Origin of the sequence: Agrobacterium rubi TR3 = NBRC 13261 (assembly GCF_000739935.1) — a bacterium.
In the GTDB taxonomy this organism is placed as follows: domain Bacteria; phylum Pseudomonadota; class Alphaproteobacteria; order Rhizobiales; family Rhizobiaceae; genus Agrobacterium; species Agrobacterium rubi.
Window position 1 is genome coordinate 57190 of record NZ_BBJU01000014.1, and the last position, 56424, is coordinate 113613.

At 56.7% G+C, this 56424-nt stretch carries 54 protein-coding genes and 1 tRNA gene (1 of these 55 only partly in view); 36 read left to right on the plus strand and 19 right to left on the minus strand.

The window, feature by feature from the left end; all coding sequences use genetic code 11:
- The first annotated feature begins 327 nt into the window (after positions 1-327).
- From RRU01S_RS11400 to RRU01S_RS11415, 4 genes are all read left to right on the plus strand, one after another.
- Positions 328-1545: an N-acetylmuramoyl-L-alanine amidase gene (locus tag RRU01S_RS11400; RefSeq protein ID WP_412674271.1), complete on the plus strand. Its 1218-nt coding sequence runs from the start codon at positions 328-330 to the stop codon at positions 1543-1545.
- A gap of 317 nt (positions 1546-1862) precedes the next feature.
- On the plus strand, positions 1863-4298 hold the full coding sequence (locus tag RRU01S_RS11405; RefSeq protein ID WP_045230408.1) for a penicillin-binding protein 1A: 2436 nt from the start codon (positions 1863-1865) through the stop codon (positions 4296-4298).
- Between the two features lie 109 nt (positions 4299-4407).
- Positions 4408-5539 (plus strand): peptide chain release factor 2 gene (gene prfB, locus RRU01S_RS11410; protein WP_162273313.1). Its coding sequence is split into 2 segments (ribosomal slippage): positions 4408-4476 and positions 4478-5539, totalling 1131 coding nucleotides; the frame shifts between segments, so codons are not numbered across the junction.
- A gap of 77 nt (positions 5540-5616) precedes the next feature.
- Positions 5617-6087 (plus strand): cysteine hydrolase family protein, encoded by a 471-nt coding sequence (locus RRU01S_RS11415; protein WP_045230410.1) that lies wholly within the window; start codon positions 5617-5619, stop codon positions 6085-6087.
- On the opposite strand, the gene RRU01S_RS11420 is transcribed toward RRU01S_RS11415, so the two are convergent.
- Positions 6084-6587: a hypothetical protein gene (locus RRU01S_RS11420; RefSeq protein WP_045230614.1), complete on the minus strand. Its 504-nt coding sequence runs from the start codon at positions 6585-6587 to the stop codon at positions 6084-6086. The genes RRU01S_RS11415 and RRU01S_RS11420 overlap by 4 nt on opposite strands.
- An 11-nt stretch (positions 6588-6598) precedes the next feature.
- The gene (locus tag RRU01S_RS11425) at positions 6599-7372 is read right to left on the minus strand and encodes an NAD kinase (protein ID WP_045230411.1); all 774 of its coding nucleotides are present in this window, start codon (positions 7370-7372) and stop codon (positions 6599-6601) included.
- Positions 7373-7583: 211 nt separating this feature from the next.
- Between RRU01S_RS11425 and RRU01S_RS11430 the strand changes: the two genes are divergently transcribed.
- Together RRU01S_RS11430 and RRU01S_RS11435 are read left to right on the plus strand one after the other, a co-directional pair.
- Positions 7584-8495, plus strand: coding sequence for a PhzF family phenazine biosynthesis protein (locus RRU01S_RS11430; protein ID WP_045230412.1), 912 nt, complete (start codon positions 7584-7586; stop codon positions 8493-8495).
- A 395-nt stretch (positions 8496-8890) separates the two neighbouring features.
- A complete protein-coding gene (locus RRU01S_RS11435; protein WP_045230413.1) occupies positions 8891-9139 on the plus strand; it encodes a hypothetical protein in 249 nt (82 codons plus the stop codon).
- A gap of 149 nt (positions 9140-9288) precedes the next feature.
- Here the strand turns inward: RRU01S_RS11435 and RRU01S_RS11440 are convergent, their stop codons facing one another.
- From RRU01S_RS11440 to RRU01S_RS11445, 3 genes are all read right to left on the minus strand, one after another.
- Positions 9289-9474, minus strand: a complete 186-nt coding sequence (locus RRU01S_RS11440; protein WP_045230414.1) for a hypothetical protein — start codon at positions 9472-9474, stop codon at positions 9289-9291.
- 276 nt (positions 9475-9750) lie between these two features.
- Positions 9751-9894 carry a DUF1127 domain-containing protein gene (locus tag RRU01S_RS25320; RefSeq protein WP_065698172.1) on the minus strand — a complete coding sequence of 48 codons (144 nt, stop codon included), beginning with the start codon at positions 9892-9894 and terminating at the stop codon, positions 9751-9753.
- A gap of 335 nt (positions 9895-10229) precedes the next feature.
- Positions 10230-10376 carry a DUF1127 domain-containing protein gene (locus RRU01S_RS11445; protein ID WP_065698291.1) on the minus strand — a complete coding sequence of 49 codons (147 nt, stop codon included), beginning with the start codon at positions 10374-10376 and terminating at the stop codon, positions 10230-10232.
- Between the two features lie 563 nt (positions 10377-10939).
- Between RRU01S_RS11445 and RRU01S_RS11450 the strand changes: the two genes are divergently transcribed.
- The 3 genes from RRU01S_RS11450 (at position 10940) to RRU01S_RS11460 (ending at position 13805) form a co-directional block, all read left to right on the plus strand.
- Positions 10940-11024 (plus strand) — tRNA-Leu (locus RRU01S_RS11450).
- 191 nt (positions 11025-11215) lie between these two features.
- The gene (gene tig, locus RRU01S_RS11455) at positions 11216-12688 is read left to right on the plus strand and encodes a trigger factor (RefSeq protein ID WP_045230416.1); all 1473 of its coding nucleotides are present in this window, start codon (positions 11216-11218) and stop codon (positions 12686-12688) included.
- 457 nt (positions 12689-13145) lie between these two features.
- Positions 13146-13805: a hypothetical protein gene (locus RRU01S_RS11460; protein ID WP_045230417.1), complete on the plus strand. Its 660-nt coding sequence runs from the start codon at positions 13146-13148 to the stop codon at positions 13803-13805.
- Between the two features lie 18 nt (positions 13806-13823).
- Here RRU01S_RS11460 and sthA read toward each other — a convergent pair whose 3' ends face one another.
- Both sthA and RRU01S_RS11470 read right to left on the minus strand, forming a co-directional pair.
- Entirely contained in the window at positions 13824-15236 is a 1413-nt protein-coding gene (gene sthA / locus RRU01S_RS11465) for a Si-specific NAD(P)(+) transhydrogenase (protein ID WP_045230418.1), read from the minus strand.
- 244 nt (positions 15237-15480) lie between these two features.
- Positions 15481-16020, minus strand: a complete 540-nt coding sequence (locus RRU01S_RS11470) for a DUF1003 domain-containing protein (RefSeq protein WP_045230419.1) — start codon at positions 16018-16020, stop codon at positions 15481-15483.
- 183 nt (positions 16021-16203) lie between these two features.
- On the opposite strand from RRU01S_RS11470, the gene RRU01S_RS11475 reads away from it, so the two are divergent.
- Both RRU01S_RS11475 and RRU01S_RS11480 read left to right on the plus strand, forming a co-directional pair.
- The gene (locus RRU01S_RS11475) at positions 16204-17883 is read left to right on the plus strand and encodes an NAD+ synthase (protein WP_045230420.1); all 1680 of its coding nucleotides are present in this window, start codon (positions 16204-16206) and stop codon (positions 17881-17883) included.
- Position 17884: 1 nt separating this feature from the next.
- On the plus strand, positions 17885-18724 hold the full coding sequence (locus RRU01S_RS11480; RefSeq protein WP_045230421.1) for a TolB family protein: 840 nt from the start codon (positions 17885-17887) through the stop codon (positions 18722-18724).
- 73 nt (positions 18725-18797) lie between these two features.
- Here RRU01S_RS11480 and RRU01S_RS25825 read toward each other — a convergent pair whose 3' ends face one another.
- Positions 18798-18965: a Thivi_2564 family membrane protein gene (locus RRU01S_RS25825; protein WP_103088505.1), complete on the minus strand. Its 168-nt coding sequence runs from the start codon at positions 18963-18965 to the stop codon at positions 18798-18800.
- A 127-nt stretch (positions 18966-19092) separates the two neighbouring features.
- Here RRU01S_RS25825 and RRU01S_RS11485 point away from each other — a divergent pair, with 127 nt between their 5' ends.
- Positions 19093-19515: an OsmC family protein gene (locus tag RRU01S_RS11485; RefSeq protein WP_045230615.1), complete on the plus strand. Its 423-nt coding sequence runs from the start codon at positions 19093-19095 to the stop codon at positions 19513-19515.
- Here RRU01S_RS11485 and RRU01S_RS11490 read toward each other — a convergent pair whose 3' ends face one another.
- From RRU01S_RS11490 to RRU01S_RS11500, 3 genes are read right to left on the minus strand one after another with little or no spacing between them, the layout of a single operon-like run.
- Positions 19516-20007: a peptide deformylase gene (locus RRU01S_RS11490; RefSeq protein WP_045230616.1), complete on the minus strand. Its 492-nt coding sequence runs from the start codon at positions 20005-20007 to the stop codon at positions 19516-19518.
- A 17-nt stretch (positions 20008-20024) separates the two neighbouring features.
- Complete coding sequence (locus tag RRU01S_RS11495; RefSeq protein WP_045230422.1) at positions 20025-20354, minus strand: hypothetical protein; 330 nt, start codon at positions 20352-20354, stop codon at positions 20025-20027.
- On the minus strand, positions 20354-22660 hold the full coding sequence (locus RRU01S_RS11500; protein ID WP_045230423.1) for an FdhF/YdeP family oxidoreductase: 2307 nt from the start codon (positions 22658-22660) through the stop codon (positions 20354-20356). The genes RRU01S_RS11495 and RRU01S_RS11500 overlap by 1 nt, the downstream gene beginning before the upstream one ends.
- Before the next feature lie 371 nt (positions 22661-23031).
- Here RRU01S_RS11500 and mgtE point away from each other — a divergent pair, with 371 nt between their 5' ends.
- Positions 23032-24402 carry a magnesium transporter gene (mgtE, locus tag RRU01S_RS11505; protein WP_108722629.1) on the plus strand — a complete coding sequence of 457 codons (1371 nt, stop codon included), beginning with the start codon at positions 23032-23034 and terminating at the stop codon, positions 24400-24402.
- Between the two features lie 163 nt (positions 24403-24565).
- Positions 24566-24952 carry a MerR family transcriptional regulator gene (locus tag RRU01S_RS11510; RefSeq protein ID WP_042619552.1) on the plus strand — a complete coding sequence of 129 codons (387 nt, stop codon included), beginning with the start codon at positions 24566-24568 and terminating at the stop codon, positions 24950-24952.
- 7 nt (positions 24953-24959) lie between these two features.
- Here the strand turns inward: RRU01S_RS11510 and RRU01S_RS11515 are convergent, their stop codons facing one another.
- Positions 24960-25928: a heparan-alpha-glucosaminide N-acetyltransferase gene (locus RRU01S_RS11515; protein ID WP_045230424.1), complete on the minus strand. Its 969-nt coding sequence runs from the start codon at positions 25926-25928 to the stop codon at positions 24960-24962.
- Between the two features lie 64 nt (positions 25929-25992).
- Positions 25993-26688 carry a DUF599 domain-containing protein gene (locus RRU01S_RS11520; protein WP_045230425.1) on the minus strand — a complete coding sequence of 232 codons (696 nt, stop codon included), beginning with the start codon at positions 26686-26688 and terminating at the stop codon, positions 25993-25995.
- 514 nt (positions 26689-27202) lie between these two features.
- Here RRU01S_RS11520 and cobU point away from each other — a divergent pair.
- Positions 27203-27727 carry a bifunctional adenosylcobinamide kinase/adenosylcobinamide-phosphate guanylyltransferase gene (cobU, locus tag RRU01S_RS11525; protein WP_045230426.1) on the plus strand — a complete coding sequence of 175 codons (525 nt, stop codon included), beginning with the start codon at positions 27203-27205 and terminating at the stop codon, positions 27725-27727.
- Between the two features lie 145 nt (positions 27728-27872).
- On the opposite strand, the gene RRU01S_RS11530 is transcribed toward cobU, so the two are convergent.
- Positions 27873-29111, minus strand: a complete 1239-nt coding sequence (locus tag RRU01S_RS11530; RefSeq protein ID WP_045230618.1) for a membrane dipeptidase — start codon at positions 29109-29111, stop codon at positions 27873-27875.
- A 297-nt stretch (positions 29112-29408) separates the two neighbouring features.
- On the opposite strand from RRU01S_RS11530, the gene gnd reads away from it, so the two are divergent.
- The 10 genes from gnd to lipA all read left to right on the plus strand — a co-directional run bounded on the left by gnd (position 29409) and on the right by lipA (position 39174).
- On the plus strand, positions 29409-30845 hold the full coding sequence (gene gnd, locus RRU01S_RS11535) for an NADP-dependent phosphogluconate dehydrogenase (RefSeq protein ID WP_045230619.1): 1437 nt from the start codon (positions 29409-29411) through the stop codon (positions 30843-30845).
- A 130-nt stretch (positions 30846-30975) separates the two neighbouring features.
- Positions 30976-31293: an FtsB family cell division protein gene (locus RRU01S_RS11540; RefSeq protein WP_045230427.1), complete on the plus strand. Its 318-nt coding sequence runs from the start codon at positions 30976-30978 to the stop codon at positions 31291-31293.
- 152 nt (positions 31294-31445) lie between these two features.
- A complete protein-coding gene (gene pdhA, locus RRU01S_RS11545) occupies positions 31446-32492 on the plus strand; it encodes a pyruvate dehydrogenase (acetyl-transferring) E1 component subunit alpha (protein WP_045230428.1) in 1047 nt (348 codons plus the stop codon).
- Positions 32493-32510: 18 nt separating this feature from the next.
- Positions 32511-33938 (plus strand): pyruvate dehydrogenase complex E1 component subunit beta, encoded by a 1428-nt coding sequence (locus tag RRU01S_RS11550; RefSeq protein ID WP_045230429.1) that lies wholly within the window; start codon positions 32511-32513, stop codon positions 33936-33938.
- A gap of 11 nt (positions 33939-33949) precedes the next feature.
- Entirely contained in the window at positions 33950-34237 is a 288-nt protein-coding gene (locus RRU01S_RS11555) for a hypothetical protein (protein ID WP_162694399.1), read from the plus strand.
- A 2-nt stretch (positions 34238-34239) separates the two neighbouring features.
- Positions 34240-35631: a pyruvate dehydrogenase complex dihydrolipoamide acetyltransferase gene (locus tag RRU01S_RS11560; RefSeq protein ID WP_045230431.1), complete on the plus strand. Its 1392-nt coding sequence runs from the start codon at positions 34240-34242 to the stop codon at positions 35629-35631.
- Between the two features lie 60 nt (positions 35632-35691).
- Positions 35692-36336 (plus strand): SGNH/GDSL hydrolase family protein, encoded by a 645-nt coding sequence (locus tag RRU01S_RS11565; protein WP_045230432.1) that lies wholly within the window; start codon positions 35692-35694, stop codon positions 36334-36336.
- A 62-nt stretch (positions 36337-36398) separates the two neighbouring features.
- Entirely contained in the window at positions 36399-37844 is a 1446-nt protein-coding gene (gene lpdA / locus RRU01S_RS11570) for a dihydrolipoyl dehydrogenase (protein WP_045230433.1), read from the plus strand.
- Between the two features lie 79 nt (positions 37845-37923).
- Positions 37924-38172 carry a GlsB/YeaQ/YmgE family stress response membrane protein gene (locus tag RRU01S_RS11575; protein ID WP_042619429.1) on the plus strand — a complete coding sequence of 83 codons (249 nt, stop codon included), beginning with the start codon at positions 37924-37926 and terminating at the stop codon, positions 38170-38172.
- Positions 38173-38202: 30 nt separating this feature from the next.
- Positions 38203-39174, plus strand: coding sequence for a lipoyl synthase (gene lipA, locus RRU01S_RS11580; protein WP_045230434.1), 972 nt, complete (start codon positions 38203-38205; stop codon positions 39172-39174).
- Between the two features lie 250 nt (positions 39175-39424).
- On the opposite strand, the gene RRU01S_RS11585 is transcribed toward lipA, so the two are convergent.
- The 3 genes from RRU01S_RS11585 to RRU01S_RS11595 all read right to left on the minus strand — a co-directional run bounded on the left by RRU01S_RS11585 (position 39425) and on the right by RRU01S_RS11595 (position 41444).
- Positions 39425-40357 carry a DMT family transporter gene (locus tag RRU01S_RS11585; RefSeq protein WP_045230435.1) on the minus strand — a complete coding sequence of 311 codons (933 nt, stop codon included), beginning with the start codon at positions 40355-40357 and terminating at the stop codon, positions 39425-39427.
- Positions 40358-40420: 63 nt separating this feature from the next.
- Positions 40421-41161 (minus strand): helix-turn-helix transcriptional regulator, encoded by a 741-nt coding sequence (locus RRU01S_RS11590; protein WP_045230620.1) that lies wholly within the window; start codon positions 41159-41161, stop codon positions 40421-40423.
- A gap of 100 nt (positions 41162-41261) precedes the next feature.
- Complete coding sequence (locus tag RRU01S_RS11595; protein ID WP_045230436.1) at positions 41262-41444, minus strand: hypothetical protein; 183 nt, start codon at positions 41442-41444, stop codon at positions 41262-41264.
- A gap of 121 nt (positions 41445-41565) precedes the next feature.
- On the opposite strand from RRU01S_RS11595, the gene RRU01S_RS11600 reads away from it, so the two are divergent.
- Together RRU01S_RS11600 and RRU01S_RS11605 are read left to right on the plus strand one after the other, a co-directional pair.
- Positions 41566-42135 (plus strand): P-loop NTPase family protein, encoded by a 570-nt coding sequence (locus tag RRU01S_RS11600; protein ID WP_045230437.1) that lies wholly within the window; start codon positions 41566-41568, stop codon positions 42133-42135.
- A 9-nt stretch (positions 42136-42144) separates the two neighbouring features.
- Complete coding sequence (locus RRU01S_RS11605; protein WP_045230438.1) at positions 42145-42594, plus strand: type II toxin-antitoxin system RatA family toxin; 450 nt, start codon at positions 42145-42147, stop codon at positions 42592-42594.
- Here RRU01S_RS11605 and RRU01S_RS11610 read toward each other — a convergent pair.
- Both RRU01S_RS11610 and RRU01S_RS11615 read right to left on the minus strand, forming a co-directional pair.
- Positions 42582-43085 (minus strand): CinA family protein, encoded by a 504-nt coding sequence (locus RRU01S_RS11610; protein WP_045230439.1) that lies wholly within the window; start codon positions 43083-43085, stop codon positions 42582-42584. The genes RRU01S_RS11605 and RRU01S_RS11610 overlap by 13 nt on opposite strands.
- Positions 43082-44269: a bifunctional 2-C-methyl-D-erythritol 4-phosphate cytidylyltransferase/2-C-methyl-D-erythritol 2,4-cyclodiphosphate synthase gene (locus RRU01S_RS11615; RefSeq protein ID WP_045230621.1), complete on the minus strand. Its 1188-nt coding sequence runs from the start codon at positions 44267-44269 to the stop codon at positions 43082-43084. The genes RRU01S_RS11610 and RRU01S_RS11615 overlap by 4 nt, the downstream gene beginning before the upstream one ends.
- Before the next feature lie 252 nt (positions 44270-44521).
- Between RRU01S_RS11615 and dusB the strand changes: the two genes are divergently transcribed.
- The 9 genes from dusB to RRU01S_RS11660 all read left to right on the plus strand — a co-directional run.
- The gene (dusB, locus tag RRU01S_RS11620; protein WP_045230440.1) at positions 44522-45538 is read left to right on the plus strand and encodes a tRNA dihydrouridine synthase DusB; all 1017 of its coding nucleotides are present in this window, start codon (positions 44522-44524) and stop codon (positions 45536-45538) included.
- Entirely contained in the window at positions 45535-46683 is a 1149-nt protein-coding gene (locus RRU01S_RS11625) for a two-component system sensor histidine kinase NtrB (RefSeq protein ID WP_045230441.1), read from the plus strand. Before dusB ends, RRU01S_RS11625 begins: the two co-directional genes overlap by 4 nt.
- Complete coding sequence (gene ntrC / locus RRU01S_RS11630) at positions 46680-48131, plus strand: nitrogen regulation protein NR(I) (RefSeq protein WP_045230442.1); 1452 nt, start codon at positions 46680-46682, stop codon at positions 48129-48131. Before RRU01S_RS11625 ends, ntrC begins: the two co-directional genes overlap by 4 nt.
- A 142-nt stretch (positions 48132-48273) precedes the next feature.
- Positions 48274-50544 carry a sensor histidine kinase NtrY-like gene (locus RRU01S_RS11635; RefSeq protein ID WP_045230443.1) on the plus strand — a complete coding sequence of 757 codons (2271 nt, stop codon included), beginning with the start codon at positions 48274-48276 and terminating at the stop codon, positions 50542-50544.
- Entirely contained in the window at positions 50534-51898 is a 1365-nt protein-coding gene (gene ntrX, locus RRU01S_RS11640) for a nitrogen assimilation response regulator NtrX (RefSeq protein ID WP_045230444.1), read from the plus strand. Before RRU01S_RS11635 ends, ntrX begins: the two co-directional genes overlap by 11 nt.
- A gap of 37 nt (positions 51899-51935) precedes the next feature.
- Positions 51936-53312, plus strand: a complete 1377-nt coding sequence (gene trkA / locus RRU01S_RS11645; RefSeq protein WP_045230445.1) for a Trk system potassium transporter TrkA — start codon at positions 51936-51938, stop codon at positions 53310-53312.
- A gap of 188 nt (positions 53313-53500) precedes the next feature.
- Positions 53501-53743, plus strand: a complete 243-nt coding sequence (gene hfq, locus RRU01S_RS11650) for an RNA chaperone Hfq (protein WP_003496145.1) — start codon at positions 53501-53503, stop codon at positions 53741-53743.
- A 201-nt stretch (positions 53744-53944) separates the two neighbouring features.
- Complete coding sequence (gene hflX, locus RRU01S_RS11655) at positions 53945-55273, plus strand: GTPase HflX (RefSeq protein ID WP_045230446.1); 1329 nt, start codon at positions 53945-53947, stop codon at positions 55271-55273.
- A 222-nt stretch (positions 55274-55495) separates the two neighbouring features.
- Positions 55496-56424 carry the 5' portion of a GGDEF domain-containing protein gene (locus tag RRU01S_RS11660; RefSeq protein WP_045230447.1) on the plus strand. Its footprint extends 256 nt past the window's final position, so only the first 929 of its 1185 coding nucleotides appear in the window; it begins with the start codon at positions 55496-55498; its stop codon lies off the right edge, out of view.

A 56424-nucleotide genomic window follows, 5' to 3' on the forward strand; every position in this document is an offset into this window, starting at 1 on the left:
CAGCGTCTTTGTCGATTGGCAGCCGGCGGGCGTCTATCCCGTCAACACTTTTAACCCTCATTCCCGTTGTATGGTTTATCCGTCACAATAGCAATAGGGTGGCTAAATATGCCATATCGTTGGTGGAATTTCCCAGTTAAGAATTGCTTCACCATCGGCTGCGATTGTTGCGCGCCAGCGCAAATCAGGCCATTCTAAGACAGGAAAATGGGGCGATTTGGTTTAAGCGGCATCGAGATTTGTCGAAATAACTAAAATACGGACATGACTTTGGCGACCATCAAAACGGGCATCGATAGGGCAAGAACATCGCAGGCTGGGACCTGGATCGGACGAATCAGCAAGATTTTTGCTGTTGCAACTCTGGGTCTTCTTTCGGTTTCGAACATCGCCGCCGCTCAGTCGAAAACACCGTCTCTCATCGTCAGCGCTGCCCGCATCATCGGCGATGAAGCGCGCACCCGCATTGTCATGGATTTCAACGAAGAGCCGGATTTCGACGTTCATTATCTGGATGCACCGGCCCGCATCGTCGTCGATTTTCCAGCCGTCGGGTTTTCCTTCCCGACGAAAGACCTCGCGCCCACTGGTCTTTTCAATGATATCCGCTTCGGCAGCATGGGCGAGGGCAGTGCGCGTCTCGTGCTGACCGCCAAAAAACCCGTGCAAGTCGCAATTGCGGAAGTGAAGTCTGAGGATGGCGGCAAGGTGTTCCGTTTTGTGCTGGATACGGAAATTGCCACGAAGCAGAAGTTTTCCGACCTTTTAAAGAATCAGAACTGGCAGGCGCTGGCACCGGCGACGACTGCGTCCATCACGCCTGATATTGTTCCCAAGTCTGACCGGCATTCCGATTTCATCATTGCAGTGGACGCGGGCCATGGTGGTATCGATGCGGGCGCCAAGGGTGGCCTGAGTGGAACGGACGAAAAGGTCATCACGCTGACCTTTGCCAAGCAATTGATGGAGCGTCTCAATAAAATTCCGGGTATCAAGGCCTTTCTGACGCGGGATGACGATACGTTTCTGGCGCTGTCTGAGCGGGTCACGCTTGCGCGTCAGCAGAATGCCAACCTCTTTATTTCCGTCCATGCCGATACGCTGAAGCAAAAAGGCATTCGCGGGGCGACCGTCTATACGATCTCAGATCGCGCATCCGACAGAATGGCGCAGGATTTGGCCGAGCGTGAAAACCTCTCCGACCAGATTGCGGGCGTGGCGGCCCAGCATGAGCAGCCCGAAGTGGCCGATATCCTGCTCGACCTCACACGTCGCGAAACGCAGGCGTTTTCGGTGACGTTGGCCGAGAATATCGTGAAGTCCTTCGAAGGGCAGGTGGGTCTTATCAACAACCCTCATCGTTATGCCGGTTTTCAGGTGTTGCGTGCTCACGACGTGCCTTCGGTTCTTTTGGAGCTCGGCTTTCTATCCAACCCGGATGACGAAAAGTTGCTGCTGGATGAAAACTGGCGTGCAAAGGTTGCCGATACGCTAGCAACGGCTGTCACGCGCTACAGGGCACAGGCATTGGCCAATGGTGGCTGATCGATTGCTGGCAATCAGACTGTGACATCTGAGGAACCCTCGCGTTAAAACGGTTCAACTCTTTGGCCCGATAAGCGAATTGTTGAGCGCGAGCCCTATTTTACTCACATTCAAGCCGTTACTCAAAGCCTAGATTCGATGGCGACGTGCTCTTCTTTTCATCTTGTAAGAAGAGCGGTTCGGGATAACATCTCTGAAAATGCCGCTACGGGCGCTTGTCATTGATGAAGCGGTGTGCAAAACGGCACGCTATATGCAAGAATGTGCTCATATCGACGAGCGCAGCCAGTTACGATTCGAAGTATCGGTAGCCTAATATGATCAGACTTATTGGATATTTCTTCGGCTTGGCCAGCATGCTGTTCCTTGTGGCAGCTGGTGGTGTCGCCATTTATTTGGTGACAATCACGAAGGATCTTCCCGATTACGCGGTTCTGAGCAGCTACGAGCCGCCGGTCACCACGCGCATTCATGCGGGCAATGGTGCCCTGATGGCGGAATATGCCAAGCAGCGGCGTCTGTTCTTGCCCATTCAGGCTGTTCCCGACCGTGTGAAAGCTGCCTTCCTTTCCGCTGAAGACAAGAATTTCTACCAGCACCCCGGTATCGATGTTACCGGTTTTGCCCGCGCAGCCGTCGCTTTCGTGACGGGTGGCCCCACGCAGGGTGGCTCGACAATCACCCAGCAGGTGGCCAAAAACTTCCTTCTGACCAACGAACAGACGATGGAGCGCAAGGCGAAAGAGGCGGTTCTCTCGTTCCGCATCGAGCAGGCCTACAGCAAGGACAAAATCCTTGAGCTCTATCTCAACGAGATTTTCTTCGGTCTCAATTCCTATGGCATCGCCAGTGCCGCACTGACCTATTTTAATAAATCCGTCACCGAACTGACGATTGCAGAAACGGCTTATCTGGCCGCGTTGCCGAAAGGTCCGGCCAATTACCATCCTTTGCGTCGTGAAAAGGCAGCGCTGGAGCGCCGTAACTGGGTCATCGATCGTATGGCTGAAAACGGTTACATCACACAGGCCGATGCCGCCGATGCCAAGACCCAGCCACTGGGCGTGAACATTCGCACCGGTGGTGCCCGTATCGCTGCATCCGATTATTTCTCCGAAGAAGCGCGCCGTCAGATCATTGAGAAATACGGCGAGAAGGCACTGCTGGAAGGCGGCCTTTCGGTTCGCACCTCCTTTGATCCCGAAATCCAGCTTGAAGCCCGCAAGGCACTTCAGGACGGTTTGCTGGATTATGACGAGCGCCGTGGTTTCCATGGCGCAGTCGATCAGGTCGATACGTCGGGAGACTGGGCTGCAGCGCTTTTGAAGCTGAGACCGCTTCGTGATGTGCCGGAGTGGAAAATGGCGGTGGTGCTGTCTGCCACGGCAGATGGTGTCGATATCGGACTTCGCCCTGACGGTGACACGGAAAACCCCGATCTGCGCAGCCGTGGCCGCATCAAGCCTGAAAACATGAAATGGGCTTACCGCGATGCCAAGGGCCAGCGCGCAACCGCCAAATCACCGGCGGGCGTTCTGAAGACCGGCGATGTCGTCTATGTCGAGCCTCTGGCCGACAAGGGCGATGATTACCGCCTCCGCCAGCCGCCCAAGGTGCAGGGCGGCATGGTGGTGATGGACCCGCATACGGGTCGCGTTCTGGCCATGGTTGGTGGTTTTTCCTACGGTCAGTCGGAGTTCAACCGCGCAACGCAGGCCATGCGTCAGCCGGGCTCTTCGTTCAAGCCGTTCATCTACGCAGCCGCGCTCGACAATGGCTATACACCTGCATCCGTGGTCATGGATGCGCCGCTGGAGGTTGTTTCCGGTGGTCAGGTCTGGCGTCCGCAGAACTACGGCGGCGAAGTGGCTGGCCCGTCGACGCTGCGTCTCGGTATCGAAAAATCCCGTAACCTCATGACCGTGCGTCTGGCGCAGGACATGGGCATGAACCTCGTTGCCGAATATGCTGAGCGCTTCGGCATTTACGACAAGATGCCGCCATTGCTGGCCATGTCGCTCGGTTCCGGTGAGACCACCGTCATGCGCATGGTGTCGGCTTATTCGGTGATTGCCAATGGCGGCAAGCAGATCAACCCGACGCTGATCGACCGCATTCAAGACCGTTACGGCAAGACGATTTTCCGCCATGAAGAGCGTGGCTGCGAAGGCTGCAACGCGACAAACTGGCAGAACCAGGACGAGCCAACGATCGTCGACAATCGCGAGCAGGTTCTCGATCCGATGACAGCCTACCAGACGACATCGATGCTGGAAGGCGTGGTTCAGCACGGTACGGCTGCCGGCAAGATCAAGGTCGATCTTCCCGTCGCTGGCAAGACCGGCACGACCAACGACGAAAAGGATGCCTGGTTCGTAGGCTACACACCTGATCTGGTCGCTGGTCTCTATATCGGCTTCGACAGCCCGGCACCGCTGGGACGTGGCGGCACCGGTGGTTCGCTGGCGGCGCCGATCTTCGGTGAGTTCATCGCCCAGGCAGCCAAGCATCTGCCGCAGAGCAAATTTATCGTACCGAACGGCATGCAGTTCGTGGCCGTCAACCGCAAGACGGGTATGGCTGCCAACGAGGGTGAGCCTGACACCATCATGGAAGCCTTCAAGCCCGGCACGGGTCCTGCCAGCAGCTTCAACGTGATTGGCATGGATGGCGCGATGTCGCAGGAAGATATTCTGCGCGCATCACCCCAGGCCCAGCAGGCCATTACCGGCGGCGGCGGCGGTCTCTATTAAAGTCAATTGATGGAAAGTCGAGGGGCGCGGGCTTTACATCCGCGCCCCTCGCATTTATTCAGCCATCGAGTTTTAAAGCCAATTTCCATGAAAGCGAAGTATCTGCGAAATGCGCAATGAGATCGTGAACGTCGTCGACGAAATCAGGCAGGCCATAAGCCTGCTGAGGAGGCATCTTTGACTGGGACCAGGCGATAAGACGACTGGACTGGTTGAACAACAAGGCCGAGGATCCCAATCTCTGGAATGACGCCACCGAGGCGCAGAAGCTGATGCGTGAGCGCCAGCAACTGGATGAATCCATCAATGGCGTGAAACTGCTGGAGCAGCAGGTCAACGACAATATCGAACTGATCGAGATGGGTGAGGCCGAAGGCGATGCCGATATCGTCAAGGAAGCCGAAGACGCCCTGAAGGCGCTCAGAAGCGAAGCCAATCGCCGTCAGGTGGAAGCGATGCTGTCGGGCGAAGCGGATAGCAACGATACCTATGTCGAAGTGCATTCCGGCGCTGGCGGCACCGAAAGCCAGGATTGGGCGAACATGCTGCTGCGCATGTACACCCGCTGGGCCGAACGTCAGGGCTACAAGGTCGAAATTCTTGAAATTCACGATGGTGAAGAAGCGGGCATTAAATCCGCGACGATTCTCGTCAAGGGCCACAATGCGTTCGGATGGTTGAAGACGGAATCGGGCGTTCATCGTCTCGTTCGTATTTCTCCGTATGACAGCAATGCGCGTCGTCACACATCGTTTTCATCCATCTGGGTCTATCCGGTGGTCGATGATTCGATCCAGATCGACATCAACGAAAGCGACTGCCGCATCGATACCTACCGCTCGTCGGGTGCAGGCGGACAGCACGTCAACACGACCGACTCTGCCGTGCGTATCACGCATATTCCAAGCGGCATTGCGGTTGCGTGCCAGCAGGAGCGCTCCCAGCACAAGAACCGCGCCAAGGCGTGGGAAATGCTGCGTTCACGTCTCTACGAGGCCGAGTTGATGAAGCGGGAAGCGGCGGCTAATGCGCAGGCTGCTTCCAAGTCCGACATCGGTTGGGGACACCAGATTCGCTCTTACGTCTTGCAGCCCTACCAGCTGGTCAAGGATTTGCGTACCGGCGTCGAAAGCACGGCACCGAGCAACGTGCTCGATGGCGAGTTGAACGAGTTTATGGAAGCAGCCCTTGCCCACCGCATTAGCGGCGGTGCGGATGTTGAGGTTGCCGATATCGACTGATTGCGGCGACGCAATCGACAGGGGTTTGGCCTCTCGCAATAGTTCTTGCGGGAGGTCTTTTGTTTTGGAGGTATGCCATGAAGCAGGTTCTTTATATCGTTGATGTGCAGCCGAGTTTTAGCCCGCCCGCCCAACTCATCGCCGACATCACCGCCCTCGCTGGACAAATGCACAGCGTGGCAAGTGTCGAGCGCCACGATGAGAGCATCACACCTTTCGAGCGACAGCTTGGCTGGAAACCTGGGACATCGGATGATTCCCTCGTTCCGGCAGATCGCATTTTCATCAAGCACGGCTATGCACCGCCAAGGGAGGCGGTCGATTATCTTTTGTCGTTGACTGTCGATCGGGTGCTGGTTTGCGGTATTCAGGCAGATACCTGCGTTCTAGCTGCAGGCTTCGCCTTCTTCGACGCCGGGTTACATCCAACGCTTGTTCCATGGCTGACGATTGGCTCAAGCCTTGACCGGTCAGGCCAACTTGGTGCGAGGCTATGGAAGCATCATTTCGGCGCGGTGCTGAATGGTCCTGAAGACCTGAGACTTTAGTTGGAAGCTTTTTCGATCTTCATGTCGCCGAGTTCATCGATCAGAACCGTCCAGGCATCGGCATCTTTTTGCGTTGGCGCGGTTTTAAGATGCACGGTGACGAAAAGGCCGGGGACGTCTGATGCACCGGTCGAGCTTTCAGGTCTGATATCGGTGACATAGACCTTCATCTGCGTGAATTCGTCCAGTTCTACGGTTTCCACGAGGCTCGGACCGTTGGCCGTATAGGCGATCTGCTGGAGATAGATTTTCGCGGTGCCATCATCCTGGCGCATGGCGACGACCTTGTAATATCCGCGCGTCGGTTCGCCAGCCGGCTTTGTGGCCGAGGCCGTACCGGTATCGCCTTCCTTGGCGTCTGGCAGGGTCGCTTTTTCCCACAAGCCGCTGCTGGTCACGAAGATCGTCGAGGAGGGCAGGGCGCTGATATCTGTCGTCTGTGCAGAGGCGCATGACAGGCTGGCGGCAAGGAATGTCGTGGCAAGTAAAGTTTTGATCATCTTGGTTTTCATCAATTCGTGAACTGTTCTGCAAGCACCCTGTCGGACCAGGAGCGATCCGGGTCGGACAAAATCTTTGCGGTTCTATCGCGAGATTGGGCAATGCGGACCGATTGTACCGATTTGACCTCGATGTGATCGGCCACCGCATTCACAGGGCGTTTTTCGCTTTCCAACACGTGGATATCGACCGTGACCTTATTTGGAAGCAGGGCGCCACGCCAGCGACGCGGGCGAAACGCGCTGACCGGCGTCAAGGCGAGCAGCGGTGATTCCAATGGTAGGATAGGGCCGTGGGCCGAGAAGTTGTAGGCTGTGGACCCTGCTGGCGTCGCCACCATCATGCCATCACAAATCAGCTCTTCCAGCCGTGTCTTGCCATCCACATCCACCCGCAATTTTGCGGCCTGATGGGATTGGCGAAACAGGCTGACCTCGTTCATGGCAAGTGCAGAGAACGGCTCACCATTCGCATCTGTCGTCGTCATCCGAAGAGGATGGAAGTCATTGCCGGTGGCGACTGCGATACGATCCGGCAAATCGGCGACCCGGTAATCATTCATGAGAAAGCCGACGGAGCCTCGGTTCATTCCGTAAATACGCTTGCCCGAGTTCATCGTCTCGTTCAACACCTGCAACATGAAGCCATCACCACCTAGTGCAACGATGACGTCTGCTTCATCGAAAGCGGTATTGCCGTAGTGTCCGACAAGTTCGTCTCGCGCCGATTGCGCATTGTCTGTGGTCGACGCCAGGAAACACAACTTCTGACTTGAACGCGACATGCCGTCACCCCTGTTACCGGCCTTTGGTACATGAAGACACAGTACAAGGACAAGCTCTTTAAAAACGAGAGTGACCAACGGGCCGTGGGACAAGTGTTTCACTGTTACAAACGTCCACAGCTTCTTGTCTATGTGTCATCAATCGGGGTTGCAGATGCCGGTGAGGTCGGGCAGTTTGCGGAAACGAACATGGTTGCGGAAGGTGTGGGGCGTGGCGATAAGTTACAGTATCTACGATGTTTTCACGCGCCAGAAGCTGGCCGGAAACCCGTTGGCGGTGATGTTTGGTGCAGACGCACTGGATGAGGCCACCATGCAGGCCATTGCCCGGGAAATGAACCTGTCGGAAACGGTGTTCGTCAGACAATCCGCTAATCCCGCCTACGCGGCTTCACTGAGAATTTTTACGCCCGCTCAGGAATTGCCATTTGCGGGTCACCCGACGGTGGGTGCCGCGATCGCCATCGCCGAACACAATCACCCGGAAGGCGAGGCTGACATGGTGGCCGTGCTTGAAGAAAAGGTCGGGCCGGTGCGCTGTGCTATCCGCATTCGTCCAGGTGAGCCAAGCTTTGCAGAGTTCGATTTGCCAAGAAAGTCATCCCGCGCGACGTTGCCGCTGGATCGTGCACAGATTGCCGATGCCATTGGTCTGGCTGAATCACAGATCGGCTTTGAAAATCACGCCCCGTCGATCTGGACGGCGGGTGTGCCCTTCGTCGTGATACCGGTGCTCAATCTTGCCGCGATGGAAGAGGTCGACTTTGATCCGACATTGTGGCTGAAGCTTGCGCCTTTGGTTGAGGGCCGGCTGGCATCGGCCTATCTCTACTGTCGCGGCGGCGTCAATCATGCTGCAAAATTTCATACCCGGATGTTTTCACCCAGCATGGGCATAGCGGAAGATCCCGCAACGGGTGCTGCGGCTGCCGCGTTCTCAGGTGCAATCCACCACTTCGATAATCTCGCGGATGGGCATTACCCGATCCTGATCGAGCAAGGCGTCGAAATGGGCCGCCCTTCGCATATTCACCTGAATATGGATGTGAAGGAAAAAGAGATTTCACGTGCCAGGATCGGCGGTCACGCCGTGCGCGTCGCAACCGGTACTTTCGATATCTGATATTTTTCAAAACGCTGAGAGCAGCCATATTGACCAAGTCAAGGGCTTGTGACGGCGCGTTAACACCTTTTGGCCGCGAATCTTAACCTTTGGCCTTCGGGCAAGGAACCAAATGGCTGTCCTTCCGTTTATCAACGCGAAGGAGACGTGACATGAAGTCGCAAAACAGTTCCGATACTCGCCGTACTTTGGAGGCTGCGAATTGTACAGCGGCCTCTACATATAAGCCCCTGATTATCCCACTCAGAGGCACCTACGTAGCGATGATATTCCGCCGCTCTCTTAAAAATAGACTTGAAATGACAAAAAGCTAATTCGACATGTATCGAATTGGACAAAAAATCTAAACAGGCTCGTAAAATCAAGATTTAATCTATCAACGAAGGGAGAATGACATGAAGACAGCTCTCATCATCACGGCACTCATTGGCATTTCTGCTTCAACAGCATTTGCCGACGGTATCGTTCAGCAGACCATCAACTCCACGATCCCTGTGGATCGCGAGTTCAAGACTGCTAGCATCACGCCACCAACCGAAGCCGCACAAAAACCAGTCGTCGTCTTGAAGAAGACCAACAGGTTGCCAGGGCTGACGGAAACCGCGACAGCGTCTCCACAATCGGCCCTCGCTCGTATGCAGTAATTGACCCCATGAACAGTCTCATTTCAGAAAATCCCGTGCGGTGATCCGCTAACGGGATTTTTTGTTGGCGATAAGACGACAGCGGTATGGCAACGACTTTGACGCTAGACACGCCAAGCATTCCAATTCCCGTATCTGCGATCCTTCTGTCAGCTATCAAGTCTGAGTGACAGTTGTCGCCCACCGTTTTTCTTCAGAATATAGAGTGGCTTGATGGTGAGCACTTCGGTGCGGCGCTGCAATTCGCGTCTGCGCTCCAAGGCGCGTTCGCGCAGACTGCGTGACTGAGCCACCAGCGATAAAGCGTTTTCAATGGTTTTGTCTGTTGCTGTCATTGCTACAACTCCATTTGTTCACTTTATGTTCTATTATTTGATGCGCCTTGTCAAGCTTGCAATATGCAGCGCTAGCGATGACGTTTCAGATGAAGTGATTTTGAATTTGGAGAGCGAGGTTTTGGTGTGTGCTTAATACGGCCTTAGTCGAGGCAAGCATGGTTCGCCAAAGCCTTAGAATCAAAAACGGCGCACGAGGCGCCGTTTTTGATTACCTGTCGCTCGGTCAGCCTGCTTCCGTGGGAGGTCGGTCGGCAGAGTGACGTTTTACGCTGATTAGCGGAACGAACGGGAAGCAACGTTGCGAATGTCGTAACGTGTCAGGCCGATGTCGCTCAGAGCCTGGCTGGAAAGGCTGCCCAACTCGTTCATTGTGCGACGGTAGCTGATCCAGTTCTTGGCGATACGAATAGGGTTCATGGTGTTTTCCTCAATCTTGCTTTTGTTTGATCTTTGAAACTTGGTCTCAGAGGCTCAGTCATCTGTGCTCTCTGCTGTTGATCTGTATATACATATTCAAGAGAAGGATGTGCAGTGCAGATTTTAGGCGACTGCCATGCAAATGTGCAATGTGTCGGCTATTTTTACATCTTTTTCCGATGGATGTGCATTTTTTAGGCGGGAGATAAAAGGGATGCGCGCGGAGAAGAAGCAACGCTAAAATGGCGTGTTTAAAACGAAAAAAGGCCCAGAGCCGAAGCTCAAGACCTTTTGTGTGATCCGTAATCCGGCGGAAATTTCCGCCTTACGTCAGATTAGATGCCGACTGCAGTCCGTGCTACGCGGCGAATGTCGCTGCGGCCGATGCCGAGGTCGCTCAGTTCGCGGTCGCTCATGCGGCCAAGTTCAGTGACGGTCTGACGATACTTGCGCCAGTTGTTCAGCGAGCGAGAGATGTTCATGGTCGTGTCCTTCGTTTTGTCTTCTGGCACCACTTGGGATCAGTGCCGAACTCATTTCCTGACGCCGAATATAATCGGTTTAATCGAAACAAAAATAGACAATGAAGTATGCCACCTATGCGCTGAGTGCATCGCAGAGTTAAAATCAACCCTTTGGACGTTAATAAATGCATAATTTAAGGGCGCTTTTGCCTGGGAAATAATCGTTTTTCTCGCTATGTGAGCGTTTTTCATCCTCGCTACCTTCTTTAGGTGCTAGTCGACAAAATGAGGAATGGCGCGGTGTCATCGTTTTGACTCTTGATGGTAAGTTGCCTGCGCATCCTCTAATTCTCTTGGCCGGATTGAGTTCGAATTGAACCACCTCAATTGAAGGGTATGCCGTCTTATATGGGAAGCCTTGATCGGCGGGCAGGGGAATGCGCCCGTATCGTGGCTCCGCTGGCGTAAATAGAGACGTAAAACCGTCATTTTCCCTTTGCGCTCCAGAAAACGGGTGATATAGAGACGCGCGCTCCGGAAGGCCTCATGTGCCAGATGTTGTTTATGCAGGATTCATGAGCGCGGGTATGGCGGAATTGGTAGACGCACCAGATTTAGGTTCTGGCGACGAGAGTTGTGGGGGTTCGAGTCCCTCTACCCGCACCAAATGAATCGCCGGGAAGACAGCGCGTCGCATCTGCTTCGCCGCTTCTCTGGCTCAAGCGCAGTTTTTGCTCCGCAAAATGCTTGTGCATGCAGTTTATATAGCTAAGGCCGGTGAATTTAATTCCGGCGCTGTGCTCGAACGTAAACCAACGGCTGTCTGAGCACCGCCGCCATGATGTGAAGGTATGAAAATGCAGGTTATCGAAACGCTCGCTGAAGGGCTGAAGCGCGAAATCAAGGTCGTTATTCCGGCCGCCGATATGAAGTCTCGCCTTGACGAGCGCCTCGTTGATGCCAAGGACAAGGTCCGCATCAACGGTTTCCGCCCAGGCAAGGTGCCACTTTCTCATCTGAAGAAGATGTATGGCAAGTCCATCATGGCCGACCTCGTCAACGAACTGGTTCGTGACAAGCCATCCGAAATCATTTCCGGCCGCGGCGAAAAGTCTGCGACACAGCCTGCCATCTCCATGACCGAAGATCAGGACGAAGCCGAAAAGATTCTGGCCGCCGAAAGCGATCTGGAATTCACGCTCGCTTACGAAGTGATTCCGGCGATCGAGCTGAAGTCCAACGAAGGCATCAAGGTTACGCGCGAAGTCGTTGAAGTGACCGAAGAGGAAATCAACGAGCAGATCCTCAAGATTGCCGAGAGCGCCCGCACCTACGAAACCAAAAAGGGCAAGGCTGCCGAAGGCGACCGCGTCACGATGAACTATCTCGGCAAGGTCGATGGCGAAGCCTTTGACGGTGGCGCTGCTGAAGACGCAGAGCTCGTGATCGGCTCCAACCGCTTCATTCCTGGCTTCGAAGACCAGCTGGTCGGCGTCAAGGCTGGCGATGAGAAGGCCATCACCGTTACATTCCCAACGGAATATCCTGCCGCGAACCTCGCCGGCAAGGAAGCTGTCTTCGACATCACTGTTAAGGACGTAGCCGCTGCTGCCGACGTTGAAATCAACGACGAACTGGCAACCAAGCTCGGTCTCGAATCGGCTGAAAAGCTGAAGGAAATCGTTCGCGGCCAGATCGAAAGCCAGTACAGCAACGTCACTCGCCAGAAGGTGAAGCGTCAGATTCTCGATCAGCTGGACGCGGTCTACCAGTTCGAAACACCAGCCGGTCTGGTTGATGCAGAGTTCGACAACATCTGGCGCCAGATCAACACCGATCTCGAGCAGTCCGGCAAGACTTTTGCTGACGAAGACACGACGGAAGAAGAAGCTCGCGAAGAATACCGCAAGCTGGCGGAACGTCGCGTTCGTCTCGGTCTCGTTTTGTCCGAAATCGGCGAGAAGGCTGGCGTAGAAGTCACCGAAGAAGAAATGCAGCGTGCGCTGTTTGCACAGCTTCAGCAGTTCCCGGGCCAGCAGAAAGAAATCCTCGATTTCTTCCGCAACACGCCAGGCGCTTCTGCTTCGCTGCGCGCTCCGATCTTCGAAGAAAAGGTCATCGACAAACTGCTCGAAGAAGTCTCCGTCACGGACAAGACCGTAACGAAGGAAGAGCTTCTGGCTGAAGATGCCGAAGAAGGCGATAAGGCTGAGAAGAAGCCTGCCAAGAAGAAGGCTGCTGCAAAGGCTGACGCTGCGGAAGGCGAAGACGCCGCTCCGAAGAAGAAGGCACCTGCCAAGAAGAAGGCTGCCGAAGGCGACGCCGAGTAAGCTTTTCTTTGTAATGTCTCGAAGGGCCGCTGCTTTGTCAGCGGCCTTTTGCGTTTCAGATGCCCGTTAACCTCTGTAACGTTTCGATCACATTGCAGCGCACAATGCGCTTTTTCAGCCCTGCGCCCTTGTTCATCTCCGGTTCATCTGGCAGTCTTGGCTTATTGATTTGCGATGCATCATAGATGAGCAAATCCGCTGCGCAGGATGCGCGGCCCGGCACTTGCCCCAGTTTCAACTCTCCATCTGGCGTCACCGCATGCGGTTGTTACGCCCGGTGATAAATGACGCGTAGGTCGAAGCTGTGGGCTTTGGCAGAGGCGGGCGGCAATGCGCGCCTGATCGCGTTCTCTACAATTCAAAGCGGCTGACCTTGATTTGGACAGTCGTCGATAGCCCAACAAGGCGCACCGTTTTCCCAAGGATGGCGCGCTTTACGAAAGCTTGAGGAAGAGACATGGTTTTGAAAACGAGACACGGTGTCCTCATCGCCGCTGTTACCGTAGGCTTGTCGTCGGGATTGGCGCTGGCGCAGGAGCGCGGACTGATCTGGGCTCCGGCAAAGAATTCCGACACGTCCTATTCGGCGCGGATCGGTGCGAAACTGCCCACCGAGACGCCCATTCGTGGCGGGCTGGAGATGGGCATGAATGCGTCGGATGGCGGGGCCTTGGTCGACACGCCAGTGAAATTCTGGGGCACCGTTACGCTGTTGTCTTCCACTCTGCCGGGTGCGAAGGTCGCAGGTGATATCGGTGTGTTGATGAACGCATTGACCGGCTCCAGCGCCTTGACGATGACGACATCGCAAAAACGCATCGCCACCGCTGATCTGGATGTCGAATCCAACCGCAACATGACGGTGCGCTATGATGGCACAGCGCAGCAATGGAGCGGGCTCGATGTTTCGCAGTCGCTCCGGCTGACCCGCTCTGAGACCGGCACCGCCTTCGTTCTGACCGGTGCCAGCCGTGATAGCTTCAACGACTTCACCTCGAGCGTCGGTCTGGAACAGAAGCTCGGCGAGAACCTGACGGTGAGCGGGCATCTCGATCAGGGCTATCAGGAAGATCGTTTCCGTCCCTCCATTAACGCCCGCTACAACATTCGCTGGTGAGCGAAAGCGAAACGCTGATCAGATGTCCTCGTTCCGCTTGATGTCGCCCATCCGGTTCCAGGCATCGAGACCGGCAATCTTGTAGGCCTCCGCAAGGGTCGGATAGTTGAAGGTGTTTTCGACAAAATACTCGACCGTGCCTTTAAGGTTGAGAACCGCCTGTCCGATATGGACGAGTTCGGTTGCCCCTTCACCAACAATGTGAACGCCCAGCAGCCTTCGTGTTTTCAGCGAGAAGATCAGCTTCAACAGGCCGGTGTCTAGCCCCATGATATGGCCGCGTGAAGTCTCACGGAAGCGGGCGATACCGCATTCGTAGGCTATACCGCGCTCCTTCATTTCTTCTTCGGTCAGGCCGCAGGTGGAGATTTCCGGTACGGCATAGATGCCGTAGGGGAAATATTTCTGCGGCTCCATGCCGATGGCACCGACGGCGACGCGCGCCGCGATCCGTCCCTGCTCCATGGACGTAGAAGCGAGGCTTGGAAAGCCGATGACATCGCCTGCCGCAAAGATGCCGGGCACCGACGTCTCGAAGGTTTCGGGGTTGACCGTCAGGCGGCCGCGATTGTCCGCACTCAGGCCCGCTGCGGCGAGGTTGAGAGTATCCGTGGCACCCATGCGGCCAGCGGCAAACAACACCATTTCCGTGGTCAGCGTGCGGCCGCTATCCAGCGTCAGCATGACCTTGCCTTCCGGCGTATGCTCGACCTTGTCGGCCTTCTGGCCCAGCAGCAGCTTCATGTTGCGGTCGCGCAGCTGATAGGTGAAGTCCTCGACGATTTCCTTGTCAATGAAATCCAGCATCGTCGGCTTCGGATCGATGATCGTAACAGCCGTATCCAGCGCGCTGAAGATCGTGGCATATTCGATGCCGATGACACCGGCGCCAATGACAACCATGGAGCGTGGCAGCTTTTGCAGTTCCAGAATCTCGTCGCTGTCGATAACCGTCTTGCCATTGAAGGGCATATAATCCGGGCGGAAGGGGCGTGTGCCCACCGCCAGCAAGATGCTCTTACCCTTGACCAGAACGACCTCGCCATCATCCTTGGCGATTTCCATCGTGTCAGATGTGACGAAGGCTGCCTTGCCGCGAATATGGGTGACGCGGTTGCGAGCGAATTGGTGCTCCAGCACTTCGACTTCATGATCGAGCGTGATCAGCAGGCGGCGGCGCAGGTCTTCGGCGCTGATTTCCTGCTTGACCCGATAGGAACGGCCATAAAAACCGCGTTCGCGCCAGCCGGAAAGATTGAGCGCCGTCTCGCGCATCGTCTTGGAGGGAATGGTGCCGGTGTGAACCGAGACGCCGCCGACACGGCTGCCTTTTTCGATGACCAGGACTGTTTTATCCAGCTTTGCGGCCTGGATGGCAGCGCGTCTGCCTGCGGGACCGCTACCGACAACAACAAGATCATATTGGATCATCAAGAAAACCCCGGGACAGAAATTCGATGGCCGGACTGAATGTTTCCAGCGCGGAGGCGTCGCTGCTCGGAAAAGCCTGATGCCATCCTGATACGGAATTGATTCCCGCGTCGCCGCACCAAGAGTGCAATGCAACAAATGCCCGCGTCAATCTGTAGCGGAAGAATCTGACGGATTCGTAACCAACGCAGCAAAAGGCATAAAATGAGGCCGGTTTAATTTCCAACTGTTGCCGGTGCGCCAGTTAGGGCTGATCGTTGCCGTTTTCCCGGCGCAGGTGGAGCTTTGCGATGTCTTCGCGCAGCAGGGCAAGCTCTGCCAGGACCTTGCCGTCGATCTTTTCATGCAAAGACAAGACTTCGAGTTCGGCCTTGAGATTGACCTCGTAATCCTTGGCCGCTTCGAACCGGTCACGCATGCCCTGCCGGTTCTGCGACATCATAATGATAGGTGCCTGAATGGCGGCCAGCATGGACAGGATAAGATTGAGAAAAACGAAGGGGTAGGGGTCGAAAGCCTGGCTTGTCAGCACCACGGTGTTGATGATGGCCCAGACCACCAGAAACACCATGAAGCTGATGATGAAGCCCCAGGAACCGCCAACCCGCGCTATGCCATCCGCCAATCGCTCCCCGAGCGACGAGTCTTTCGAAAATGCCGCATTGGTGTCTGTGGAAATGAGCTTTCTCTGGTGGGTGACATCCAGAATGCGCCGCTCTACCTCGCCGATCTCCCTAGAGGAACGCTTGAAATGCGAGGCGATGTAATCGGTAACAGCAGGCATCTCGGTCTCCAGTCAGGTTCATAAAAGCGGGGAATAACGGGTTCGGTACTCCTGACGGGATAGACCCGAGCACTGCCGAATTCAAATGAATTCAATGACAGGTTTTGGAAGGCGTACGCTGTTTTTGCAGAGAGTTTAACGGCCTGCGTTGCGTGACGCGGGAAGCCACGGTAAATGAGAAGCATGAGCCAGATACACACCAATCCCAATATCTTGCGAATTGCCGTCGGGCAGTTCAACCCCACCGTCGGCGATGTCTCGGGCAACCTTGCCTTGGCCCGCCAAGCACGCGCCGATGCCGCTTCGCAAGGGGCTGATCTGCTGCTTTTGTCAGAACTTTTCATCTCCGGCTACCCGCCGGAAGACTTGGTCCTGAAGCCATCCTTTCTGAAGTCTTGCCTGAAGGCGGTGGAAGAACTGGCCGCGGAAACGGCGGATGGCGGGCCGGGCGTGATCATCGGCTTCCCGCGTCAAGGTGACACGGGGCGGCATAATTCCGTGGCGCTGCTGGATGGCGGCAAAATACTGGCTTTGCGCGACAAGGTCGATCTGCCAAACTATGGCGAGTTCGACGAGAAGCGTGTTTTCTCCGAAGGCTCTATTTCCGGTCCCTACAATTTCCGGGGCGTTCGCATCGGCATTCCGATCTGCGAGGAAATCTGGAACGACCTTGGCGTCTGCGAAACGCTGGCCGAAAGCGGCGCTGAAATTCTGCTGGTGCCTAATGGCTCGCCCTATTATCGCGGCAAGGTGGATGTGCGCCATCAGGTGGCCTTGCGACAGGTCATCGAAAGCGGCTTGCCGCTCGTCTTCGTCAACCAGGTCGGTGGGCAGGATGAGCTTGTGTTCGATGGCGCGAGCTTCGCCTTCAACGCGGACAAGACGCTAGCCTTCCAGATGAGCCAGTTTGAATCGACGCTTTCTGTCACGGACTGGAAGCGTACCGAACAGGGTTGGCATTGCAGCGAAGGACCGTTCTCGCAGATACCCGAGGGCGAGGAGGCTGATTACCGCGCCTGCATGCTGGGCTTCCGCGATTACGTCAACAAGAACGGTTTCAAAAGCGTGGTGTTGGGTCTTTCCGGCGGTATTGATTCGGCCATCTGCGCAGCCATTGCGGTGGATGCGCTGGGTGAGGAGCGGGTGCGCTGCATCATGCTGCCCTATCGCTACACATCAGAGGATTCGTTCAAGGATGCGGCGGATTGCGCGAAAGCGCTGGGCTGCCGCTATGATATCGTGCCGATTGCCGATCCGGTCGATGGCTTCCTGTCTTCGTTGGCGGAACTGTTCGAAGGCACGGAAGAGGGCATCACCGAAGAGAACCTTCAGAGCCGCGCGCGCGGCACCATTCTCATGGCCGTTTCCAACAAGTTCGGCTCCATGGTCGTGACGACGGGCAACAAGTCCGAGATGTCGGTGGGTTATGCCACGCTGTACGGCGATATGAATGGCGGCTTTAACCCGATCAAAGACCTTTACAAGATGCAGGTCTACGCCATCTCCGCCTGGAGAAACAGCCACGTGCCACCAACGGCGCTTGGCCCTTCCGGCGAGGTCATTCCAGCCAACATCATCTCCAAAGCGCCATCGGCGGAATTGCGCCCCAACCAGACCGATCAGGATTCGCTACCGCCTTATCCGGTGCTGGACGATATTCTGGAGTGCCTGGTGGAGCAGGAAATGTCAGTGGAAGATATCGTCGCACGTGGCCACGACATCGCAACCGTCCATCGCATCGAGCATCTGCTCTATCTAGCAGAATACAAACGCCGCCAATCCGCGCCGGGCGTGAAGATCACGAAGAAGAATTTTGGTCGTGATCGGCGCTACCCGATTACTAACCGCTTCAGGGATCGATGATGTGACCGAAAAGCTTCGCAGTTCCGTTGAAATCTTCAACATCCGCACACGGAAAAACCGGGTGGTCTGGCAGACGTCCGAACTGTTCGAAGCGCCCAACTGGTCGCCGGATGGTACGTATCTTTTGCTGAACAGCGAGGGGTTGCTCTACCGCCTGTCACTGACTGGTGATGCGGCAATCGAAAAGGTCAATACGGGCTTTGCCAGCGAGTGCAACAACGACCACGGCATTTCGCCGGATGGTTCGCTTTATGCCATTTCCGACAAGGTGGAGTTCGGCAAAAGCACGATTTACCTGCTACCCGCCAGCGGCGGTACGCCGAGGTTGATGACGCATAATCTGCCGTCCTACTGGCATGGCTGGTGTCCCGATGGCAAAAGCTTTGCCTATTGCGGCATCCGCGATCAGGTCTTCGATATCTATTCGATGGACGTGGAGACAGCGACGGAGACACGGCTGACCCACGGCGAGGGGCGCAATGACGGGCCCGACTATTCGGCGGATGGGCAGTGGATTTATTTCAACTCCAGCCGTACAGGGTTGATGCAGATCTGGCGCGTGCGTGTGGATGGATCAGCGGTCGAGCGCGTGACGGACAGCCAATATGGCGACTGGTTTCCGCATCCGTCACCGAGAGGTGACAAAGTGGTTTTCGTTTCCTACGACGCTGACGTGTTCGATCATCCCCGCGATCTTAGTGTCCGTGTACGGCTGATGGATGTGGATGGAAGCAATGTGGAGACGCTTTTCGAACTCTTCGGCGGGCAGGGAACGATGAATTCTCCCAATTGGTCACCAGGTGGTGATGAGTTCGCCTATGTCAGATACTTTCCCGAATAGAGTTCTAAAAGCACAAAAAAAGCCCGACTGGAGAAATCTCCCGTCGGGCCCGATATCGGTCAATCCATGGTTCTTAGAACACTGCGAGATACTTCAGCAGGGAAATAATACCGATGATGATTACGATGACCTGTGCGATCTGCTTCGCGCTGCCGCCAACGGGCAGGCGGTTGATCAGCCAAAGAATGAGTACGATGACCAGAAATGTGATCAGAATACTTACGAGTGCGCCTGTAGCCATATGTCCCAGCTCCTAGTTATAAATCTGTAACGGTCGATCACCGTTCCGTGAGTAAAAGCACAAACGGGTATTTTGGTTCCATTGTGCAAAATGTAATTTCTGAAAATTCGAAATTAAGGAAATGGGCGTGAGCGAAGTCAGGGTAAAGAAGCGCGAGACCGGTGCTACCGCAACATTGGGGCGCAACGGTCACCCGCAGATCGCGACGCCGACCGGCGGTGCACTCGCCGTCGTCACGGCTGCGTCCGAGCCCGGTTTCAATCCGCTCGACCTGCTCTACTCCTCGCTCGCCGCCTGTCTGGTGCTGAGCGCTCGCATCGCGGCCAGCCGCATGGGGGTGCTAGACCGTTTCGAAAGCGTTGAGGCGCGGGTGACTGGCGAGAAGTCCGAGGGCGAGCCCGCGCGGATCACGCATTTCGAGATGCGTCTTAACATTACTGGCAATTTCGATGCGCAGATGAAACAGGCTATCGCCCATCAGGCCGAAGAGATTTGCACCGTCAGCAACACGCTGCGTAGTGACGCCGCGTTCAATCTCTCCGTCGAATAATCAGCGCTGTGCCTTTTCCCATTTGCGGATCAAGCGATCGCGCTTGAGTTTCGACAGGCGCTTGAGCCAGAATATACCGTTCAACTGGTCGATCTCGTGCTGGATGCAGATGGCGTGAAAACCCTCCGCCTGCTCTTCGCGCCACTGGCCGGAGACATCCTGAAAACGCAGCGCCACCTTGGAGGGGCGATCCACCTCTTCGGTGAAGCCCGGCATGGATACGCTGCCTTCCATGTGGCGCATGGTTTCATCAGACGTCTCCAGAATCTCTGGATTGACATAGGTCCTGACATCACCAGGTTTCAGCTCCAGCACGAAGAGGCGTTGCAGCACGCCAATATGCGCGGCGGTAATACCGACGCCGGGGGCGGCGCGCATCGTTTCCAGCAAATCCTGTGCAAGCTGCGCCAGTTCAGCCCCGAACTCAGTCACGGGCTCGCAATAGGAGCCAAGCGCCGGATGCGGGTAGAACACGATAGAACGAGTTGGCATGGGACGTTCCATTTATTCTATTCGGCTGCAAGCGAGCTCTTGAGCAGGATTTGGGAGGCAGATGAAGCAAGGGACGATGCCTCATCCGTCAGTTCCACCCATGTTCGCTGCGTGCGCGCATCGCGCTTGACGATGGTCAGCATCCGACCAGACAGCGCGTTGATTTCCCGCAGCACCAGCGCGTGCGCAATGCCGAGCTTGTTGGAAAGACTGCGGCTGTCATTGCCGATGCCGAGGTGGACCGCTGCAATGAGCGCGGCCCCGGTGGCGTCGAGCGCAACCGGGGCCGTTTGGCTGATCTGTTCCGCAACGGCCAGAAAGCGCGCAGCGGATTGATCGTCATTCATCAGGCGGCCTCTACCTCTGTCCGCAGGCGAACCGAGACAAGAACGGATTTCGATGTCGGCGTGAAGCTGCCTTCGCCATAGCTGTGCAGCGGCACGAGAACGTTCAGCTCCGGGTAATAGCCACCGACGCTGCCTTCTGGAATATTGTAGGGAACGAGGCGGAAGTTTTCGGCCATGCGCTCGACGCCATCGCCATATTCGCCGATGACATCAACGCGCTGCTTGGCATGCGCACCCAGCTTTTCCATGTCCTTCGGGTTCATGAAAATCACCTGACGCTCGCCATAGACGCCGCGATAGCGGTCGTCCATGCCGTAGATCGTGGTGTTGTATTGATCGTGGCTGCGGAAGGTCTGCAGAACAAAGATGCCAGTTTTGGAAAGTGCTTCCTGATGGTCGGTCTTTTCAGGCAGGGCGCCGGTAAAGAAGGTGGCCTTCTTGGCAGGCGTATTCCATTCGCGTTCTGCCGCCGCGTTGCGCAGATGGAAGCCGCGCGGCACGCGCACACGCTCGTTAAACTCATGGAAGCCCGGCAGAACGCGCGAGATCATGTCGCGTATCAGGTCGTAATCGTCGGCCAGCTTCGCCCACTGAACGCGCTCGTTGCCGAGCGTCGCTGCTGCGATACCGGCGATGATGGCGACTTCCGAGCGCAGTTCCGGCGACGCAGGTTCGTTGATGCCGCCGGAGCCGTGCACCATGCTCATGGAATCTTCCACGGTCACGATCTGCGACTTGCCCTGCGAGTTGCGGTCGATTTCGGTACGGCCAAGGCAGGGCAGGATGAAGGACGTTTCGCCCGGCACCAGATGCGAGTGGTTGAGCTTGGTGGCGATGTTGACAGTCAATTTCTGCTTTTCGAACGCCTTGATGATCAGCGGGCTGTCCGGTGTGGCGCGCAGGAAGTTACCGCCAAGCGCGATGAAGGCCTGCGCCTTGCCGTCCAGCATGGCGCTGATGGCTTCGACAGTGTTGTGGCCACGGTTGCGCGGCATCGGCACACCGAGTTCCTTTTCCAGCGCATCGAGCAGGGCAGGCGGGGCCTTCTCGTCGATACCAACTGTGCGGTCGCCCTGCACGTTGGAGTGACCACGCACGGGGCAGAGACCCGCACCGGGACGACCGATATTGCCGCGCAGCAGCATGAAGTTGGTGATTTCTCGGATCGTGATCACCGAGTGCTTGTGCTGGGTAATGCCCATCGCCCAGGTCGCAATCACGGCATTCGACGCCATGTAGATGCCAGCGGCTTCTTCGATCTGCTCGCGGGTCAGGCCGGACTGGTCGAGGATTTCTTCCCAACTCGTGGCCTCTACGGCAGCTTTGTAAGCGTCAAACTCCACCGCATGTTCGGCAAGGAAATCATAGTCGATGATCGCAGGCTTGCCAGCGGCGCGGGCTGCGTCGTCTGCCGCAAACACGGCCTTGCTCATGCCGCGCACCGCGGCCATGTCGCCGCCCTGACGTGGCTGGTAATAGTTGGTGGCAATCTTGGTGTTGCCGCCAGTGATCATTTCGATCTTGTCCTGCGGATCGGTGAAGCGCTCCAGACCCTTTTCGCGGATCGGGTTGAAGACCGCGATGCGCGCGCCACGAATGGCGGCACGGCGCAAGTCACCCAGCATGCGCGGATGGTTGGTGCCGGGGTTCTGTCCGATGACGAAAATGGCATCCGCCTTCTCGAAGTCTTCCAACAGAACCGTGCCCTTGCCGACGCCGACGGAGGCCTTGAGGCCAACGCCGCTGGCTTCGTGGCACATGTTGGAACAGTCAGGGAAATTGTTGGTGCCGTAGAGACGAACCATCAACTGGTAGATGAAGGCTGCCTCGTTGGAAGCGCGACCTGAGGTGTAGAACTCGGCGCGATCAGGGCTGTCGAGGCTCTTCAGAACGCCGCCGATTTCAGCAAAGGCATCGTCCCAGGAAACGGGCAGGTATTTGTCGGTGGCGCGGTCGTAGCGCAACGGGTCCGTCAGGCGGCCCTGCTTTTCGAGGCTGTAATCCGACCATGTGCGGAGCTCGGAAACCGTGTGACTGGCAAAAAAGTCCGGTGGAACGCGCGCTTCGGTCGCTTCCCATGCCACGGCCTTCACGCCGTTTTCGCAGAACTCGAAGGAGGAGCCATGCTCCGGGTCGCCCCATGCGCAGCCGGGACAATCGAAACCATCCGGCTGATTGGCCTTTAGCAGGGTTCTGGCACCGGAAATCGGAGCACCCGATTCCAGCAGGCGCTTGCCCACGCTCTTGAGTGCGCCCCAGCCGCCAGCCGCGCTGGAAGCCTTTCCGATGAAATCCATTTTGCCCATTATAAGGTCTCTTTCTGATTAATTTTTTGGCCACTCGGTCCGGGTGCCAACCCGGGCGATTTTTGATGCAGCCTTTTGCCCCAGATTCCCGCATAACGGCCATATGTCAACTCGTAACTGCGGGACTGTCCCAATCACGCGATCAATTCGCTGAGACTGTTTCGCAACCGTTAACGCGAAGGGGGTAGGCTCCATCGGATTGCACATGAAACTGCAACGCCTTTTCTCCTATCCCGTTGTTGACATTGTGCTTTTAAAAGCCATTCTCCTGCGCTTTGGCGAAGCAGGCAGTTTACCGGATAAAGGGGCGTAATTTGACGCAAGCGGACGACCATCATTCCCTGCCGGAAGACGCCAAGAGACCCGAGATCATGGCGGATATCTATTCCGAGGATGGGTCGATTCGGTCCGATTTCCTCGCGATGGTCGGCGCTGCCATTGCCGACCGGGATGTCCTGTTCCTGCGGCAAAACGTGGCCCGTCTGCACGAATCCGAGCTGGGTGACCTGCTCGAATCCATCCAGTCGGACCAGCGCCACGCCATGGTGCGTCTGCTGGGTTCCGACTTCGACATGACGGCACTGACCGAGGTGGATGAAGCGATCCGCCTCGACATCGTCGAGCAGATGCCGAACGACCAGATCGCCGCCGGTATCGGCGAGATGGATTCGGACGACGCTGTCTACATTCTCGAAGACATGGACCGCGAAGACCGCGAAGACATTCTTGCGCAGATGCCGTTTACCGAGCGTGTGCGGCTGCTGCGCGCGCTGGATTACCCCGAAAGCTCGGCTGGTCGTCGCATGCAGACGGAATTCGTGGCGGTGCCGCCGTTCTGGACCGTCGGCCAGACCATCGATTACATGCGTGAAGAGGAAGAACTACCGGAATCCTTTTCGCAAATCTTCGTCGTCGATCCCACCTTCAAGCTGGTCGGCACTCTCGATCTCGACCGGTTGCTGCGCTCAAAGCGGCTGGTGAAGGTCGAATCGATCATGCACGAGACCAACCATCCGATTGCCGCCGAGATGGACCAGGAAGAGGCGGCTCAGCTTTTCGAGCAGTACGACTTGCTGTCAGCAGCTGTCGTGGATGACAATGGTCGTCTGGTCGGTGTTCTCACCATCGATGACGTGGTTGATGTCATGCAGGAAGAGGCGGAGGAAGACTTGCTGCGCCTTGGCGGTGTGGGTGACGAAGAGCTCTCCGACTCCATCGCGGTCACATCCCGCTCACGCGTGCCATGGCTGGCCGTAAACCTGATCACCGCCTTCATGGCCGCTTCCGTCATCGGTCTCTTCGATGCGACGATCGAGCAGATCGTAGCCCTTGCTGTTTTGATGCCGATCGTAGCGGGCATGGGCGGCAATGCTGGCTCGCAGACCATGACCGTCTCCGTGCGGGCATTGGCGACCAAAAACCTCGATATTCACAATGCATCCCGCATCATTCGGCGTGAGGCAGGTGTCGGTCTCTTGAACGGCGCACTGTTCGGCTGCGCCATCGGTATCATTGCCGGTCTATGGTTCGATGACGTCAATCTGGGCGGCATTATCGCCACTGCCATGCTCATCAACATGTTCGCCGCAGCCATTGCGGGCATCATCATTCCATTGCTGCTGGACAAGTTCGGAGCCGACCCCGCCGTGTCCTCCGCAGTCTTCGTCACCGCCGTTACCGACATCGTCGGTTTCTTCTCGTTTCTGGGACTTGCGACCTGGTGGTTCGGTGTCTCAGGCTGAATGCTGAAAATTGACTTTTACGTGAAGGTCAATCATAGTGATTTCAAAGAAGGAGAGTGGTGAGGCCTGTTGCGCTTCGTCATTCTATCTTGTTGTTTGAGCAACGGATATTCCGAAAGCCGTCTGTCATTTTCGGTCCTGTGCTCCAGAATCGGATGAAGCCTTGAACAAGTATTATAGCATCACGGAATTGACACGCGAATTCGGGGTCTCCACCCGTACCCTTCGTTTTTACGAAGACGAAGGCCTCATTCACCCTGAACGCCGTGGCCGCACACGATTGTTTCGCATGGCAGACCGCAGGCTCATTCAAGAAATCCTACGCGGTCGCCGTATCGGCTTCACCATCGCTGAGATTCGCGAAATCATTCAGGTCTATAAGGAGCCGCCTGGTGAATCCGGGCAGCTCGAGCTTCTGATGAAGAAGGTGGACGAAAAGCGTGCCGACTTGCGCCAGAAGCGCAAGGACATCGAGGAAACGCTTCTGGAACTCGATAATGTCGAGGAAGCCTGCCTCACGCGGCTTGCCGAAATCGGCGTTGGTACCTGATCTTCGACTATTGCGTTTCGCGGGAACATTGCGCGGCAATCTCGCCGATCTTCGATTGCTGTTCCGGCACGAGACTGTTGGCCATCATCGGGTCGAACAAGTTTTCCGCGTGAAGTTTCACCAGCGTGCAACCACAGAAGCTCTGGCATAGTTCCAATCCATTTTGCTGCTGCACACAGCTGTTCTCGCAGCTCTTCTTGTAGGCCTCGACTTGATCAATAGGCGCGGGCGGCACGATGAGCGATGCGAGGTAGACGATGCCGATCAGGACTGGTTGGTGCACGAGGTAGACAACCAAGCTGTGGCGACCCAGAAACGCCAGCACGTTGCGTTTGCCACTGTCTCGTCTGAAGAGATCCAGCCAGCCGCGTGGTGTCACGATTTTGGATACTGCCAGTCCCAACAAGAGTGGCGCCAGAAACGGTAACAGCGGCACGTAGTCGTTGGAGCGTTGAGGCATGGTCGACAGCCCGATCCAGGATAGCCAGATGGGGTTGAACGCGTCCGAGCTCAGATAACTTGGCGCCAGAAATGCTGCGACTGCGACAAGCGCTGTGACGATTACGGGAAGCCGCAGGAACAGGAGCCCGATGAGGCTCGCGGCTGCGATGTTGTGGAGAATGCCAAAGAATATCCAACCATCCGGCACCGCAAAGAAGGTTGCGACGGAAATCAGAAGTGCCGCGCCTGCGACCATCGCGAAACGCTTGCCGAAAGATGGCCAGTTGATGCGGCTTTGATGGGCGAGATAGAGGCTGAAACCTGCAAGAAACAGGAACGAGCTTGCGATACCGCGTGCGTAAAGCCGCCACCAGCCTTGCGTCGCCGTGCCGGGATCGAGATAGGCGAACATCTCCAGATCCCAGGTGAAGTGGTAACTGGCCATGGCGATGAGCGCGATTCCGCGCAGCGTGTCTAATGCGCCGATGCGGCCTTTCTGCCTTGTTTCCGCTGCAACTACCGGAACGTCACTCATTCATCCGTCCTTTGGCAACGGTTATGGTCTGTAGGCCGCGCTTCGCCTGTGAAGTGCGGCGATTTCATGGCGTTTGGAAATCATCCATGATGGCGCGGCGCGCCTCTGAGAAATATTGCCGGCGCAGAAGGGCCACGGTGATGATGACGGTGGATGCGATAAACACGTAGGGGCTGATAAACCAGCCGAGATAACCGATGGACAAAAAGATGGTTCTGAGACCGTCGTTGAAATTCTTGGCGGCGATGATGTTCATGCGGATGACGTTTTCAGCCGCGTGTTCTGCCGCCTGCCTGTTTGCATTCGCCTCATGCAGCATCGGCATGGCGCCGAACAGAATGGTGCAATAGTTGAACAGGCGATAGGACCAGCCGAACTTGAAAAAGGCATAGCCGAACAGGCTGGTCAGCCCTATGACCTTTATTTCAAACGCGGTGCGCCCCCCATATTGCACGAAGGGCATATCTCGAAAGACCGATTCCACCCGGTCTGTCGCGCCCAGAAGCGCAAAGCACCCACCGATGGCAAAAATGGAGGTGGAGGCGAAAAAGGCGGTTCCGTTTTGCAGACCGGCCATGATCTGCGTATCGATCATCTTCAGATCGCGCGTCAGGGAATTGTAAATCCACTTGCGCCGTCGCTCTGCCATGGCCTGATTGAGACTGAGGCGCAGGAACGGCGTCTTCGAGGTCGTGACGTAGGTATAAGATGCCCACAGAACCACGAAAACGATAAGGGCGACATAATCCATAGACGTCATGACGGCAGTTTTTCCTTTGCGCCAACGTGTAGCGAATCTCCCGGTGCAATATTGATGCGATTGAGAGGCAACGCAATCGCGCAAGAAAATTGATCACAGAGCATATTTTGGTCCCGCGCTAACCATCCGGTAACAATATACCGCTATGACTTTGCGTGCACGCCGGATTTGTTTTGCGTACCGGTGCTGCTCTTGTCGTATCGGCATTCAAGACCGCGTTTGCGCCTCGGCGCAACGCGGTTTTTGCATGTCGGAAATTGACAACTGACACCGCCCTCCTTACCTTGATGACGACGATCCGGCGCTTTTCGATCGATCGTGTTTATCGACATGCTGGCATGGTGCCAGCGGGTGGGCAATATCGATAGATCACCGCGACAGCATCGCATGATAGACCGGGAGAACGCCTCCATATCTACGAATCGTTCTCTTTTCATGCAGACGGCTTCAAGGCTTGCGAAACACATCGCATTGGCTGCCGGATCGTCTCTCCTAACGTTTAACGGCGATTCTTATGACTGACGCGTCACGCGCTGTGCTGGTGCTGGGCGGTGCGCGCTCCGGCAAGTCTGCCTTCGCCGAAAATCTGGTTTTGTCAGGCGAGGGGGCAGCGCTTTACATCGCCACTGGTCGTGCCTGGGACGATGAGATGAAGGACCGCATCTCCGACCACCGAGACAGACGTAGTGATGTGTGGACGACGCATGAAGAACCGCTCGCCTTGACCGAGGTGCTGCAGCAACTGGACCGGCCAGAACACACCATCCTCGTTGATTGCCTGACGCTCTGGGTCACAAACCTGATGATGGAGGAGGCGCGCGATGTCGAGGTGGCCTTCGCGCCTCTGGTTCAGCATGCCGCGGTTGCGCGGGCGAAAATTGTTTTCGTCTCCAATGAGGTTGGACTAGGCATTGTGCCGGAGAACCGCATGGCACGGGAATTTCGCGATCATGCTGGGCGGCTGCATCAGAAAATTGCCGCGGTGGCCGCCGAAGTCTATTTTGTTGCAGCGGGATTACCCCTTAAAATGAAGGGGTGAAAACCAGCGCCGATCGTTCCTCGCAAATTCGCCACACACGCCGTGCGATCTGGCGTGCCTGCGTCATGACGAATGCTGCGCAGCGACGCAATTGATCCAGAGCGTGAAACGCATGTCACCTCCCACTCAGATGTTCTTACCGTTTTTATGCTGCGCCCGCAGCTAGCGTCGTTGCGTCCCATACGCGCAGGAAATTGCCGCTGTAGACCTTGTATATCCGCTCCTGCGGCCAGCCGGCGTCAAGCATGGCGCGGGTAAAGTTGCGCAGATCCGCACCGGTTTTCATGCCTGTCGGAATGCTGCTGATGCCGCCATCAAAATCACTACCGAAGGACAGGTGGTTCCAGGCGTCGTCGGTCACGTCCATGCTGGTGATGAGCTGCGCCAGCCTCTCGTAGTAGTTCACCACGAAAGCAATGTCTGCATCACGGTCCGGGCTGCCGTCGGGCAGGCGCGCATCCTTGAGATAATAGGGTGAGAGAATGATGCTGATCGTGCCGCCGGTCTCGACAATGGCCCGAACCGCATCGTTGGAAAATGTCCGCGCCAGGTGTTTTGATCGGGAAACCTGTCCTGCGGTGCTTATGCTGCGCGCGGCTCCATGGGACGCAAGCAGTGGAGCACCGCGCGCCTTGCATATGCCTGCGATCTCAATGACCGCCTCGCTGCGACTATGGGAAACGTCAACCATCAGCCCCAGGTTGATACATCGATGGACGAAACGTCGTCCGAAGGCGGAGAGGCCGCCGCCACGCACGCGTCGCCAGGAGTTCATTGGCTGGAAGCCCGCCTCGCATATGTCCGTATGGCTGAAATGGTTGAGAGTGATGTAGGCACCACCCTGGGCGGCGATTTGCTCAAGTCTTGACAGCCGCAAGGCTTCTGTGCGGCACCCCGATGCGCCGAGAATATGTGCGCCCTCGACAGACAAGATTGCACTTGCGACGCCTTCGTCGCGGGCTCGTCTGACCTCGTCCGGCGAGGCCGTCAAGCGCATGGCGCCCCCACTTTCTGCAGCGATACGTCCGACATAGTCGCGATGATCCCGCCAGTGTTTCCAGGGATCGGCAAAGGGAAGGGAAATGAGATTTTCCCAAAGAGCATGAGCGCTGAAACAGGCGCCGCCGTAGCCGCCTCTGATGAAATCGAGGCCACTGACATGCTCGCAATGCGGACTGTTCTTTCCTTTCGGCGTGATCTTTTTGATAATCTTTATGGACAACGGCTCATGCTTGGTCTTCCAGTCGCCTTTCCAGAAATCATAGCCACCGACGCGGGTGAGGTAGAGCGTATCGAGATGGGTGTCGATGGGGTAGGCTTTGAGATGGACCGTGTCCAGAAGGTCATCATCGGTGACGGAGAGACTGGTACGTTGGAGTGTCATCGCTGTTCCCTGCAGAAAAATGCCCAAACCTGAAACTGAAGGTACAGAACATATAACCCGGAATGATGAACGCAATAATCTTACCAGCTCCCTCGTTTACGGGCGAAACGGCGTCCGCCGCTTTTTGTCCATCAATGGAGACGAACGCTTTCGACACGCCGTTTTGGCATACTTGGTGAGTTTGTGCACGGCAGACATGCGGTGGTAAATTTCCCGTTTTTTCCCTGTCTGTCGCCTTGCCGTTTGACAGCGGTAGTGCCAAAACAAACGCCATAAATGCAAAATGGAGGCATATCCGTGGAACAGGCAGAAATCGGTTTGATCGGTCTTGGCGTAATGGGGTCGAACCTCGCGCTCAACATCGCAGAAAAAGGCAACAAGATTGCTGTTTTCAACCGAACCCCGGAAGTCACGAAGAAATTCTACGCCGATGCAGGCGAGTTGCAGGGCCAGATCATTCCTTGCGAAACCATTGAAGACTTCATTGCCGCCATCCGCCCACCGCGTCCGATTATCATCATGATCAAGGCTGGCGATCCCGTCGATCAGCAGATGGAAATTCTGAAGCCCCATCTCGAAAACGGCGACATCATGATCGACGCCGGTAATGCGAATTTCCGCGATACGATCCGCCGTTTCGACACGCTCAAGGATACTGACCTGACCTTTATCGGCATGGGAGTATCCGGTGGTGAAGAAGGTGCACGTCACGGCCCATCCATCATGGTTGGCGGCACGGAAGAGAGCTGGAAGCGCGTCGAGAAGGTGCTGACCTCCATCTCCGCGAAATACGACAACGACCCATGCGTGGCGTGGCTCGGCAATGATGGCGCAGGCCACTTCGTCAAGACCATCCACAACGGCATCGAATATGCCGACATGCAGATGATTGCCGAAATCTACGGCATTCTGCGCGATGGCTTGAACCTCAGCGCGACCGAGATTGCCGATGTGTTCGCAGAGTGGAACAAGGGTCGGCTCAACTCCTACCTCATCGAAATTACCGAAAAGGTTCTGCGCGCCGCAGACCCGATCACCGGCAAGCCTATGGTCGATCTCATTCTCGACAAGGCTGGTCAGAAGGGCACCGGCAAGTGGTCGGTCATTGAAGCGCAGAACATGGGCGTTGCCGCCACTGCCATCGAAGCTGCCGTTGCCGCCCGCATCCTGTCTTCGCAGAAGACCGAGCGCGAATCTGCCGAAACCATTCTCGGCCTGCCAAAGGCGCTGCCTGCGCCTGCGGATAAAAAGGCTTTCATCGACGATCTGGAAAACGCGCTTCTAGCCGCAAAGATCGGCGCCTATGCGCAGGGCTTTGCCGTGATGGCTGCTGCATCCAAGGAATTCGGCTGGGATCTGCCGATGCCGACAATCGCCCGCATCTGGCGCGCTGGCTGCATCATCCGCTCGCAGTTCCTGGATGAAATCACATCGGCCTTCACCAAAGACCCGCATGTTGCGAACCTGATCGTCACGCCAGCCTTCTCGCAGATGGTGAAGGACACCGACGCTCCACTGCGTCACGTCGTGTCGTATGCCGTTCTCTCCGGCCTGCCGGTTCCCGCACTTGCCTCGGCTCTCGGCTACTTCGATGCCTACCGCCGTGCCCGCGGAAGCGCTAACCTCATTCAGGCGCAGCGCGATTTCTTCGGTGCGCATGGCTTCGAGCGCACCGATGGCGTGGACAAGCCGCATGGCCCATGGGGCAGCGGTCTCGATATTTTCTCGAAGTAAACTCAAAAAGGCCCGTTCCAAGCGGGCCTTTTTTTATGCGGTGCAGCAGCTGACGCGTTAAGGTCAACGGATGGTTAAACAAATGCGGTTAAAGTGATTCCAGTAACGCGTTTGAAGGCTGTTTCAGAGTATGTGGACCAAGCATCACAAGAAAAGACGTTTCGGGCGTCTGGTCGTTCCGGCCATCACGGTCGCCTTTCTGTCCTATTTCGGATATCATTCCATTCACGGCGATTTCGGGCTGGAGGCTGCGGAGCGGCTGGAGCATCAGCGCGTGGCGCGCACAGCCGAGCTTGCAAAGTTGACGAAGACGCGTGTTTCGCTGGAGCGGCAGGTCGAGTTGATGAGCGATGGATCGCTGGAGCGTGACATGATCGATGAAATCTCGCGCTATCAGCTTAATATGTCGCGCGCCGACGAAATCGTCATCATGAACGCCTATTTCTGATTAACCTGATATCGGTTAATCGACTTTTTTAATTTATTCACAGCGACTTAGGCAGAATATGAGCCATGCGTTTATGGCATTGCTGCTTTTCCTTTTCTTGCATATGGTGCGCCCCAATCCAACCATTCTAATGGCAACTCAGGGAGGGATGAATGGCGCCGCGAAAAACCGCGACCGTATCCGGCCGCAAGACCACGGCAAAGACCGCCACCAAGGAATTCACCGGCAAGAATACGCCGGACTTTGGTAAAGACGAAGAGTTGCACGCCTATCGTGAAATGCTTCTGATCCGCCGATTCGAAGAAAAGGCCGGCCAGCTTTACGGCATGGGCTTCATCGGTGGTTTCTGTCACCTCTACATCGGGCAGGAAGCTGTCGTTGTCGGCATGAACATGTCGCAGAAGGAAGGCGATCAGGTCATCACCGCTTACCGTGACCACGGCCATATGCTGGCTGCTGGCATGAGCGCACGTGGCGTCATGGCCGAGTTGACCGGACGCCAGGGCGGTTTGTCCAAGGGCAAGGGCGGCTCCATGCACATGTTCTCCAAGGAAAAGCATTTCTACGGCGGCCACGGCATCGTGGGTGCTCAGGTTTCTCTGGGAACCGGTCTTGCCTTCGCCAACAAGTATCGCGGCAATGACAGCGTTTCCGTTGCTTACTTCGGTGATGGCGCTGCCAACCAGGGTCAGGTCTACGAGAGCTTCAACATGGCTGCTCTCTGGAAACTGCCGATCATCTATATCGTCGAAAACAACCACTATGCGATGGGTACGTCCACGGCGCGCGCCACGGCGCAGTCCAACTACTCGCTGCGTGGTTCTGGCTTCGGCATTCCCGGCGTACAGGTCGATGGCATGGATGTCCGTGCCGTGAAGGCGGCTGCGGACGAAGCGCTTGAGCACTGCCGTTCCGGCAAGGGTCCGATCATTCTGGAAATGCTGACCTACCGCTACCGTGGTCACTCCATGTCCGACCCGGCGAAATACCGTTCCAAGGACGAAGTGCAGAAAATGCGCGCGGAACATGACCCAATCGAGCAGGTCAAGGCGCGGCTCCTTCAACAGGGCTGGGCCACTGAGGATGAACTGAAGGCAATCGACAAGGATGTCCGTGACGTCGTTGCCGACAGCGCCGAGTTCGCCCAGACCGATCCAGAGCCGGATGTATCCGAGCTCTACACCGACATTCTGCTCTGATTTGGGAAGGGAGATAACATGCCTATAGAAATTCTCATGCCCGCCCTTTCCCCAACCATGGAGGAAGGCACGCTTTCCAAATGGCTGAAGAAAGAGGGTGACAAAGTTTCCTCCGGCGACGCGATTGCTGAAATCGAAACTGACAAGGCAACGATGGAAGTCGAAGCGGTGGACGAAGGTGTCATCGGCAAGCTACTGATTGAAGCCGGTACAGAAGGCGTGAAGGTCAACACGGCCATTGCCGTTCTGCTTCAGGACGGCGAAAGCGCGGACGATCTGTCCGCGTCTTCCGCCCCTAAGAAGGAAGAGCCGAAGGCAGACGCTGCCAATTCCGGTTCTGACGCTGCTGGCGGCAAGACCCGCGAAGCCAGCGAAGAGCCTTCTGCCGACAAGGAAGCCGCAAAGGTTCCGGCCGCGCCAAAGATCGAAGTTGCTGCCGACCCGGATATCCCCGAGGGCACCGAGTTCGTAACACAGACGGTGCGCGAAGCGCTTCGTGATGCGATGGCCGAAGAAATGCGCTCCGACGAGAACGTTTTCGTCATGGGTGAAGAAGTCGCCGAATACCAGGGCGCTTACAAGATCACTCAGGGTCTTCTGCAGGAATTCGGCGCCAAGCGCGTGATCGATACGCCGATCACCGAACACGGCTTTGCCGGTATCGGCGTCGGTGCAGCGATGACGGGTCTGCGCCCGATCGTCGAATTCATGACGTTCAACTTTGCCATGCAGGCCATCGACCAGATCGTCAACTCTGCTGCCAAGACGCTTTATATGTCTGGTGGTCAGATGGGCGCACCTATGGTGTTCCGTGGTCCGTCGGGTGCCGCTGCCCGCGTGGCCGCTCAGCACTCGCAGTGCTACGCCGCATGGTACAGCCATATTCCGGGCCTAAAGGTCATCATGCCGTACACGGCTGCTGACGCGAAGGGTCTGCTCAAGGCTGCGATCCGCGATCCGAACCCGATCATCTTCCTCGAAAACGAAATTCTCTACGGCCAGAGCTTCGAAGTTCCGAAGATGGATGATTTCGTTCTGCCAATCGGCAAGGCGCGCATTCACCGCAAGGGCAAGGATGCGACTATCGTTTCCTTCGGTATCGGTATGACCTATGCCATCAAGGCTGTTGCGGAACTCGAAAAGCTCGGCATCGATGTCGAACTGATCGACCTGCGCACCATCCGTCCGATGGACCTGCCGACGGTGATCGAATCCGTCAAGAAGACGGGTCGTTTGGTGACCGTGGAAGAAGGCTTCCCGCAGTCATCGGTCGGTGACTTCATTTCCAACAGCGTTCAGCGCGCCGCATTCGATTATCTCGATGCGCCGATCCTGACGATTGCTGGCAAGGACGTTCCGATGCCTTACGCGGCGAACCTCGAAAAGCTGGCTCTGCCGAATGTCGATGAAGTCATTCAGGCCGTCAAAACCGTCTGCTACAAATGAAGGAGGAGAATTTGGGTAAAATCAAACACATCCTCCCGGCCGGTGAAAACTGGTATCGTGTTGTAGGGTCTAAGGACGCACCTCAGTTCGAGCGTATCGTCTTTTGGGCTGTGATCAATGACGGTGAGGGCGATGTCGTCGCCGGTGTCCCGCGTGAGGATATCGGCGTCATCGGCGCCGTGAGCGACTGGCTGAGTGATGTTGCGGGATACATCGAAGTCTCGCCGTCGCAGCTAAGTTCACTGGCAGAAAAACCTGAAGAATTGGAACAGTACAATCTCGTTTGGGGGGAGGGCTAGTCATGCCTATCAACATCACAATGCCTGCCCTTTCGCCAACCATGGAAGAGGGAAATCTCACCAAATGGCTGGTCAAGGAAGGCGATAAGGTTGGTCCCGGCGACGTGATTGCCGAGATCGAAACGGACAAGGCTACCATGGAAGTGGAAGCCGTTGACGAAGGCGTCGTTGCCAAGCTGGTCGTTCCAGCTGGTTCCGAGGCCGTCAAGGTCAATGCCGTGATCGCAATCCTAGCTGCAGAAGGCGAAGATGTGGCTGACGCTGCCAAGGGCGGTGACGCTGCACCTGCAAAGGCCGAGGCGAAAGCCGAAGCACCGAGGCAGGACGCTGCAAAGGCTGAAGCACCGAAGGAAGAAAAGACGGAAGCTGCTCCTGCTAAGGCTGAAAATCCGGTTGCGGATCAGGGTCCGGCACCTTCCACGCCAGCACCTATGTCGAAATCCGGCGAGCGCATCTTTGCGTCTCCACTGGCCCGTCGTCTGGCAAAGGATGCCGGTCTTGATCTGTCTGGTGTGTCCGGTTCCGGCCCGCATGGTCGTATCGTCAAGACTGACGTCGAGAAGGCCGCCGCTTCCGGCGGTGCCAAGGCGGCTCCGGCTGCTGCACCATCCGCTGGCACTGCGGCTCCAGCGCCTGCCAAGGGTCCTTCGGACGAAAACGTGCTGAAACTGTTTGCGGAAGGCTCCTACGAGCTTCTGCCGCATGATGGCATGCGCAAGACAATCGCCTCGCGCCTGACGGAGTCGACGCAGACCGTTCCGTCCTACACGGTTTCGATGGAATGCGAACTCGATGCGATGCTGAAGCTTCGTGCCGAGATCAATGCGTCCGCTCCGGTGAAGAAGACGGAGAAGGGCGAGGTTCCGACCTTCAAGCTTTCCGTCAACGACTTCATCATCAAGGCGATGGCGCTTGCGCTGCGTGACGTTCCGATGGCGAATGCATCGTGGACATCAACGGCCCGCGTTCTGCATAAGCATGCCGATGTCGGTGTTGCCGTGTCGATCCCGGACGGCCTGATCACGCCAATCGTGCGCAGTGCCGAGACGAAGACGCTGTCTGCGATCTCCAACGAGGTCAAGGATCTTGCCAAGCGTGCGCGCGACAAGAAGCTGAAGCCGGAAGAATACCAGGGCGGCACCACATCCGTGTCCAACCTCGGCATGTTCGGCGTCTCATCCTTCACCTCGATCGTCAATCTGCCGCAGGCATCCATCGTGTCTATTGGTGCTGGCGTCGAAAAGCCGGTTGTGCGTGGTGGCAAGATCGAAGTGGGTACGGTCATGACCGCCACCTTCGCCTTCGACCACCGCGTCATCGACGGTGCGCTGGGTGCAGAACTCGCATCTGCCTTCAAGCGCTACATCGAAAACCCGATGGGCATGTTGGTGTAAAAAAACGCTGAGCCGGAAGCCGGGTAACGGTTTTCGGCTCGCTCCATTCGCGAGGCTGACATGACGAAAACCGTTCTTTGCTATGGCGACAGTCTGACCTGGGGTTTCGACGCCGAAAATCTTGGTCGTCATGCCTTTGAAGACCGTTGGCCGAGCGTTTTGCAAAAAGCGCTGGGAACGGATGTCAATGTCATTGCCGAAGGGCTGAACGGTCGGACCACGGCTTATGACGATCATTTGGCTGATTGCGACCGCAACGGTGCGCGTATTCTGCCCACGCTGCTGCACAGTCACGCCCCGCTCGATCTCGTCATCATCATGCTGGGCACGAATGATCTGAAACGCGGTATCGGTAGCGGCAACGCTGTTGGTGCGGTGAAGGGTGTGGAGCGGCTCATCAATTTGGTGCGCAGCCACGTTTGGTCGTTCGATGACGAGCAGCCGGAAATCCTGATCGTGTCTGCACCGCATATTTGCGAAACAGGCAATGAGATGTTCGCTGCCATGTTCATCGATGCGGTTGAGGAATCGCAGATGATGGGCTCGCTCTATCGAGATATGGCGGATGAGAAGGGCTGCGGCTTTTTCGATGCAGCCTCCGTTGCGGTGACGACGCCTGTCGATGGCGTTCATCTGGATGCAGAAAACACACGTGCGATTGGAAGAGGCCTAGAGCCCGTCGTTCGCATGATGCTTGGACTTTAAAAGAAATCGACTGAGGCTGCGGCATGGTTTCGCCCTCGGGAAGACAAAGGCAGGAAACAGACATGGCTCAGTCTTATGACGTCATCATTATCGGTTCGGGTCCGGGCGGCTACGTCACGGCTATCCGTGCTGCGCAATTGGGCCTCAAGACGGCGATTGTCGAGCGCGAGCATCTGGGCGGCATCTGCCTGAATTGGGGCTGCATTCCCACCAAGGCGCTGCTTCGCTCTGCCGAAGTGCTGGATAATTCCAACCACGCCAAGAATTACGGCCTGAAGCTGGAAGGCACGATTACCGCTGACGTCAAGGAAGTCGTCGCCCGTTCGCGTGGCGTTTCTGCGCGCCTCAATGGTGGCGTTGCCTACCTGATGAAGAAGAACAAGATCGACGTCATCTGGGGCGAGGCAAAGCTGACCAAGGCGAATGAGATCGTCGTTGGCAAGATTTCCAAGCCTATCGTCCAGCCACAGAACCCGGTTCCGAAGGGCGTTTTGGGCGAGGGCACTTATACCGCCAAGCACATCATCGTGGCTACCGGTGCGCGTCCGCGCGCGCTGCCGGGCATCGAGCCGGATGGCAAGCTGATCTGGACCTATTTCGAAGCCATGAAGCCGGATTTCATGCCGAAGTCCATCGTCGTCATGGGCTCCGGTGCCATCGGCATCGAGTTCGCGTCCTTCTATCGCTCCATGGGCGTGGATGTGACGGTGGTGGAACTGATGGCCAATGTCATGCCGGTGGAAGATGCCGAGATTTCGGCCTTCGCCCGCAAGCAGCTCGAGAAGCGCGGCCTCAAGATCATCACCGAAGCCAAAGTTTCCAAGGTTGAAAAGGGTTCCGACTCGATCACCGCCCATGTCGAAACCAAGGACGGCAAGGTGCAGAAGATCACGGCTGATCGCCTGATTTCGGCTGTTGGCGTCCAGGGCAATATCGAGAATCTCGGTCTGGAGGCGCTCGGCGTCAAGACGGATCGTGGCTGCGTGGTCATCGACGGCTACGGCAAGACCAATGTTCCCGGTCTCTACGCTATCGGCGACGTCGCAGGCCCACCAATGCTGGCGCACAAGGCAGAGCATGAGGGTGTGATCTGCATCGAGAAAATCGCCGGTCTGCCGAATGTTCACCCCATGGACAAGCTGAAAATCCCCGGCTGCACCTATTGCAACCCGCAGGTCGCCTCGGTTGGTCTGACAGAAGCCAAGGCGAAGGAGCAGGGACGCGAAATTCGTGTCGGTCGTTACTCCTTTGCGGCCAACGGCAAGGCGATTGCTCTGGGTGAAGATCAGGGCATGGTCAAGACCATCTTTGACAAGAAGACCGGCGAACTGATCGGTGCGCATATGGTGGGTGCGGAAGTGACCGAACTCATCCAGGGCTTCGTTGTCGCCATGAACCTGGAGACGACGGAAGAAGAACTGATGCACACGATCTTCCCGCATCCGACGCTGTCGGAAATGATGAAGGAAAGCGTGCTGGACGCCTATGGGCGCGTGCTGAACGCATAACTACCCGGCGATACCCGGGATTGCCTTGGCAAACCGGGTATACCATATGTCGTTGAAGGATGGTTGACGGGAGTTCGAAATGGAAAGTGTAGGCTGGATAGCGGCCATTATCATCGGTGGTTTGGCCGGTTGGTTGGCGGGCAAGCTCATGGATATGCGCTTCGGCATTTTCATGAACATCGTGCTGGGCATTGTCGGTTCGGTCGTAGCAGTTGCGGTGCTGCGCACATTCGACGTTTTCGTGCAGGACAGCAGGCTCGGATATTTCGTCACATCTTTCTTGGGCGCAAGCCTTCTGTTATTCCTCGCCAAGCTGGTCAGGCGTTAAACCGTTCAAAACGGTAGAAGCAGGTTACTCATGGTCACTATTCTCGACAGGACATCGCAGGACGAAAAGCGCATCCGCCACCCGGAAAAGGCGCATCGTCCCGACACCGAAGTCATGCGCAAGCCGGAATGGATTCGCGTGAAAGCGCCGACATCCAAGGGCTATCACGAGACGCGTGAACTGGTGCGCTCCCACAAGCTGGTGACGGTTTGTGAGGAAGCTGGCTGTCCGAATATCGGCGAGTGCTGGGAAAAGAAGCACGCGACCTTCATGATCATGGGTGAAATCTGCACCCGCGCCTGCGCTTTCTGCAACGTCTCGACCGGCAAGCCGAATGCGCTGGATATGCTGGAGCCTGAAAATGTCGCCAAGGCCGTGAAGCAGATGGGCCTGAGCCACGTCGTCATTACATCGGTGGACCGTGACGATCTGGCCGACGGTGGCGCTGAGCATTTCGAAAAGGTGATCTGGGCGATCCGCGCATCCTCACCGAACACGACCATCGAAATTCTGACACCGGACTTCCTGAAGAAGCCGGGCGCGTTGGAACGTGTCGTAGCCGCCAAGCCCGATGTGTTCAACCACAACATGGAAACCGTGCCTGGCAACTATCTCACGGTTCGTCCCGGCGCGCGTTACTTCCACTCCGTGCGGCTGTTGCAACGCGTGAAGGAACTGGACCCCACAATGTTCACCAAGTCCGGCATCATGGTCGGTCTGGGTGAAGAGCGCAACGAAGTGTTGCAACTGATGGATGACCTGCGCAGCGCAGACGTGGATTTCCTCACGATCGGCCAATACCTGCAGCCGACGCGCAAGCACCACAAGGTGGAGGCTTATGTCACGCCGGAAGAGTTCAAGTCCTACGAGACGATTGCCTATACCAAGGGCTTCCTGATGGTCGCATCCAGCCCGCTGACCCGCTCTTCGCACCATGCCGGCGATGACTTCGAGCGGCTGCGTGCGAACCGGGAGCGGAAATTGTTGGCTGCTGCTGAGTGAGCAATCGTCGCTCGAACGTGCAATGCTACCAGCCTTTCAAATTATGGGTCCTCGGCGCAACGCAGCAACCCTCATCCTGAGGTGCCCCAAAGGGGCCTCGAAGGACGTGGGTTGCGGGCCGCATGGTTGAGTTCTTGGTCGGGATGCTTCGAGGCTTAGGCCTGCGGCCAAAGCACCTCAGCATGAAGAAGGAATATGCCACGCGCTCAGCAGAAGTAATTGCTGACAACTAGCTGGTACTCTCGCCACATCACCCATGCACCTTCGCCGGTCGATGCGCCTGCATGCACAACAACACACTCACCACAACGGACACAATCGCCGCGCTCTCGATCAGCGTCGGCCCGCGCTGTTCCCATATGAAGCCATAGAGCAACGCAAACAGCGTCTCGAACAGAATCATCTGCCCCACCATCGTCAGCGGAAGCAGGCGGCTCATACGGTTCCACAGTGCGTTGCCGAAGATGGACGCGGAGATGCCGAGGCCAATGGCGACGGCGGTGAATTGCAGCCAGTCCGAACCGCTATGGACATCTGCGCTGAAACCGAAGGCGGGGATGGCGAGGGTCAGGGCCAGTCCGCCGGTAACCACGCCGGTCATCAGGTTCCATTCGTCGGCGCTGACATCATGCAGGCGCGTCAGCCACCGGGCATTGCCGATCGCGAAGGACGTCCACGAAGCGAGCGCACCGAGAGCGCAGGCGAGACCGATGATCTTGGTAAGATCGAAACCACCTTGACCCTCTGACAGGGACTGCCAGGATATCCCGAAGATGCCGATTGCTCCGAAGAGAAGCGATGGCCAGAGGCGTTTCAGGGATACGGCTCCGTGATCGCGACTTCCGATGATAGTGACGGCCACGGGCAGAAAGCCGATGATGATCGAGGTGAATGCCACGCCGCTGAACTGCACCGCGGTCGAGATGAAGACGTAATAGACGATGTTGCCGATGAGGCTCAGCCACCCCAACGCGATCCATTCCGTCTTGCCGAAACGCGACGCGACACGGCGGATTTTCGGGGCGATCAGGATCAAGGCTATGACGCCGTAGGTCAGGTATCGCGCCGTCGAAAGCTGCAAGGGCGTGAAGCCGTCAGGAATGAGCTTTGGAGCCAGAAAAATGCCGCCCCAGAGCGCACCCGCCAGCATGCCATAAAATACGCCGAGACCAGTCTTGTTCATGCCATGTCCATTCGTTGCCGGGCGTTATCTGCCACGGCGGCGAAGGGGGTGTCTTGACATAAACTACTGCGGCAGCGGCGAAAATTCGCGGCGATAGACGGCGGGCGTGGTGCCCATCGCTTTCTTCATAGCGCGGGTGAGGGCCGTTTGATCGGAAAAACCGGCTTTATCGGCAATCTCGGCAATGGGTAGAGTCGAGCTCGCCAAAAGCGCACATATCTTCTTCATGCGGATATCGGAGAGCCACAGATGTGGCGTCTGGTCGAACTGTTCCCGGAAAATGGCGTGCAACCGGCTGACGCTGATATCGGCCTGATGCGCCATGCGCTCGAGGCTCCACGGCATGAATGGCTCGAGTTCTACCAGAGCTTTGAGAACAGACAGGCGGGATATGATATCCGGGCTGTCCTCGACCAGATTTTCAACGAGTATGCGGGCCAAAAGCGAATCGCGTGCTAGCTGACGGGCATGCGTCTGCATGATTTGGCGCATATGGTGGATGAGGCGCAGCGTTGTGCGGTTCAGGTCGATAAAAGGGCTGGACGAGAAGGTGTCAAGGATTTTGGGAGACACTTTGGCCTCTTCCATATCAACGATCAGAGAGCGGTTCGGGCCTTCACCCTGTTGGGTATGAAGCGCCCCGCTATGAATCAGAACACCGCGCGAAGGCGACAACCTCTCCTGCAAACCACAGACATCGATTTCAAGCTGACCTGAGACGGGAAAGACGAGTTGCACGAAACCGTGGCGTTCCCTGGGGCGCTCTTGCGCGTAGGACCGGAGATCGACAGACACGGTCTCCATGTGTGCACCTTCCATTTGCCCTGAGACGAAATATGGCCGCGACGCGGCCACTGATTGTTTCGATTATCGCATGCGGGACGGGAAACCGAAAGCCGATATCTCAGGCTTCCGCTTCCTGCTTCACCGTCGATTCGCCACGCTTGCGCTTGCGCAGCACCGGCTTGTTCTCACGTGCCTCGCATTTGGCGACATCGATGAGATAGGCGAGCATGGGCATGCTGTTCATGGATGCCAGCTGTTTTGCGGATTCCAGAAGGTTGATGATGTTGGCAAAATCGTCCATCGTATCACTCGGTTGTTTAGTTGCATCCCAAGGCTGCAATCGCTGCTGTTGTTAAATAACGCCGAGCCCGGTCGGGTTGCAATAGTCAATTTCTGCAAACTGCTATGCAAGGGTGAACAGGATGGTTGCCGTCAACAGCATCGAGGAAGCTGCCGCGCTGGTTTCCAAGGCATCCCGTATCATGGTCGTCGGCTCTTCCGGTGCTGGAAAAACTACGCTCTCTCAGGGGCTGGCCTCTCATCGGGGACTGGAATATTTCTCGATCGACCGTGATGTAAGATGGATTTCCGGATGGACGCAACGCGAGGCCGGTGAGCAGCGCCGTATCCTCGAAGATATCGTCCGTCGTGAACGCTGGTTGCTGGATGGCTCCGGTCCTTCCACATTCGAGTTGCGGCTACCAAGAACGGACATCGTGATATGGATGCGATTGCCGCGCGTCACCTGCCTGATGGATATCGCAAAGCGGGTGGCCAGATATTACGGAACGGTACGGCCTCATATGGCAGAAGGGTGCCGCGAACCTTTACCCGACAGGAAGTTCCTCAGCTACATCTGGAACTTCGAGAAACACCATGCGCCCAAATTCCTGCGCAATTTCGAACTTTACGGTCCACAGGTGCCAATATTTCAGGTGAAATCCAGAGCACAGGCGCGTCAGCTTCTTGATCTTGTTCGCGCGGCGCATTAACTGCCCTTCATGCCGCAATTCGAAACCCGCCGCCCTGTCAAACACTCTCCCGAACAGATGTATAATCTCGTTGCCGATGTGGAGAAGTATCCGCAATTTCTGCCACTTTGCGATGGCTTGACCGTTCGTTCTAGAAAAGAGCGAGACACCAAGACATTGCTGGTTGCCGATATGACGGTGGGCTACAAGGCTATCCGTGAAACCTTCACGACGCAGGTCCTGCTGAAGCCGGACGACTCTGCCATCGATGTAAAATATCTGGATGGCCCATTCAAATATCTCGACAATCGCTGGCGTTTCGAACCGGGCGAAAATGGCGGCTGCTCGGTTTACTTTTTCATCGACTACGAGTTCAAAAGCCGTTTTCTGGGTGCCGTGATGGGCTCGATGTTTGACCGCGCGTTCCGCATGTTTGCCGAAGCCTTCGAAGCGCGCGCGGACAAGATTTACACGGACTGAGACAGTTCGATCAGCATCTCGAGCGCTGTCTTGACCGTCGAAAGCCGCACCTGGTCGCGCCCGATATCGCCATAGCGCATTTCGCGGTGAAGGGCAGGGCCATTACGCGTCTTGGCCGCGAGATGAACGAGGCCAACCGGCTTGAGCGGCGAACCGCCACCTGGACCTGCGATGCCCGTGACGGCAATGGAAAACTGCGCGCGTGATCGATACAGCGCACCATGCGCCATCTGAAGCGCTGTCTCCTTGGACACAGCGCCAAAACTTTCCAATGTAACGGCAGCCACGCCCAGCATGTCCATCTTCGCGTCGTTGGTATAGGTCACGAAGCCACGGTCGACTACGGACGAAGATCCTGCGATTTCCGTCAAAGCACCGGCAATCAGCCCGCCCGTGCAGCTTTCCCCCGTCGAGAGCATATGTCCGCGGCTGGTGAAATCCGTGATGATGCGCTGGGCCAGCGCCTCGATATCAGCCGGAAACAGGCTCATGCGGGCCTCTGGCGATAGACGACTGTTGCCGTTGCGATGGCCGCAATGCCTTCGCGGCGCCCGACAAAGCCGATTGTTTCGTTGGTGGTGGCTTTGACCGAGCAGCGGTCGAGCGAGATGTCGAGAATATCGGCCAGGTTTTCTCGCATGGCCTGTCGGTGTGGGCCGACGCGCGGTGCTTCTGCAATCAGCGAGACATCCGCATTCATGATTGTGCCGCCATTGCCGCGAACGACCTTTGCGGCGTGTTCCAGAAAGATGCGCGATGCGGCGCCTTTCCATTGCATGTCGGATGGCGGGAAGTGATCGCCGATATCGCCAGCCCCGCACGTCGCGAGCAGCGCGTCAGTCAGCGCATGAAGCGCGACATCGGCATCCGAATGGCCCATCAGTTTCTGATCATGCGGAATGAAAATGCCGCAGAGCGTCACGCCGTCGCCGTCGCCCAGTTGGTGCACGTCGTACCCATTGCCCGTGCGCACGTCCGGCAACCCGTGGACAAGCTTTTCATCGGCCATGGCGATATCCCGTTTCAACGTCAGTTTTACATTATCGACAAGCCCATCCACCAGCTTCACAGGGATGCCTGCCCATTCGGCGATCGCGGCGTCGTCTGTGAAGTGGCTGCGACCGGACGAGGCGGCATTTCTATGTGCTGTTAGAATGGACGCGTAATCGAAGGATTGCGGTGTCTGTGCCGCGTAAAGATTGGCCCGTGACACGGTCTCACCAACGAAGCCGTCATTGCCACGCTTCAACGTATCGGCAACCGGTACCGCAGGCAGAACGGCGTTTGCGCCAGCCGAGAGGGCGTCAGCGACGCGTTGCAGGAGGTCGGCGTCGATGAAAGGGCGCACAGCGTCATGGATCATGACATGCGTGATGTTTTGGTTATCGAGCGCTTCCAGTCCTGCCAGAACCGATTGCTGACGCGTCTGGCCACCCGTCACGGTGCTGATCCGCTCGCCAGCATTCAGCCGTCTGGCGATAGGCTCGAACAAAGCACCGTCATCGGCATGGGTAACGACCACGATATGCGTAGCCTGTGGCCAGTCCAGAAAACGGGCAAGCGTGTGCTCGATGACGGCCCGGCCGCCGATGGGACGGTACTGTTTGGGACCTTCTTCCGGTGCGCCTGCGCGTTCGCCACGTCCTGCCGCCACGATTACGATACCGATTTTCATAGAACGTTCCTGCATTGAACCTATGTCGTTTATGCATTTCTTCAAAGGTTTACACGGGTGGTCTAGCGTTTTAGAAAACGAATGGCCAGTGGGAATGCGCGGAGTTCCGGTCGCGACCAAGCTCCCGACGTCTTCCATTTTGCTTTCCCTTTCCCGCAAAATGGCAAATCAAAAAAACAAACGAATATGTCAGCGAAAGTGCTTGGCAAGGGCACAAACACTGTCTAAAAATAATGCAAATTTCAAAAATGCATGAAAGTTCACCATTTGCCCAATCCGACGCTGTCAGACCCATTTCAGATCGACACTGTCACCGTTCGCAATCGGGCGGTGCTCGCGCCCATGTCTGGCGTGACTGATCTGCCGTTTCGCAAGCTTGCCTGGCGGTTTGGGGCTGGCCTTGTCGTGACGGAAATGGTCGCCAGCCGTGAGCTTGTGGCCAACCGGGGAGAATCGTGGGCGCGGCTGAAGAATGCGGGCATGGTTCCTCATATGGTGCAGCTTGCCGGGCGTGAGGCGCACTGGATGGCCGAGGCGGCCAAAATCTCGGCGGATAACGGTGCTGGCATCATCGATATCAACATGGGGTGTCCCGCCAAGAAGGTGACGGGCGGTTATTCGGGTTCCGCGCTGATGCGCGAGCCCGACCATGCCCTCAGCCTGATCGAAGCCACCGTCAAAGCTGTCGATGTGCCGGTGACGCTGAAAATGCGGTTGGGCTGGGATCATGATTCCATCAACGCGCCGGAGATTGCGGCGCGCGCTGAAGCCGCTGGCGTCAAGCTCATCACCATCCACGGACGCACGCGCATGCAGTTTTACGAAGGCCGTGCCGATTGGGATGCGATCAAGACGGTGCGCGATGTGATTTCTGTGCCGTTGATTGCCAATGGCGATGTGGAAACATCCACTGACGCTTCGGAAATCCTGCGCCGCTCGGGTGCGGACGCCGTCATGGTGGGGCGAGGGGCACAGGGTCAGCCGTGGTTGCCAGCCGTTCTTGCAGGCCATGCGCCACCGCCGCCGGAGCAGATTGCCGATATCGCAGTCGAACATTACGAGATGATGCTGGAATTTTACGGCATTGAAGCCGGGCTTCGTCACGCGCGCAAACATCTTGGATGGTATCTGGATCGGTTTGCGCCTGACATGAAGACAGATGACAAGGTTGACATCATGACATCGAAAAACACGGCGCAGGTGACGGCACTGCTGCGTTGCTCCCTGCAACAGGGCGCGGAAACCTCTGCCGCGAGGCAGGCCGCATGAGCAAGGAAACCGCACCACCCGGCGGCAACAACGTGCTGGCCATGGCCGTTCTCAATGCGGTGCAAAACCCGGTTATCCTCGTGGATGGCGAGGGTTTCGTCGCTTTTGCCAATTGGGAGGCGGAGGCCTTTTTCGGCGCGAGCGCCACGCACTTGGCGCGTTATCGCATTTCCACTTTCATTCCGTTCGGAAGCCCGTTGCTCGCCCTGATCGATCAGGTGCGTGAGCGCCGTGCGCCGGTCAACGAATACCGTGTCGATCTGTCGTCGCCGCGTTTGGGGCAGGACAAGCTCGTTGACCTCTACGTTGCACCTGTGGTCAGCGAGCCGGGCTCGGTCGTTGTGGTCTTTCAGGAACGCTCGATGGCCGACAAGATCGATCGTCAGTTGACACATCGTGCCGCTGCCCGTTCCGTCACCGGCCTTGCTTCCATGTTGGCGCATGAAATCAAGAACCCGCTTTCGGGTATTCGTGGTGCGGCTCAGCTGCTGGAAACCTCGGTTCCCGACGAAGACAGGGCGCTGACACGTTTGATCTGCGATGAGACCGATCGCATCGTATCATTGGTGGATCGTATGGAGATTTTCTCCGACGAACGCCCCGTTGATCGTATGCCGATCAACATCCACTCGGTTCTGGACCATGTGAAGGCAGTGGCGAAGGCTGGCTTTGCCCGCAACGTCAAGATCAGCGAAAACTACGATCCTTCTTTACCTCCGGTCTATGCCAATCGCGACCAGCTGGTGCAGGTCTTCCTCAATCTGGTGAAGAATGCGGCAGAAGCAGTCAGCAACCAGCCCGACGGCGAAATCATTCTGACGACGGCTTACCGTCCCGGCATTCGCTTGTCTGTTGCAGGCACGCGCGAGCGTATCTCGTTGCCGCTGGAATTTTGCGTGGTCGATAACGGTCCCGGCGTTCCCACCGATCTCGTGCCGCATCTTTTCGACCCGTTCATTACGACCAAAACCAACGGTTCCGGCCTCGGCCTTGCCCTTGTCGCAAAACTCATCGGTGCCCATGGCGGTATCGTGGAATGCGACAGCCAGAACCATCGCACGACTTTCCGCGTTTTGATGCCCGTTTCCCCCGAAGTGGCGGTAGACGACAGCATTTTGCCGAACCCGACAGGACTTAATCGATGACAGCAACGATTCTCGTGGCCGATGATGACGCGGCCATCCGTACCGTCCTCAATCAGGCTCTCAGCCGTGCCGGGTATGACGTGCGGATCACCTCCAACGCTGCCACGCTGTGGCGCTGGGTGTCTGCGGGGGAGGGCGATCTTGTCGTCACCGACGTGGTGATGCCGGATGAAAATGCATTCGACCTTTTGCCGCGCATTAAGAAGGCACGACCCGACCTGCCGGTGCTGGTGATGAGCGCCCAGAACACGTTCATGACGGCCATCAAGGCCTCTGAAAAAGGTGCCTATGACTATCTGCCCAAGCCCTTCGACCTGACGGAGCTGATTGCCATCATCGGGCGGGCGCTGTCCGAGCCGAAGCGTAAGCCTGCCAAGCTTGATGACGATATGCAGGATGGTATGCCGCTGGTCGGTCGTTCTGCCGCCATGCAGGAAATCTACCGCGTGCTGGCACGTCTGATGCAGACCGATCTGACGCTGATGATCACAGGTGAATCCGGCACGGGTAAAGAACTGGTTGCACGCGCGCTTCACGATTATGGAAAGCGCCGCAACGGACCGTTTGTCGCCATCAACATGGCCGCCATTCCGCGTGACCTGATCGAATCCGAACTCTTCGGCCATGAAAAAGGTGCCTTCACCGGCGCACAGAACCGGTCTACCGGTCGGTTCGAACAGGCCGAGGGCGGGACACTGTTTCTCGACGAAATCGGCGATATGCCGATGGATGCGCAGACCCGGCTGCTTCGTGTGTTGCAGCAGGGAGAATATACCACCGTCGGCGGGCGCACGCCGATCCGCACCGATGTTCGAATCGTTGCTGCCACCAACAAGGATTTGAAGACCTCGATCAATCAAGGTCTGTTCCGCGAAGACCTCTATTACCGCCTTAACGTCGTGCCATTGCGCCTGCCGCCTTTGCGGGACCGCGCGGAAGACATTCCCGACCTCGTTCGCCACTTCATCCAGACGGGTGAAAAGGAAGGGCTCGAGGGCAAGCGTTTCGAAACCGAAGCCTTGGAACTCATGAAAGCCTATGCGTGGCCGGGCAATGTGCGGGAGCTGGAAAACCTTATTCGCCGTTTGATGGCGCTTTATCCACAGGAAGTTATTACTCGGGAGATCATTGAGCAGGAGCTTCAATCCGATGTTCCCGACAGCCCGATTGACCGCACAGCAACCCGCAATGGCTCGCTGACCATTTCGCAGGCCGTGGAAGAAAACATGCGGGATTACTTCTCCGGATTCGGTGAAAGCCTACCTCCACCGGGCCTTTATGATCGCGTCTTACGCGAAATGGAGTATCCGCTCATCCTCGCTGCCCTGACGGCCACCCGCGGCAACCAGATCAAGGCTGCGGATTTGCTAGGGTTGAACCGAAATACCCTGCGCAAGAAGATTCGCGAGTTGGGTGTATCGGTCTACCGAAGCTCGAGAACCGCCTGAGCGTGTTGACAAGACCTGTGTGTCGTTGCATTTTCGCCACAAAGTGTTGCTTGAAAATCACGGGGACGTTTAGATTCGCTGATAAGCGGCGTTCTCTCTTGCAAGACTGTGATGCCGCATAAAGCGGCTTGGGAAATGATCGATGCGCAAACCTGTCGCCGATAAGGTTTCCGACCGTGCGTCGGCCGATATAGTTATTGCCGACAGGCGGATGTCTTTTGCTTTCCCAGGGCTCGTGCTCGCGGGCGTTGCGTTGATATGCGCGATGCTGACACTCTTCGTGCTGCTGGGACTAACCCCGATCGCGCCCACAACCAACGTCGTCATCGCCTCGGTCATCATCAATTCCCTGTTCGTGATCGGTCTAATGTATCTCATTGGCCGGGAGATCAACCGCCTGATGAAGGCGCGGCGTCGGGGCAGGGCGGCAGCCCGGCTCCATGTGCGCATCGTCGCTCTTTTTTCCATCGTCGCGATCACGCCTGCCGTGCTGGTGGCGATCTTTGCCAGTATCACGCTGAATGTCGGTCTCGACCGTTGGTTTGCCCTGCGCACACAAGCCATCGTTGATTCCTCCAGCAACATCGCCCAGGCCTATATGCTGGAAAATGCCGGTTATTTGCAGGGCCAGACGCTCTCCATGGCGACAGACCTCGATCGCAACCGCGCGCTTTTCTATCTCGACCGCACCGGCTTTGTGGAACTGATGACGCGGCAGGCCAAGGGCCGCGGCCTTCTTGGGGCATTTCTGGTGCAACAGGACGGCGATGCCGTTGTGCAGGCCGATATCAAGACCGAAAAGCCACTGCCCGCCATTCCGCAGGATGCGCTCGAAAAGGCCGGTGCTGGCCAGCCAACCCTCATTCCGCCCGGCGTTACCAACCTCGTCGGTGCGATAATCAAGCTTGAAGGCATTGGCGGCACCTTCCTTTACACCGTGCGAGCGGTTGACCCCAAGGTCATGTCGGCCATGCGGCTGATGGAGGAAAACCGCGCCGAATATAACGCGATGGAGGCAGGTCGTGCGCCGCTGCAAATCGCCTTTGCCATTCTCTATCTCGGTTTTGCGCTGATCGTGCTTCTGGCTGCCATCTGGACCGCTATCGCGGTTGCGGACCGGATCGTGCGGCCCATTCGCCTTCTGATCAGCGCGGCAGATAGCGTCGCCATGGGCAACATGCATGTGCTGGTGCCGGTACGTGCCGTTGATGGTGACGTTGGTCGCCTGGCGCGGACCTTCAACAAGATGATTTCCGAGATCCGCAGCCAGCAGGACGAAATCATCGAGGCCAAGGATGACATCGATAACCGTCGTCGCTTTATCGAAGCGGTGCTGTCAGGGGTAACGGCGGCTGTGATCGGAGTGGATGAGCATCGCAATATCACGATTGCAAACCCGTCTGCGGAAGAGTTTCTGGCCGTATCTTCCGAACAGCTGGTGGGGTCACCGCTGGTGGAGGTGGCACCTGAGATCGAACATGTCGTGACCGAAGCTGCTGCCTCCGCGCGCATGGATTTTCGCCACCAGATCAACATCGTCAGGCGCGGTAAAGAACGCACGCTCAACGTTCAGGTCACCCGTGAAGACGCGCGCGACGGACACGAATCCTACGTCATCACGCTGGATGACATTACCGATCTCCTGATCGCGCAGCGCTCTACCGCGTGGTCGGAAGTAGCGCGGCGCATCGCCCATGAAATCAAGAACCCGCTGACGCCCATCCAGCTTTCTGCCGAACGCATCAAGCGCCGGTTTGGCAAGCAAATCCATGATGAGGCGGACCGCGCTGTGTTCGACCAGTGTACGGACACCATCGTGCGCCAGGTGGGCGACATTGGCCGCATGGTCGATGAATTCTCGGCTTTTGCCCGTATGCCGAAGCCGACCAAGGAAATGTCGGATCTGCGCACGGTTCTCAAGGATGCCACATTCCTGCGGGAAATGGGCGCTGCGCATATCGAATTCGCAACAGAGCTGGGTGATGAGCCGCTGGAAGGCATGTTCGACTCGCGCATGCTGGGGCAGGCCTTCGGCAACCTCATCAAGAATGCGACAGAGGCTATCGAGTCGGTCGAGACGAGCGACACACCGCGCAAGGGTAAGATCGTCGTTCGCGCATCCTTTGACGAGCACAACAATCGCTTCATTGCTGACGTCATCGACAATGGTCGCGGCCTTCCGGTCGAAAACCGTCACCGCATTCTGGAGCCCTATATGACGATGCGAGAGAAGGGCACGGGCCTCGGTCTCGCCATCGTCAAGAAAATCATTGAAGAACACGGCGGTCATCTGGAGTTGCATGATGCGCCCGCCGATTTCGATCATGGCCATGGTGCCATGATCAGAGTGCTGTTGCCGCATGTCGAAGTGGCGGCCAGCGAAAGAGACAAGGAAGTTGCATATGGCGTCTGACATTCTGGTCGTAGATGACGAAGCGGATATCCGCGAAATTGTAGCCGGCATTCTGTCCGATGAGGGCCACGAAACACGCATGGCGTTTGACAGCGACAGTGCCCTTGCTGCCATTTCCGAGCGCGTTCCACGGCTGATCTTCCTGGATATCTGGATGCAGGGCAGCAAGCTGGATGGCTTGGCGCTGCTGGACGAGATCAAGAACCGTCACCCTGAACTTCCTGTGGTGATGATTTCCGGTCACGGCAATATCGAAACCGCCGTCAATGCCATCAAGCGCGGTGCTTTCGACTTCATCGAAAAACCCTTCAAGGCCGACCGCCTGATTCTGATTGCCGAGCGGGCGCTGGAAAACTCCAAGCTGAAGCGCGAGGTATCCGAGCTAAAAAAGCGTACGGGCGATGCGGTTGAACTGATCGGCGCTTCGCTCGCCGTATCACAGCTACGCCAGACCATCGACCGCGTATCGCCCACCAATAGCCGCATCATGATTCTTGGTCCTTCCGGTTCCGGCAAGGAACTGGTGGCGCGGATGATTCACAAGAAGTCGTCGCGGGCGACCGGACCATTCGTGGCCTTGAATGCCGCTACGATCACGCCTGACCGCATGGAAATCGCACTGTTCGGCACCGAAGGTCTGCCCGGCCAGCCCCGCAAGGTCGGTGCGCTAGAAGAGGCGCATCGCGGCGTTCTCTACCTTGATGAAGTCGGTGAGATGCCGCGCGAAACGCAAAACAAGATTTTGCGGGTTCTGGTCGATCAACAGTTCGAGCGCGTCGGGGGCGGTAAGCGGGTGAAGGTGGATGTCCGCATCATCTCGTCCACGGCCCACAACCTCGAAGGGCTGATCGCAGACGGCATGTTCCGCGAAGACCTGTACCATCGTCTCGCTGTGGTTCCGGTAAAGGTTCCGGCCCTGTCCGAGCGTCGTGAGGATATTCCTTTTCTCGTGGACATGTTCATGCGCCAGATTTCCGAGCAGGCCGGCATCCGTCCGCGCAAGATCGGCGATGATGCCATGGCCGTTCTGCAGACCCATGACTGGCCCGGCAATATCCGTCAGCTGCGCAACAACATCGAACGGCTGATGATTCTTGCGCGTCCCGATGGTGTCGACACGCCGATTTCAGCCGACATGTTGCCTGCCGATATCGGTGATATGCTTCCGAAGATTGCAGCCCAGGGCGATCAACACATCATGACGCTGCCCTTGCGAGAGGCGCGTGAGATGTTCGAGCGGGATTATCTCGTGGCCCAGATCAACCGGTTCGGCGGCAATATTTCCCGCACGGCGGAATTTGTCGGCATGGAACGCTCGGCGCTGCATCGCAAATTGAAGTCGCTCGGCGTATAACGATCCAAAGCTGCCGTCTGGTCCGTAGAGAGAGCGTATGAAAGTCATCATTTGCGGCGCAGGCCAGGTGGGTTACGGCATTGCGGAGCAATTGTCGCGTGAGGACAATGAGGTCTCCGTTATCGATACCTCGGCGGCCCTGATCGCGGCGATCACTGAAACGCTCGATGTGCGCGGCTATGTGGGCCACGGCGCGCATCCGGATATGCTGGCGAAAGCGGGTGCCGATCAAGCCGACATGATCATCGCGGTCACACTTTACGATGAGATCAACATTGTCGCCTGTGAAGTGGCACACGCACTGTTCAGCGTGCCCACTAAGGTCGCCCGCATCCGCGATCAGAGCTACCTTCAGCCTGAGTATGGCGACCTGTTCAGCCGCGAGAATATGTCCATCGATGTCACCATCTCGCCTGAGATCGAGGTCGGCAAGATGGTGCTGCGGCGCATTGCCTTTCCGGGTGCGACGGATGTGGTGCGCTTTGCCGACGACAATGTCTTCATGCTGGCCATCGAGTGCATGGAGGACTGTCCTGTCATCAACACGCCGTTGCAGCAGCTCAGTCATCTCTTTCCGGACCTGATCGCGACTGTAGTCGGCGTCTATCGCAACGGTCATCTGAAGGCTATCGATTCCTCAGAGCAGCTTCGCACCGGCGATTTGGCCTATGTCATCTGCCAGCGCCAGCACGCACGCCGTACGCTCGGTCTTTTCGGCCATGAAGAAAAAGAGGCGGCCCGGATCGTCATCGCCGGCGGTGGCAACATCGGCCAATATGTAGCGCGCTGCATCGAGGATGTTCAGCCGAAAACGCGCGTCAAGATCATCGAGGCCGATCGGGATCGGGCTATTGCTGCATCCGAAAAACTGAATTCGACGATTGTCCTAAACGGCTCGGTGCTGGACCAGAAAATCCTGAACCAGGCCGATATTCAGGACGCGGATCTGATTGTGACGCTGACCAACAACGATCAGACCAATATCCTGGGCGCCGTGATGGCCAAGCAACTGGGCTGCAAATCCAACCTTGCGCTGCTGAATGGCCCATCCTTTCATGATGTCGCGAAATCGCTGGGGTTGGATGCCTTCATCAATCCGCGTGCCGTCACCATTTCGCGGGTGCTGCAACATGTTCGAAAAGGCCGCATCCGATCGGTCTATGCGGTGCAGCGCGGCAATGGCGAAATCATCGAGGCCGAGGCCTTGGATACGTCGCCGCTGGTGGGGCAGGCGTTACGTGACATGGAGTTGCCAGAGGGCGTTCGCATCGGTGTCATTTACCGCGACAAGACCGTGATCCGACCGGATGGCAGCACGACAATCAAGGCGAAAGACCGCGTCATCCTGTTTGCGTCGTCGGATGCGGTGCGTGAGGTGGAGCAGCTCTTTCGTGTATCCATTCAATATTTCTAAAACATTGTGTATGAAACGAAAAAGCGTGTCCTTGATAAATCCGGGTAAGTTTTTCGACGTTGCGGAACAGATCGTGATTTGATACCAGAGTTGCTGATCGGCTGACACGGGGACGAGGTTGGATCGATCCTATTATTGATTGTTTATTCCCGGTCTCCCATCCGGGCAAAAAAGAAAGAATCGGCGCCATGGCGGAACGTTCTCAAAACCTGCAAGATCTTTTCCTGAACACAGTTCGCAAGCAAAAGATCTCGCTGACAATATTTCTCATCAACGGTGTTAAACTGACGGGTGTTGTCACATCCTTCGATAATTTCTGCGTTCTGCTTCGTCGTGATGGGCACTCGCAGCTCGTCTACAAGCACGCGATCTCGACCATCATGCCGGGCCAGCCGATGCAGATGTTCGAGTCCGAAGAAGGCGCTGCGTAAAGCGGCGGCCACGACGGCACCACGACATTCCTGATTTTACAAACAACGGAACCTTGAACGAGGAGCCGTTGTTTTGCAGTGCATGCGCTCTTATATCTGTGATGAGCGATTTCAAAACGATCCGAAAGGTACGGGCACATTTCTACACGCGATACATCGAACGAATCCATTATCCCGGAACTGGAAAAGCGTCGGGATGACATGCGCGCTGTGGTCATTATCCCGGTTTTGAAACAGGGTCGAACTCCTAAGGAAGCCTCTGCCACGACGCCTCCGCGTTCAATGGAAGCCAAGCTTGAGGAAGCCAAGGGTCTGGCACTCGCCATCGACCTCCACGTTTCCCAAGGTCTGATCGTTCCCGTCAATCAACCACGTCCAGCCACGCTGTTTGGCAGCGGCAAGATAGAGGAAATCGGCCAGCTTCTGGACGAAACCGACTCCGGCCTCGTGATCATCGATCATCCGTTGACGCCGGTTCAGCAGCGCAATCTCGAAAAAGAGTGGAACGCGAAGGTCATCGACCGGACAGGTCTTATCTTGGAAATCTTCGGCCGTCGCGCTTCGACCAAGGAAGGTACGCTTCAGGTCGATCTCGCCCACCTGAATTATCAGAAGGGCCGACTCGTTAGAAGTTGGACCCACTTGGAGCGGCAGCGCGGCGGTGCAGGTTTCATGGGTGGTCCCGGTGAAACACAGATCGAAGCCGACCGTCGTTTGCTGCAGGACCGTATCGTCAAGCTGGAGCGCGAGCTGGAGCAGGTCGTTCGCACGCGCCAACTGCACCGTGCCAAACGCCGCAAGGTGCCGCATCCCATCGTGGCGCTAGTTGGTTATACCAATGCCGGTAAATCGACACTGTTCAATCGCGTGACGGGTGCCGGTGTCCTAGCTGAAGACATGCTCTTCGCCACTCTGGACCCGACTTTGCGCCGGATGAAACTGCCGCATGGTCGCACTGTCATCATGTCCGACACGGTGGGCTTCATCTCCGATCTGCCCACCCATCTAGTTGCCGCGTTCCGTGCGACGCTGGAAGAGGTTCTGGAAGCGGACCTTATCCTGCATGTGCGGGATATGTCCGATCCCGACAACGGCGCGCAATCTGCTGACGTTCTGCGCATTCTGAGTGATCTTGGAATCGACGAAAAAGTTGCCGATGAGCGGATCATCGAAGTCTGGAACAAGGTCGACAGGCTTGATACCGAAACCCACGACGCGATGATGCACAAGGCAGAAGGACGTGCCAATGTGCGCGCTGTGTCCGCGATTACCGGCGAGGGCGTCGATGCGTTGATGGACGAGATATCGCAGCGTCTGTCAGGCGTTCTGGTGGAAAGCTCCGTTGTCCTCGACGTCGATCAGCTCCAGCTTTTGTCGTGGGTCTACAGCAACGCCATCGTCGATGGACGTCAGGATAATGAGGATGGCTCCGTCACTCTGGATGTCCGTCTGTCTGACGCGCAGGCGCTCGAACTCGACCGCCGGTTGGGTCACCCAAACAAGTCTGTTCCCGAAGAGCGGGGCGCTTAGAGGTTCGTAGACCAATCAGCGTTTTGGAACGAATATGCCAAGTCTAGTGAGGATTACGATATATCCGTTCTAATTATCTGTGCGCAGCCGAAAATACGTTCTATTTCAGAGTTTATCATCAGAAGCTGATAAGAACATCTGGTTATCAATCACCACTATTTAGTTAGACTTTCGTAATGAAATCCATGCGATATCATCGTCTCATTCGCACGAGCTGATGATATGCAACCTTTAGACCTCAATACCGTTTTGATCCTCCACAAACTCTCGTTCTTTGTGGCAGCGCTCTGCTTTCTTTATGTGCGGTCTCAATCACGTGAAAGCGTCGGTTTGGGGTTTCTTGCGGCGGGCTTCTTTCTTGTTGCGATGGCAACGACGCTCGTCGGTATCGGCAAGATTTTCAACGATTATTCCAATGTTTTCGCGCTGGCTGGCAATTTTGCCGGGCTGGTTGGGTACTCGATCTTCTGGATCGGCATGTGCAGAATCAGCAGGCAGCGACTGAGGCGCCGCGAGTGGTTCGTGTTGTGCATACCGGTTCTTGTTTGCATCTCTCTACTTGCGACAGGTTTTTATAACTCCACTGAAACCAGGACGATTGCCTTTCAGGCAACAGCATCGTTGCTGCTGATGGCCGCCGCCTGCACAGTATTTGCGGATCGTATCGTCGAGCCGCTTCCGGTGCGAAAAGCGCTGACGGGAACGATCTTGTTTGCGTCGTTTCTCAGCATGTTGATCGCCATCGGCCTCCTGTTCCCCAGCCTTGCCTATTTCTCACCGAGAAACGCGTTTTTCGTTTCCATTCTCTGCCATTTTGCCATTGCCGTCTTCGTTCTGGCATTGGTGAAGGAGCGGGCGGAGGAGGGCTTGAAGCGGCTCGTCGGCCTTGATGTATTGACGGGTGTGCCGAACAGGCGGTCCTTTTCATCCCGTCTGCCGGACCAGTTGCGTCAGGGCGATACGATCGTGATGATCGATATCGATCATTTCAAGCGGATCAATGATGGTTTTGGACACCTGGCAGGCGACGAGGTTTTGATCCGCGTTGCACAGGAGCTTTTGTCGCGCATTCGCCCGAATGAGAGTTTCGCCCGTTTCGGCGGCGAAGAGTTCATCCTCTATCTGCCGGCAACGGAAGACGCTGACGCGGT

What these genes read in the sequence shown, in the direction of transcription:
- RRU01S_RS11405 (WP_045230408.1), top strand. Translation starts at nt 1,863, where the DNA reads ATGATCAGACTTATTGGATATTTCTTCGGCTTGGCCAGCATGCTGTTC.
- RRU01S_RS11415 (WP_045230410.1), top strand. Translation starts at nt 5,617, where the DNA reads ATGAAGCAGGTTCTTTATATCGTTGATGTGCAGCCGAGTTTTAGCCCG.
- RRU01S_RS11420 (WP_045230614.1), bottom strand. Translation starts at nt 6,587, where the DNA reads ATGATCAAAACTTTACTTGCCACGACATTCCTTGCCGCCAGCCTGTCA.
- RRU01S_RS11425 (WP_045230411.1), bottom strand. Translation starts at nt 7,372, where the DNA reads ATGTCGCGTTCAAGTCAGAAGTTGTGTTTCCTGGCGTCGACCACAGAC.
- RRU01S_RS11435 (WP_045230413.1), top strand. Translation starts at nt 8,891, where the DNA reads ATGAAGACAGCTCTCATCATCACGGCACTCATTGGCATTTCTGCTTCA.
- RRU01S_RS11440 (WP_045230414.1), bottom strand. Translation starts at nt 9,474, where the DNA reads ATGACAGCAACAGACAAAACCATTGAAAACGCTTTATCGCTGGTGGCT.
- RRU01S_RS25320 (WP_065698172.1), bottom strand. Translation starts at nt 9,894, where the DNA reads ATGAACCCTATTCGTATCGCCAAGAACTGGATCAGCTACCGTCGCACA.
- RRU01S_RS11445 (WP_065698291.1), bottom strand. Translation starts at nt 10,376, where the DNA reads ATGAACATCTCTCGCTCGCTGAACAACTGGCGCAAGTATCGTCAGACC.
- tig (WP_045230416.1), top strand. Translation starts at nt 11,216, where the DNA reads ATGCAGGTTATCGAAACGCTCGCTGAAGGGCTGAAGCGCGAAATCAAG.
- RRU01S_RS11460 (WP_045230417.1), top strand. Translation starts at nt 13,146, where the DNA reads ATGGTTTTGAAAACGAGACACGGTGTCCTCATCGCCGCTGTTACCGTA.
- sthA (WP_045230418.1), bottom strand. Translation starts at nt 15,236, where the DNA reads ATGATCCAATATGATCTTGTTGTTGTCGGTAGCGGTCCCGCAGGCAGA.
- RRU01S_RS11470 (WP_045230419.1), bottom strand. Translation starts at nt 16,020, where the DNA reads ATGCCTGCTGTTACCGATTACATCGCCTCGCATTTCAAGCGTTCCTCT.
- RRU01S_RS11475 (WP_045230420.1), top strand. Translation starts at nt 16,204, where the DNA reads ATGAGCCAGATACACACCAATCCCAATATCTTGCGAATTGCCGTCGGG.
- RRU01S_RS25825 (WP_103088505.1), bottom strand. Translation starts at nt 18,965, where the DNA reads ATGGCTACAGGCGCACTCGTAAGTATTCTGATCACATTTCTGGTCATC.
- RRU01S_RS11490 (WP_045230616.1), bottom strand. Translation starts at nt 20,007, where the DNA reads ATGCCAACTCGTTCTATCGTGTTCTACCCGCATCCGGCGCTTGGCTCC.
- RRU01S_RS11495 (WP_045230422.1), bottom strand. Translation starts at nt 20,354, where the DNA reads ATGAATGACGATCAATCCGCTGCGCGCTTTCTGGCCGTTGCGGAACAG.
- RRU01S_RS11500 (WP_045230423.1), bottom strand. Translation starts at nt 22,660, where the DNA reads ATGGGCAAAATGGATTTCATCGGAAAGGCTTCCAGCGCGGCTGGCGGC.
- mgtE (WP_108722629.1), top strand. Translation starts at nt 23,032, where the DNA reads ATGGCGGATATCTATTCCGAGGATGGGTCGATTCGGTCCGATTTCCTC.
- RRU01S_RS11515 (WP_045230424.1), bottom strand. Translation starts at nt 25,928, where the DNA reads ATGAGTGACGTTCCGGTAGTTGCAGCGGAAACAAGGCAGAAAGGCCGC.
- RRU01S_RS11520 (WP_045230425.1), bottom strand. Translation starts at nt 26,688, where the DNA reads ATGACGTCTATGGATTATGTCGCCCTTATCGTTTTCGTGGTTCTGTGG.
- cobU (WP_045230426.1), top strand. Translation starts at nt 27,203, where the DNA reads ATGACTGACGCGTCACGCGCTGTGCTGGTGCTGGGCGGTGCGCGCTCC.
- RRU01S_RS11530 (WP_045230618.1), bottom strand. Translation starts at nt 29,111, where the DNA reads ATGACACTCCAACGTACCAGTCTCTCCGTCACCGATGATGACCTTCTG.
- RRU01S_RS11540 (WP_045230427.1), top strand. Translation starts at nt 30,976, where the DNA reads ATGTGGACCAAGCATCACAAGAAAAGACGTTTCGGGCGTCTGGTCGTT.
- pdhA (WP_045230428.1), top strand. Translation starts at nt 31,446, where the DNA reads ATGGCGCCGCGAAAAACCGCGACCGTATCCGGCCGCAAGACCACGGCA.
- RRU01S_RS11550 (WP_045230429.1), top strand. Translation starts at nt 32,511, where the DNA reads ATGCCTATAGAAATTCTCATGCCCGCCCTTTCCCCAACCATGGAGGAA.
- RRU01S_RS11560 (WP_045230431.1), top strand. Translation starts at nt 34,240, where the DNA reads ATGCCTATCAACATCACAATGCCTGCCCTTTCGCCAACCATGGAAGAG.
- RRU01S_RS11565 (WP_045230432.1), top strand. Translation starts at nt 35,692, where the DNA reads ATGACGAAAACCGTTCTTTGCTATGGCGACAGTCTGACCTGGGGTTTC.
- lpdA (WP_045230433.1), top strand. Translation starts at nt 36,399, where the DNA reads ATGGCTCAGTCTTATGACGTCATCATTATCGGTTCGGGTCCGGGCGGC.
- RRU01S_RS11575 (WP_042619429.1), top strand. Translation starts at nt 37,924, where the DNA reads ATGGAAAGTGTAGGCTGGATAGCGGCCATTATCATCGGTGGTTTGGCC.
- lipA (WP_045230434.1), top strand. Translation starts at nt 38,203, where the DNA reads ATGGTCACTATTCTCGACAGGACATCGCAGGACGAAAAGCGCATCCGC.
- RRU01S_RS11585 (WP_045230435.1), bottom strand. Translation starts at nt 40,357, where the DNA reads ATGAACAAGACTGGTCTCGGCGTATTTTATGGCATGCTGGCGGGTGCG.
- RRU01S_RS11590 (WP_045230620.1), bottom strand. Translation starts at nt 41,161, where the DNA reads ATGGAGACCGTGTCTGTCGATCTCCGGTCCTACGCGCAAGAGCGCCCC.
- RRU01S_RS11595 (WP_045230436.1), bottom strand. Translation starts at nt 41,444, where the DNA reads ATGGACGATTTTGCCAACATCATCAACCTTCTGGAATCCGCAAAACAG.
- RRU01S_RS11600 (WP_045230437.1), top strand. Translation starts at nt 41,566, where the DNA reads ATGGTTGCCGTCAACAGCATCGAGGAAGCTGCCGCGCTGGTTTCCAAG.
- RRU01S_RS11605 (WP_045230438.1), top strand. Translation starts at nt 42,145, where the DNA reads ATGCCGCAATTCGAAACCCGCCGCCCTGTCAAACACTCTCCCGAACAG.
- RRU01S_RS11610 (WP_045230439.1), bottom strand. Translation starts at nt 43,085, where the DNA reads ATGAGCCTGTTTCCGGCTGATATCGAGGCGCTGGCCCAGCGCATCATC.
- RRU01S_RS11615 (WP_045230621.1), bottom strand. Translation starts at nt 44,269, where the DNA reads ATGAAAATCGGTATCGTAATCGTGGCGGCAGGACGTGGCGAACGCGCA.
- dusB (WP_045230440.1), top strand. Translation starts at nt 44,522, where the DNA reads ATGAAAGTTCACCATTTGCCCAATCCGACGCTGTCAGACCCATTTCAG.
- RRU01S_RS11625 (WP_045230441.1), top strand. Translation starts at nt 45,535, where the DNA reads ATGAGCAAGGAAACCGCACCACCCGGCGGCAACAACGTGCTGGCCATG.
- ntrC (WP_045230442.1), top strand. Translation starts at nt 46,680, where the DNA reads ATGACAGCAACGATTCTCGTGGCCGATGATGACGCGGCCATCCGTACC.
- RRU01S_RS11635 (WP_045230443.1), top strand. Translation starts at nt 48,274, where the DNA reads ATGCGCAAACCTGTCGCCGATAAGGTTTCCGACCGTGCGTCGGCCGAT.
- ntrX (WP_045230444.1), top strand. Translation starts at nt 50,534, where the DNA reads ATGGCGTCTGACATTCTGGTCGTAGATGACGAAGCGGATATCCGCGAA.
- trkA (WP_045230445.1), top strand. Translation starts at nt 51,936, where the DNA reads ATGAAAGTCATCATTTGCGGCGCAGGCCAGGTGGGTTACGGCATTGCG.
- hfq (WP_003496145.1), top strand. Translation starts at nt 53,501, where the DNA reads ATGGCGGAACGTTCTCAAAACCTGCAAGATCTTTTCCTGAACACAGTT.
- hflX (WP_045230446.1), top strand. Translation starts at nt 53,945, where the DNA reads ATGCGCGCTGTGGTCATTATCCCGGTTTTGAAACAGGGTCGAACTCCT.